This is a genomic window from Pantoea sp. PNT03 (genome assembly GCF_014852515.1).
Classification (GTDB): Bacteria; Pseudomonadota; Gammaproteobacteria; order Enterobacterales; family Enterobacteriaceae; genus Pantoea; species Pantoea leporis.
Genome location: NZ_JACVBT010000004.1, coordinates 402,438 through 460,108 on the forward strand (window position 1 = coordinate 402,438; position 57,671 = coordinate 460,108).

Genomic DNA, 57,671 nt, shown 5'->3' on the forward strand with positions numbered 1-57,671 from the left:
AATAAAGTAACGTCCGCGAATGTAGGTTTTTTTACCAACTTTCCATTCACCGCTACCATTTTCCATATTAATAGATACGTTATTTAATATGCATCCTTCGCTGAAAGTAATGCTGGAGTTCTTACCTGATTGGAAATTTAGATTGAAATCACCTAAAACTTTTTCGGGTTTACCTATAACAACATTCCCTGCTGCAATGAAGCTTGCAACCTGTTTCTCATAACTATCATTCATAACAACGTTGATCCTATTCATTTTAAGTGTTTTTCGATTGCAATCACTATAAAGAAAATTTGCCATTATTTTTATGTCATGACTTTACGAGATAAAAAATGATGATAGAAATTCATTCAATCTTTCACTATAACTATCATGATTAAATTCATTAGAGCTAAAGTCATTCGCACAAAATGAATGTGGGAGATTATTGTCTTTTTTGCCATTAATAAGCGCTCGATAGAAACTTCCTGATGCAGGAGAACGGATGTTAAAATAAAAACAGATGTCCAGATTCGGCGCGGATTTACCCAGAATATATTGATGATAAGGAACAAGGAAGGTAGCAACATTTAAGTCATTCTTCGCTCTGAATTTGTTTTTGGAAAATGCAGCGATTTCATGTTGAAACATAGACGCACTTTCTTCAAAAACAGATTTAATCAAAGGTACATACGTATGAGTCAGTGTATTGTCAAATCGAACAGCAAAGTTTGATTCGAAGATATAGTTACAATTCTGACATGCTGATAAAGTTGCTGTTGTTCTTTCTTTCCCTGGAGAATATGAAGTGCTTTTGTTACTAACAAATAAACTCGCTATCCCATTTGACTTGAAGAAATGCTCAGGGTTGTTTTTTTGAGCAACAAAGAAGTCATCGTTAAAGTAAATAAAGTGTTCTGATAATCCCTTAATTTTGTATAGGTAAGCTTCAATTACATGTGAGTTAAATGTAGGCAAATATTGTTGTGGAATGATTTCGGAATGGTCAACTAATACCACTCTATCTTTGAGGCTATCTGGAATTAATGGTGTTTGATTGTCAGTGACTATGAATATCCTGTTTACCCACGGTATGTTTTTTTCAATACTGAGTAGAGAGTAATAGAGTTCATTATGATTACTGAATCTCGATTCTTCAGTTGCATAAAGTGCATATGATATGTCTGGATTGCTGTGCAGCCTTTTTTTTTGCAACCATGCTGAATCATTTGCATCGACCCAGGTGTATACAACATCGATTTTGAAAGCAGGTTTGAAGGAAGTCATTGAGTTTTGTAAAGCACTGACAATAATACCTTCGGTTGTATTGATTATATTGTTATGATTTAAAATCAAAGGGTGTCGTTTTAATAGATAATCTCTCAAAAAGAGTATTGGTGCTCTTTTGAATTTCCTGACTTTTCTAAGGGGAATAGTTAGCATCTTATTGGTTTTCATTTTTCAAATTAATCCACCCTGTGATTTTTAAGAATGGATTAATTTATTTCTTTTATTTTAATGACTTAATTCCTGCTTCACGGATAAATAGTGTTCGTCACGCGAAACATGAGGAACAATCGTATCTAAAAACATAGCATAGTCATCGTTTTTATCATTCATCTTGTTGAATGTTACGGCGAGAGGACATCGTTTCGAGCCATGCACAGATTGTATCCAGATGAATTTTTCTTCATATCCTCTATCAAGCAGGGCAAACTGAATGGGTGATTTAATTATACTTTGCTCTCCCTTAGTCATAGTGTTGGAAATGGGTAAGAACTCGAATAAGTAATCATGTGGGTTACTGACAGACTCAAGTATGTTGTTGTAATGACAAAGTTGCATATTATCAACGCAACAGAATTTTTCAGCGGGTGAAAAATTATAATCAAATTCACAGAAGTGTTCTGCGAAGGTGTTTTTTACTCGGTCGATGTTTCTTTTTTTATTCTTAATAAAAGTATAAGGAATACCCGTTGGAGATATAAAATCTTTATTCGTAACCTTCTTAAGGAATAGAAAGTTCAAATCTATAAATATAAATAATTCTCGTTTTGGACTGATGTTTCTTATCTTATTTTTGAAAGCCTCACTGTAGTTTTTAAAAACACTTATGTCACTGTTGTTGCTTATTATACTTTGGCTAATGTATGAGAGGCTTTTAAATTAGTGTACTTAATAATACTACGATACTGATACCTTACTAAGCTTTCTTTGAATTTTATTTTATCACTTATAGTGTCGATGACTATTAAATGAATGTTTAATTTTTTATTATCATATTTTAGTAATGGAGGCTCAGTGATTGTTTCAACCGTTGGCGTTGTGTTTACTGCATTAATTATTTCTTTTGATCTTCCACCCAGAATATTCTTAAAAGCATCCTTAACGAAAAGACCGGGGGTATTTAATAATTTTGATGTTTTAGTCATCATTCACACTCCTTTAATAGCTTATCCATAACTTTAGATATTTCGTATTTTTCAAGATAGGTTTTTCGACTGTTCTCTCCAAGTTGACTGAGTAAGTTCTCATCAGCCATAAGTCTTTCCATGTTCATGGCAAAGTGTTGAGTATCAAAACAGGGAGAAACTAAAGCGTTATATTCATTCACCAGGAAATCTTTAGGACCATAGCCTATATCATAACTAACCACAGGTTTGCTCATGCTAAAGCTTTCAATATAGACCATCCCAAAAGCTTCTTTAGCAGATGTGAGTGCGCAGAATGCACTATTGTAGATCTCTTCATAAACTAATGATGTCGGTGGATGAATGGTAACTTGCGATGTTAAACCTAGCGTTGAAATCTGATTGATAAGGTTTTCTTTTTCATCACCGTCACCAAAAATGTCTAAAATCCAATCTGGGAATTTTTTTGCTATTTTTGCAAAAGATTCTATTAATAAATTGAATTGTTTTAGCTCAACCAAACGACCAAAAGAAACAATTCTTTTCTTCTGGATATCCCTGCCCGATTGTGAAATTAGTGGGAACTTATCTTCGAGTCCATTTGGAATGGGGGTAACCTTACTAATTCCTTGAGCATTGTACTCTTCTTTTTGAAAAGAAGTGAGAGTAAGTACCTTATAGGCTTTAGGGTAGTTTCTTAACAATGTTTTCTGTATTTCTTTAGAGTGTGAGCTAAATTCACGATGTTCTTGAACAATGACTTTATTCGACTTATGGGCATGCTTAATGATATTCACACATAGGCCTGGGAATGTGCCTATAATTGTTGCGTTCTTAATGGTTTTTAAAATACTTACCAGTTTAAAGTCTGTCAACAAAGATAAGCCATTATAAAGATCTTCTGATTTTTTAAAAATCTTTGAAGAATATTGAGCGAGGTGATTATCCATCTTTGTGTGGAACTTGCCATTGCAGCGTGCGTCATTGAGATATTCAATACGTACACTGGGATCAAGTTGTAGCTTAGGTGTATCACTGGTGCGCCGCATTGAGATAATGGATACCTGATAGCCAACAGAAACCAGATAATTTGCCTGGTTTATAACTGTTTGTACTGTTCCACCTACGCCATAGATATTATAACAGCAGTAAACAATGTGCTGTTGTTTATCGGCAATCACGTTATCCAGAAATTTATTAGTTTTATTAAAATTTTCATAATCACGGATGACTTTAAGGAAATCCTTTCTGGCTCGATGTTTGATCTTGAAATCAATGCTTTTGTCTAAAAATAGGTCTTCAAGTTCATCAATAGTACGCACGACTGAACCGTTGAATTCATAGGGGGATTTTAAAAAATGACCTCGTTCAAACTTGTAATTATCATAGTCAAATTGTAGGAAAATAACCGGTGTTTTTATCAGGTTAAATTCAAAGGCAATTGATGAGTAATCTGTTATGCATACAGCCGTATCTTTTAATACTGCTGAAAAGTCATCATGCCCGACAAATAAAATAGCTCCATCAAAGAGTTTTTCTATCATTGGTTTAAGATGGAGTATCTTTTCATGCAAATAAAATGCGATGTTTAAATTTCTTTTATTTGCATAATCAATTATTCCTTGGCTGTTTTTAATCTGCTGGACTATGTCTAAAAATGGATTGTCATCGCCAGGTTTTGTCCACTCTTCACGCCAGGTAAAAAAGAATAATATGTTTTTTTCATTTTTCTTCTTCATTGGTAGTAGCTCATGTCGCGACAAGCCACTATTGATCACTCTTTTGTCGAGGAAACCAATATTCAGTATGAGTTTCTTTAGCGCCTGTAAATCATCTACCTCAACAGAATTTTTGTTAACGTAATAGCGCTGGAGTAGCAAGATGTAGAAATCTTCCAGGTTATTCCTGGAAAAAAAGTCATCGTAGTGTGGTATTTTGTATTTGATGGCTAATCTTTTTGTTTGGTTAATATCTTTTTGTGTTTGTAGTGAATTGATAACGATATTTTTCTCTGACTTCAACGAAGTGCTAAAATATCTTATTCTACCGTTGTAGTGACCTTTAAATATGAATATTCTCTTGTAAGAGATGATTCCGTGTTGAAGGTATACGATGGGAGCCCAGCCCTTTTCTAATGGTTTTTTATTAAAAGAGGGGAAAGTATCAAGATATCCGTCATTAAGCAGGAGGTAATCTGCATCATAAAATATCTTATGATGCTTTTTGCTATCCTTAAGTATGATGTTTTTATTAAAAGGTATAAGTTTTTCTATGTCGACATTCTGTTTGCTATATATGAAAAAAGTGTTTTTAAATCCTGACTTCATTCTATGCTGAAAATAACAAAAGCCATTGTCACGGGCTTGCAACCCTCCTTTTTCTCCAATGAGTATCAACAAATCTTGATGTTCGATTCCCTTCATTTCTCTTACCTAAAATAGATTGTTGTAAAATGATTAGCGGTGTTATTTATATTGGAATAGTATTTTTTTTATTTTCACTTCTTAAGTAAGCCTCAATAGCATCATTTACCGAGTCATAATAATTGACATGATTATCCCTACCAATGAAAATAGCTGCGCCACAATACTCTTTGAGCGTACTTAAGCTATGCGACACCATCAAAAAACTCGCACTTTTATGTCGTTCCTGGAACATCCTTGAGCATTTTTCTTTAAAGCGCGCATCACCTACCGCGGTGACCTCATCCACAAGATAATAATCAAAATCAAAAGCCATGCTTAAACCAAAACTTAATCTTGATTTCATTCCGGATGAATAAGTTTTGATCGGCATATTGAAGTATTTACCCAATTCAGCAAATGACTCAACAAAATCTATTTTCTCTTTCATCTCACTATGTTTGGCATATAAACGCGCGACGAATTTAACGTTTTCCCTGCCGCTAAGACTGCCCTGAAAACCGCCAGTAAGGCCAACCGGCCAGGAAATCGTTTTATTGGTAGTGATTGCGCCGCTATCAGGCCGGTCAATACCACCAATCATGCGCAGTAATGTTGATTTACCTGCGCCATTTCGGCCAACCAACGCCACACTTTTTCCACCTGGCAGAGTGAGGTTCAAATCTTTAAACACGAAGTGCCGGCCTGATGAGGTGCGGTACGACTTTGTGAGATTTTCAATCTTAATCATGAGGTCAGCATTGCCTCTTCACGGGTGCGATAGATGGCAAGCCCCAAAAATAATGTCGTTAGTGTGAGAATGGCGAGATAAACGAGGCTGACGCCTTCGCTACTATAGCCCGGCATCACGGCTGCTCGGCTAAGTTCCACCACATGTAGAATGGGATTCCAGAGTAGAAATGGCCAGTAATCTTTCGGCACTGCGTGCAGTGGAAACATTATTCCCGAGATGAAATAGAGCGGTTTAAGGAGAATTGGCAAAAGCTTCTGCGTTTCTGTGTAGGTTTTACCTATCACCATAAAAATGAGTCCAGCGCCACATGAGAAAATAATCAAAAGACTCCATGCACCCACTAATTGCAGTAGATTTGCCACAGAAAAATACTCCCCGGCAGCCCAAACAATCAACATCAGAAATATATAGACAGTTACGTAGATAATCGTCTCTAACATCGCCCTTGCTAAAACAGTATCGATGGGTTTAACCGGTCGATAATTAAATAAGCCTTGGTTCGCGTCAATTGCTCCAAGTGATCGAGTAGAGATATTAGAAAAAATGAAAAAGGGAATGATCCCATTAAGTAAGAATACAGGGAAGGAAATGTCTGGCATTGTCCTATGCATGATGAAGCCAAAAATGGCCATCAATATTAATAAATGGGCTGATGGTTCTAGTATCGCCCAGAGATACCCCAAACGGAACTTACCGAATCTGGTTCTTATCTCTCTAAAAAACAATGCGTTAATCGTGGCGCTTTGTACATTTAATCCACTTCTTGCCATTTAAAACTCACAGTATTCTTGATTAATAGATATGCTACCGCCCTTGGCTTAACAGTTACCAATGCGCTGAAGATAAGATAATAGATAATAAGCAGACTCGAATGGTCGCGTTGATTTGCCATCTACAGTTAGCTGATTAAATGGGTTGTTATTTGATTTGTATCGTATTTGCTACTTTTCAATCGATGAAATTATTGCCTGCCTTCCTATGAAGATAATTGAGAAAAGGCTCAATTTTCCTTATTCACTTCGCCACAAACATTCTTGATTAAATTATTATCGTTTGTGGTTTTAAGCTCTCTCCAGCCGAAATGATTGACCCTGATTTATCTGGAGGCTTACCGCGTCAAAGCATTGATTGCGCCCAACTTCAATCTTCGTAATAATCACGCCCATCTATCCCTTCCTCGTAGTATTTACGTTGAGGGGATTTTTTTCATCTATACCTAAACAGACCTATCGACTTACGGATCTTAAGAGGACCAGTTATGCATAACACCTTGGGCAATCAGTATGATAACTCATTGGTTTCTAACGCTTTTGGTTTCATGCGCTTCCCCCTCAACTTCCAGCCTTACGACAGCGATGCTGAGTGGGTGATCACCGGTGTTCCTTTCGATGCCGCGACCTCCGGTCGTCCAGGCAGCCGTTTAGGTCCGGGGGCAATCCGCCAGATTTCCACCAACCTGGCGTGGGAAGGCTGTCGCTGGCCGTGGGATTTCGATTTGCGCCAGCGTTTGAACGTGGTGGATTGCGGCGATCTGGTTTATGCCTTTGGCGATTCACAGGATCTCTCTGACAAACTGCAGGCGCACGCCGAGAAACTGCTAGCGAACGGTAAGCGCATGCTGACCTTTGGCGGTGACCACTACGTCACGCTGCCGCTGCTGCGTGCACACGCTAAGCACTTCGGCAAAATGGCGCTGGTGCATTTCGATGCGCACACCGATACCTATTCCAATGGTCCTACTTTCGATCACGGCACCATGTTCTTCACCGCGCCAAAAGAGGGTTTGATCGATCCGCAGCACTCTGTACAGATCGGTATTCGTACCGAGTTCGATAAGAGCTTGGGCTTCAACGTGCTGGATGCCGCGCAGGTCAACGATCGCAGCGTTGATGACATTCTGGCGGAAGTGAAGCGTACCGTTGGCGATCTGCCGGTGTATCTGACCTTTGATATCGATTGTCTGGATCCCGCCCATGCACCGGGCACCGGCACGCCAGTGATTGGCGGCTTGAGCAGCGATAAAGCCACCAAGCTGATTCGCGGTTTGCAGGGCATGAATATCGTCGGTATGGATCTGGTGGAAGTGGCGCCGGGCTACGATCACGCCGATCTGACCTCGCTGGCCGCAGCCACACTGGCGCTGGACATGCTGCACGTGCAGGCGGCAAATAAAGGTTAATCCTTTCTCCTGCGGCTACACTTATTGACGGTTAATTAATCTGCGGAGGCGACTATGGGTTTACTGGACGATTTAGTAGGATCGCTAGGAAACAGCAACGGAAGCGGGCAGGGCAACCAGATGCAACAGCTGATGGCTATCTGGAACTGGGTGCAGGAACAGGGCGGCGCTGAAGTGCTGCTGCAGAAGTTTCAACAGGGCGGACTCGGGCAGGTGCTGAATAGCTGGCTTGGCAGCGGCAGTAACATGTCGATTGATGGCGGCGAGATTCAAAATGCGCTTGGCAATGATCAGCTGCAGTCGCTGGCGGATAAGCTCGGCACCGATGTACAGGGTGCGTCCGGTACGCTGGCTGCCTTATTGCCGCAGGTGATTGATAAGCTATCGCCGCAGGGCCACATTAAGACGTCGAATACCCAGGATTTGGGTGCGATGGTGGATGGATTGTTTAAGCGTTGAAGGTTGTTTTTTTTGATCTTTGCTTGCTGTCCCCCATCCCGGCCTTCCCCCATTCATGGGGGAAGGAGACGCAGCTAAATGCAGCTTCCTCACTGACATGTGGCAGCATCTTCCTCCCCCATTCATGGGGGAGGACCGAGGAGGGGGACAGCAAGCACGATCTATTTCCCAGCCGCAATACGCTCACGAATATGCTGGGCGCGGGCTTCCGAATCCGGATGCGAATCAAACATCGAACTCTGTCTTCCTTGCTCCAGTTTCGCTAGCTTCTCAAAGCTGGTCGCTAATCCCATCGGATCGATGCCACGCTTTTTCAGCAGGTCGAACGAGTAGTCATCGGCTTGTGTTTCCTGAGTTTGCGAGAATTGCGCATTCACCAGCTTCTCACCCATTTCACCCAATTGTGATTGTGACAGCGAACCAATCACGCCGCCGACGGAAGCCGCAGCGGTGCGCGTTGCGGTGGTCGTCAGCGCCACCTGCATCGCTTTGCGCGTATGGCCCAGCGCGACGTGGCCCATTTCATGGCCCAGCACACCTTCGACTTCGTTATCGGTCATCATATCCATCAACCCGCTATAGACGCGAATACAACCGTTCGCCATCGCCCAGGCGTTAACGTCTTTGGTCTGATAAACCTTGTAGTTGGCAGGCACGCCGTTGATGTTGTCGCCTAGCGCCGCCGCGATTTTGTTCAGGCGCTGCTGGTATTCACTGTTAGCGGGCGCAACCTGATTGTCTTTATCCATCTGCGCACAGGATTGATCGCTCAACTCTTTCACCTGCGTATCGTTCAGCGCATAGGCCTGATAAGCCTGCGCACCCGATTGTAGCAGCGCGTTGTTATCAAACCCTTCGCAGCCGCTCAGCAGCGAAGCCATTCCCAGAGCAACAATCGTGGCTCTCATTTTCATATCGGCATCCTTTGGGTAACAAGGTAAAGAAAACAAACACCTGAAACTGGCCCAGATGTTTAAACGCTTAGGTTATAGCTCGCATGTTGTTCAATGACTAGCAGACAAGCCCGGAAATGCAAACGGTTACCCGTGATTTAGCACCCAGATGCATGTACTTTTGTCCTGATTTTCATGTACATTGATGTGCGACTTTTTTCTCGCTTCGCCTTATAACTGATTAATTACAATAAGTTAAGCGTGGCGGAGCATTAATCCGACCTGGAGTAGAAGATGCCCTCTCGTAAAGAGCTTGCCAACGCCATTCGCGCGTTAAGTATGGATGCAGTACAGAAAGCCAATTCGGGACATCCGGGTGCCCCAATGGGCATGGCGGACATTGCCGAAGTGCTGTGGCGTGACTTCCTGAACCATAACCCTACTAACCCGCTGTGGGCAGACCGCGACCGCTTTGTGCTGTCGAACGGTCACGGCTCAATGCTGATTTACAGCCTGCTGCACCTCACTGGCTACGATCTGCCAATGAGCGAGCTGCAGAACTTCCGTCAGCTGCACTCTAAAACTCCAGGCCACCCGGAATACGGCTACACCGCAGGCGTTGAAACCACCACCGGCCCGCTGGGTCAGGGCATCGCTAACGCAGTCGGTTTTGCCATTGCCGAGCGCACGCTGGCAGCGCAGTTCAACCGTCCGGGTCATGACATCGTAGACCATAACACCTACGTGTTTATGGGCGACGGCTGCATGATGGAAGGCATCTCACACGAAGTCTGCTCCATCGCCGGTACCCTGAAGCTGGGCAAACTGGTTGCCTTCTACGATGACAACGGCATCTCCATCGACGGTCACGTTGACGGCTGGTTCACCGACGACACCGCCAAACGTTTCGAAGCCTACGGCTGGCACGTGGTGCGCGGCGTGGACGGTCACAATGCGGACGCGATTAAAAAAGCGGTGGAAGAAGCCAAAGCGGTTTCCGACAAGCCTTCGCTGCTGATGTGCAAAACCGTGATTGGCTTCGGTTCGCCGAACAAAGCCGGTACGCACGACTCGCACGGCGCGCCGCTGGGTGCCGATGAAATCGCGCTGACCCGCAAGCAGCTCGGCTGGAACCACGGTCCGTTTGAAATCCCTTCAGACATCTACGCGCAGTGGGATGCCAAAGAAGCCGGCCAGGCGAAAGAGTCCGCATGGGACCAGAAGTTTGCCGCCTACGCCGCCGCGCATCCGGAACTGGCTGCCGAGTTCAAACGTCGCGTGAACAATGAGCTGCCGGCGAACTGGGCCAGCGAGTCGCAGAAGTTCATCGAGCAGCTGCAGGCCAGTCCGGCGAAAATCGCCAGCCGTAAAGCCTCGCAGAACGCCATCGAAGCCTTCGGTAAAATCCTGCCGGAATATCTGGGCGGCTCCGCTGACCTCGCGCCGAGCAACCTCACCATGTGGTCCGGCTCGAAGCCGATCAACGAAGATGCGGCGGGCAACTACATCCATTACGGCGTGCGCGAGTTCGGTATGACCGCCATCGCCAACGGTATCGCGCTGCACGGCGGCTTCCTGCCGTACACCGCCACCTTCCTGATGTTCGTCGAGTACGCGCGCAACGCCGCCCGCATGGCCGCGCTGATGAAAATCCGTCAGATAATGGTTTACACCCACGACTCGATTGGTCTGGGCGAAGATGGCCCTACGCACCAGCCGGTTGAGCAGATGGCCAGCCTGCGCGTGACGCCAAACATGAGCCTGTGGCGCCCGTGCGACCAGGTTGAGTCAGCGGTGGCGTGGAAGTACGCGATTGAGCGCGTTGACGGCCCGTCGGCGCTGATCTTCTCGCGTCAGAACCTGGCGCAGCAGGATCGTAGCGCTGAGCAGCTGGCTAACGTGGCGCGCGGCGGTTACGTGCTGAAGGACAGCGAAGGTACGCCAGAGCTGATCCTGATCGCTACCGGTTCAGAAGTGGAACTGGCGGTGGCGGCGTTTGATCAGCTGACGGCGGAAGGCCGCAAGGTGCGCGTGGTGTCTATGCCATCCACCGACGCCTTCGACAAGCAGGACGCGGCTTATCGTGAATCCGTGCTGCCAAAAGCCGTTGCCGCACGCGTGGCGATTGAAGCGGGTATCGCGGATTACTGGTTCAAATACACCGGCCTGAACGGGGCGATCGTCGGCATGACCACCTTCGGTGAGTCAGCGCCTGCGGATCAGCTGTTCAAAGAGTTTGGCTTCACCGTTGAAAATGTGGTGAAAACGGCGAAATCGATTCTGTAACTTTGTGAAGTAAATTGCGCCGCTACCGGTTATGCATCGCCTGTAGCGGCGCGATTCATCGCGCGCACCTGCAATGCCGGCGTATCTAACCTGAAACGGTTCAATTATTCCTGCAGTAATAATCCGCCAGTGCAAAATTTGTGACGTAGATCCAATATTCAGCCACTCACTTGATCGCAATCATTCCCGTTATTCCTCTCTTGCATTACTCTAGCTGAACCGTTTCAGTTGTGAATAAAATCGTGCATCTCACTCGTGCGGGTAAGCAATAATTCCCTGTACAAAACGGTGTGAAACGCTCAGGCTAATCGGCACGTTTTTTCGGGTGTGGTTGAAGGTAGAGATGACCGTTCGCGTAGCAATAAATGGTTTTGGTCGTATCGGGCGTAATGTGTTGCGTGCCCTGTATGAAACCGGTCGCCGGGCTGAGATCACCGTGGTCGCCATTAACGAGCTGGCAGACGCCGCCGGCATGGCGCATCTGCTGAAGTACGACACCAGCCACGGCCGTTTTGCCTTTGATGTGCGCCAGGAGCGCGATCAACTGTTTGTTGGCGACGACACCATTCGCATCCTGCATCAGGCTGAAATTGATGCGCTGCCGTGGCGCGAACTGAATGTGGATATCGTGCTGGATTGTACCGGGGTGTACGGTAGCCGCGCTGATGGCGAAGCCCATTTGGCGGCGGGCGCGAAGAAAGTGTTGTTCTCGCATCCGGGCGGCAACGATCTCGATGCCACAGTCGTATTCGGTGTTAACGAACAAGCTCTTAAACAAACTGACCGCATTGTCTCCAACGCATCCTGCACCACCAACTGCATTATTCCGGTGATCAAGTTGCTGGATGACGCCTTTGGCATTGAGTCGGGCACCGTGACCACCATTCACTCGGCGATGCACGATCAGCAGGTGATCGACGCCTATCACAGCGATCTGCGTCGTACCCGCGCCGCCAGCCAATCGATCATTCCGGTAGATACGCGTCTCGCTGCTGGCATTACCCGTATTTTTCCGAAATTTAACGATCGCTTTGAGGCGATTGCCGTGCGCGTGCCCACCATCAACGTGACAGCCATTGATCTGAGCGTGTCGGTGCGCGAAGCGGTGAAGGCGTGTGAGGTCAACGCGTTGCTGCAAAACGCGTCAGAAGGGGCGTTTCGTGGTATAGTTGACTATACGGAATTACCGTTAGTCTCAGTAGATTTTAACCATGATCCGCACAGTGCCATAGTCGATGGCACGCAAACGCGGGTCAGTGGTCATCACCTTATCAAAACGCTGGTTTGGTGTGACAACGAATGGGGCTTTGCTAACCGCATGATCGACACCACGTTAGCAATGGCCGCAAGCGGTTTCAGGTAAGACGCGGACTGCGTCTGGCAAAACTTATGAGAATCAACGAGAGGGTTCACCATGTCTGTAATTAAGATGACCGATCTGGATCTTGCTGGTAAACGCGTTCTGATCCGTGCCGATCTCAACGTGCCAGTGAAAGAAGGGAAAGTGACGTCAGATGCACGTATTCGTGCTTCTCTGCCTACCATCGAAGCGGCGTTGAAACAGGGCGCGAAAGTGATGGTTACCTCTCACCTGGGTCGTCCGACCGAAGGTGAATACAACGAAGAGTTTTCCCTGCTGCCGGTTGTTAACTACCTGAAAGATAAACTGAACGGCACCAACGTTACCCTGGCAAAAGATTACCTCGACGGCGTTGAAGTCGGCGCGGGCGAATTGGTTGTGCTGGAAAACGTGCGCTTTAACAAAGGCGAGAAAAAAGACGAAGAAGGGCTGTCGAAGAAATATGCCGCACTGTGCGACGTGTTCGTGATGGATGCGTTCGGTACCGCGCACCGCGCACAGGCTTCTACCCACGGCGTAGGCAAATTTGCCCCAATCGCGTGTGCCGGTCCGCTGCTGTCAGCTGAGCTGGAAGCTTTGGGTAAAGTGATGAGTAATCCAGAGCGTCCGCTGGTTGCTGTGGTTGGCGGTTCTAAAGTGTCGACCAAATTTGATGTGCTGCAGTCGCTGGTGAAGATTGCTGACACCGTGATTGTCGGCGGCGGTATCGCGAATACCTTCGTGGCTATCGATAACAATGTCGGTAAATCACTGTATGAGCCAGACTTCGTCGAAGCAGCAAAAGGTCTGCGTGATCAGTTTGGTATCCCGGTTCCTACTGATTCTCGCGTAGGCACGGAATTCTCTGAAACTGCCCCGGCAACCGTGAAAAAGGTTTCCGAAGTGGCGGATAACGAAGAGATTATGGACTTCGGCGACGAAACCGCACAGGCGATGGCCGCGATTCTGAAAGGCGCGAAAACCATTCTGTGGAACGGTCCGGTTGGCGTGTTCGAGTTCCCGAACTTCCGTAAAGGTACCGAAATCGTGGCAAATGCAATCGCCGATAGCGATGCATTCTCAGTGGCAGGCGGCGGCGATACGCTGGCTGCAATCGATCTGTTCGGTATCGAAGATAAGATCTCTTACATCTCTACCGGCGGCGGCGCATTCCTCGAGTTCGTGGAAGGTAAAAAACTGCCAGCAGTTGCTATGCTGGAAGAGCGCGCGAAGCAGTAACTCTTTGGGGGCGACGCTTGCGCGTCGCCTGAAGGCTAGCCCTTTATGGGGCAAACAAATCGCAATCCCTTCGGGGATGAACGGTAACGAAACGGGACACAAACATGTCTAAAATTTTTGATTTCGTAAAACCCGGCGTTGTCACTGGTGACGACGTTCAGAAAATTTTCCAGGTAGCGAAAGAGAACAAATTCGCTCTGCCAGCAGTTAACTGCGTCGGCACGGATTCTATTAACGCGGTATTGGAAGCTGCGGCCAAAGTGAAAGCGCCGGTCATCGTTCAGTTCTCCAATGGTGGTGCTGCCTTCATCGCCGGTAAAGGTTTCAAAACCGACAAGCCGCAGGGCGCGGCTATCTTCGGCGCTATCGCGGGTGCATACCATGTGCATCTGATGGCTGAACAGTACGGCGTGCCAGTAATTCTGCATACCGACCACTGTGCCAAGAAACTGCTGCCGTGGATCGACGGTCTGCTGGACGCGGGTGAAGAGCACTTCAAGAAAACCGGTAAGCCGCTGTTCTCTTCTCACATGATCGACCTGTCTGAAGAGTCACTGGAAGAGAACATCGAGATCTCTTCTAAGTATCTGGCGCGCATGGCCAAACTGGATATGACCCTGGAAATCGAACTGGGTTGTACCGGTGGCGAAGAAGACGGCGTGGACAACAGCCACATGGACGCTTCTGCGCTGTACACTCAGCCAGAAGACGTTGATTACGCTTACACCGAGCTGAGCAAAATCAGCCCACGTTTCACCATCGCTGCTTCATTCGGTAACGTGCACGGCGTGTACAAGCCAGGCAACGTGAAACTGACGCCGACCATCCTGCGTGATTCTCAGGAATACGTGACTAAAAAACACAACTTGCCGCATAACGCGCTCGATTTCGTGTTCCACGGCGGTTCAGGTTCATCTCCAGAAGAAATCAAAGAATCAATTGGTTACGGCGTAATTAAAATGAACATCGATACAGATACCCAGTGGGCAACATGGGACGGTATTCTGAAGTTCTACAAAGAAAACGAAGCATATCTGCAAGGCCAATTAGGCAACCCTAAAGGCGTGGATAGCCCGAACAAGAAATATTATGATCCACGCGTATGGCTGCGCTCAGCGCAGGCTTCCATGGTGACTCGCCTGGAGCAGGCTTTCAAAGAGCTTAACGCTGTCGACGTACTGTAATTTTTCCGTACAGTACAAAAAAGGCCCGCAAGGGCCTTTTTTTATGCGTCTCATTCAGAAAATCCCACGAATTCAGGCCATTTTTGGCGCTTCGCCTTATTTTTGTTTACCCTTGTATTCGGAGTGTCGGAGTCAATCTGGCAGTTTTTGGCAATTTCCCGCGGGAAACTCAACAACAGGGCTAACAAATGGAAGATTTACATGTCGTTGATGGCATTAATAGTGCTGGTGGATGGCTGATACGTAATCAGGCGTTGATCCTGAGCTATGCGGTCAATATTGTGGCGGCGATTATTACCATCATCATTGGTATGTTCATTGCGCGCATCGTCTCCAATGCGATTAACCGCGTTCTGCTGGCGCGTCATATTGATGCCACTGTGGCAGATTTCCTTTCTGCAATGGTGCGCTACGGAATTATCGCTTTTACCGTCATTGCTGCACTGGGACGCGTTGGCGTACAAACCGCCTCAGTGATTGCCGTGCTGGGTGCTGCTGGCTTGGCTGTGGGTTTGGCGCTGCAAGGTTCGCTGTCCAACCTGGCTGCTGGCGTGCTGTTGGTGACCTTCCGCCCGTTCAAAACCGGTGAGTTTGTCGATCTCGGCGGCGTGATGGGTACCGTACAGAACGTGCAGATTTTCTCCACTACGCTGAAAAGCGCTGATGGCAAAATCGTGGTGGTACCCAACGGTAAAATTATCGCCGGCAATATCGTTAACTATTCACGTGAACCGATCCGTCGCAACGAGTTCATTATTGGTGTGGCTTACGATGCGGATGTCGATCAGGTTATTAGCCTGTTGCGTGAAGTGGTTGATGCGGACGAGCGCGTACTGCAAGACCTCGGCGTACAGATCGGCCTAAATGAACTGGCGGCTTCATCGCTCAACTTTGTGGTGCGTTGCTGGAGTAAAAGCAGCGATCTGCAAAACGTCTATTGGGATCTGATGAAGAACTTCAAACGTACGCTGGACGCGAACGGCATCGGCATTCCTTACCCGCAGATGGATGTGCATCTGCATCAGGTGAAGAGCGAGCAACAACAGCCTGCACGCAGCGAATAATAGAGAACGGCACCTGCGGGTGCCTTTTTTATTAATCATTCTAATAGACTATTAAATATTTCAATTTCCTCTAATATCTTCGCGTCACTATACTGCATCGCATCTCCCCAGTTATTAAGGTTATTTCCGTGTTATCTGTTTATTTACAAGGGCTTGCCCTTGGTGCTGCGCTGATTTTGCCATTAGGCCCGCAAAATGCTTTTGTGATGAATCAGGGCATTAAGCGCCATTACCACCTGATGACCGCATCGCTGTGTACCCTTAGCGATATTGCGCTGATCTGTGGTGGGATTTTTGGCGGCAGCGCGTTGCTGAATCAATCGCCTCTCTTACTGATGCTGATCACTTGGGCGGGCGTGGCGTTTTTGCTGTGGTACGGTTGGGGCGCGCTGCGCGCTGCATGGCAAGGTGATGTGTCGCTGGCATCTGATGCGGAGATAAAGCAAGGTCGCTGGCGCATCATCGCTACTATTCTGGCGGTGACCTGGCTCAATCCGCACGTCTATCTCGACACCTTTGTGGTGCTCGGCAGCCTCGGTAGCCAGCTTCCGTCTGAAGACGCGCGTCGTTGGTTTGCATTTGGCACCGTGAGTGCCTCAATTATCTGGTTCTTCGGCCTGGCGCTGCTGGCCGCGTGGCTGTCGCCGCGGCTGCGCACCGTGCGGGCGCAGCGCATTATCAATTTGCTGGTCGGCGGCGTGATGTGGTTTATCGCCATTCAGCTGGCGCGTCAGGGCATTGCTGCACTCTAATGCAGATGTAATCCGTACAGTGCGGGCAGCGCGCCCGCACTGGCGAGCAACTCCAGTCGTATCTGGCTAAAAATCACGCATTCTGGCACCAAGTGATGACACAGCGAGTGATGATTTTCCGTCACGTCTGCCAAAAGCATCTCATCAAGCCATACGCGATAATGTGTGGTGCAGTGCGGCGTCACAGCCTGTGCGTGGCCCATTTGCACCGTTTCCATCGCATGGTCGAAGTCGTTGTCAAACAGCAAGGTAATGTGTTTCGCCTGCTGCGGTTCATTCCAATGCCAGCTGACGTTGGGATGCGTGTCATCCTGCGCCGGCACCCAGCAGTTAGTGTGCTGTTCCGGGCGCAGCTTGCCGTTGAGCAGATAGTCGCCGTGCCAAAGCTGCAGCGGCGTTTCCAGCGCAAAGGCCAGCAGGATTTGCTGTGGAGCCCGGCGCGGCAGCCAGAAATCAAACTCATCAACGCCGTAATCGCCATCGTTAATCTGGCGTGTGCGTTTCGCCACGCGCGGATTGAGACTGTTGAACACCATCATCACGCCCGGCAAACGCTGGCTGGTTAATGCAACCTCAATCGCAGCGTTCTCCTCAAAGGCGATAAATACATAGCGATCGCATTCGGCGCGATAATCAAAGCTCAGTCGATAAGTGCCTTGCTCAGTAACCGTGATACTTTGCGTGCTCAGTTGGCAGTCGCCGCAGGTATTGGCCGGATTAGCGCTGGTGAGCAGCGATACCTGTAATTTCTGCGCGTTGGCGGCACGCAGCTGCACGCTGATTGCCGGCAAGCGTTCGCCCGCTTTGAGCGGCAGCAGCAACGCACAGCGAGATTGCAGCGGCTGCCAACCGGCATCGGCGGGCAGGGCGCGCAACTCTAAGGTGCTGCTCACCGTGACATGCGCCTGGCGCGCTGGGTTGGCCAACGGATGTCGCGGGATAAACGCACCCTGACGCAGCAGATGCTGCTGCAGCTGCCCAACGCGCTCAGGCTGCGCCAGTTCGGCGGGCGTGATCTGCTGTTGCTGGCACAGCGCCGCCGCGCGGCCCACCACTTCGCCCAGCACGCCGCAGGTGCACATGACGCGTGCGCTGCCAAAGGCGACGTGCGTAGCGGAGATCAGTCGGCCGGTGAGCAGCAGATTGTCCAGCGACTGGCTGTAGAGCGCGCGGAAGGGAATGGTGTAAGTCCCTTTGCTGTGGAACTGACGACATCCATCGTGTTCGCTGTAGACGCCGTCGGCCGGATGCAGATCAATCGACCAGCCGCCATATGCCACTGCATCGTAGTGGTCGCGTTGTTCGATGATGTCCTGCTGGCACAGCATCGTCTCGCCGAGAAAACGCCGGCTCTCGCGCTTGCCGGGAATCAGGCCAACCCATTCGATGGTGAGGTTATCGGCATCGGGAAATTCACCGGAGTTTTTGATGTAATCCCACACGCCCCAGACAATTTTCCACAGTTCCCACTTGATGGTTTCGCTCTCATGCACGGTATCGAGCCGTCCGCCCCATTCCAGCCACCATAAATCGCAGCCGTTCAGCTCTGAACTTAGCCGTTTATAGCGCGGAATGGCGGTGATCTCTTTTAGTGCGAAAGAGGGCGCAACGAAGCGTACCGGTTGTGCCGTGCGCTTGGTGTAGAAGTAAATCGAATGTCCGAGCTTGTGGCCGAAATTCTCGCCCGGCGCCATCTTCTCGCCAAACTCCTCCACCGATTCCGCGCCCACGCGATGCGCCGCACCGGCCAGATAGCCCAATACGCCATCGCCGCTGGCATCGATAAATTGTGTAGCCGAAACCCGATAACGCGTTTGATTAATGGCGTTGAACGCCTGCACTGACAGCAAGCGGCGGCCAGATTTTTCGATATCGGTCACCACCGTATTGAGCAGCAAAGTCAGGCCGGGCTGCGCCTGTACGATGTCCAGCAGCACCATATCGAACAGTACCGGATTGCCCTCTTTATTGCGCCACAGGTTCTCCTCCATGATCTCGCCCATGATGCCGCCTTCGCGCGCCCAGCGATTGTTATTGCCCATGTGTGAGGTCGCACCGTTGGCCCACAAGCGCACTTCGCTGGAAGCGTTGCCGCCCAGCACCGGGCGATCCTGAATCAGCACCACATCAAGGCCATCGCGTGCGGCGGCCAGCGCGGCACACACGCCCGCCAGTCCACCGCCGACGATCAGTAACTCCGCTTGTAGTCGTTGTTGCGGAAAGTGGCGCTCATTTTGCGTAGAGAAAGTTTGCATCATTTCATTCCTCTGACTCTAAGGCTAAGATTGGAGTTTGCCCGCCGCAGGTGATCTATGTCTTCTCAACCGAACCAAAGCCTGATTGACGGTATTCGCTGTCTGCAATATCTGGTGTCCAGTGATAAGGCCGTGGGTTGCCGTGAACTGGCGCGCCAGATGGGGATGAACAGCACGCGTGTGAATCGATTGCTGATGACCATGGCGTCGATTGGACTGACGACGCAGGATGAGCATCGACGCTATCTGCCTGGCCCCGGTATTCACGCGCTGGCGGCACAGGCGATTCGCGGATCTTCGCTGTTCGCGCAGGCGTTGCCGCAGCTGGAACGCCACGCGCCGCGCGATATCGTGGTGGCGCTGGGCGTGTTGTGGGAGGATCAGGTGATCTACATCTGGCACTCGGAACCCGGTGAACGCATTAACGCCAGCCAGGCGCTGGCCGGTTTCCGCATGCTGCCCGCGTGGCAATCGGTGATTGGCGTGTCGTTGCTGGCGGCGGAAAGTGACGAGGCGCTGCGCCCGCGTTTTAGCGAAGAACAGTGGCTGCAAATCGCGCCGCTGCTGGCGCGTAAGCGTGCTGAGGGTTACCTGATCTGGCATCGCGATGATGGCGAAATCAGCATGGCGCAGCCGATTGATCACAATCGCGCGGCATTGGCGTTCGCCAAAATCTGGCAGGATGATGAGGCGCACCTCGCGCAGCGCCTGCAACAGTTGCAATCGCTGGCGCAAACCGTGTTCACCCCGCGCTAACATGATCGATTTTCCCGACAATAAACAGGTAACTGCAGATGCCAATCGCGGCCAGCACGGCGATAAATGCCAGGGCTGGCGCGAAGTTATCGCCGTCGATTAACGCACCAATGGCAATCGGCACCACGATGGATGACAGCGCACCGGTAAAGTTAAATACGCCGCCCGCCAGACCAATCAAGTGGCGCGGCGCCAACGCCGTGACAAACACCCAGGTAATGGTCGCCAGGCCGTTGCCGAAGAACGCCAGCGACATAAACAGAATAATCAGCGTGGAATCGTTGGTGTAATTGGCGCCAAGGATAAACAGCGTCAGGAACAGGCCAAGGATCACCGGTAGCTTGCGCGCCACGCTAGCGGAGATACCGCGACGTATCATGCGATCTGAGGCAAATCCGGCCAGCAGCACGCCACAGAAGGCGGCGAAGTAGGGCAGCGAAGCAACGTAGCCGCTTTTGATGAAGCCCATGTGACGATACTCCACCAGATACGTCGGGAACCAGGTGAGGAAGAACCAGAAGGTGGCGGAAATGGTGAACTGGCCAATGTAGATGCCGACCAATTTACGACTGCGGAACATCTGCGCCAAATCGCCCCAGCGCGCTATGGGCTGCTGCGAATTTTGTCGACTCTCCAGCAGCGCACCATTGTCACGCAGATAGCTGAGCTCAGCTTTTGACACGCCTTGATGCTGATTCGGCTCGCGGTAGAGCCAATACCACACCAGCGCCCAAATCATCCCCGCAAGTCCGGTGATCAAAAACAGTCCGCGCCAGCCAAAAGCATCCTGCAGATGAAACAGCAGCGGCGTCATACACGCCAGGCCGACAAACTGCGCTGAGGAGTAAATGCCGATGGCACTGGCGCGCTCTTGCTCCGGGAACCAGCTAGAGATCACCCGGTTGTTGGAGGGCATCACCGGCGCTTCAAAAGCACCGACGCCGAGCCGCAGACCAAATAGCGCGCCAAAGCTGTTGGCAAGCGCGTGCAGCGCGGTGATCAGCGACCAGGCAAATAAACCGACGCCATAAACCACGCGCGCGCCAAGGCGATCGATGAGGAAGCCGCCGGGAATTTGTAGCGCAGCGTAGATCCAGCCAAAGGCGGAAAAGATCAATCCCATCTCCATGGGCGAGAAGCGCAATTCGCCAGCCATTGCCGTAGCGGCAACCGACAGGTTAGTGCGATCCATATAGTTGATAATGATGTTAATAAACACCAGACCGAGCATCAGAAAGCGCGTACGTCCCGCGCGAGCGCTGGCAACGGTTTGGCTAAGTGGCTGTTCTGTCATTGGCAACTCTCCCGAACTCAGAGGTGTTTCTTTAATAGAAACGAATAAGTGTTTTATTGGCGAATCCGTACAGCTAAATTTGCGATCGCGGCTACGTTAAAAAGGAGATTGCTCGAACTTTTGAGCCGTTTACTAATCAGATAAGCACACATGTTAATGTGTTTTGGGTTTAGCCATAATGGCGACCTGCAAATTGAATCCCTCAAGGAGGACTTTCGTGAAACTGAAAGCACTGGCGCTGGCCGCCGTAATGAGCACGGGCGCACTGTCCGGTTTAGTTCAGGCAGGCGAATTGCCAAATGGACCGCATGTGGTGACTTCTGGACAGGCAAGCGTTGATGCCACGCCAGATCTCGCGACGCTCGCGATTGTGGTGAATGTTTCGTCGAAAGACGCGGCAGAAGCGAAGAAACAAGCTGATGATCGCGTGGCGCAATATTTCGATTTCCTGCAAAAGAACGGTATCGAGAAAAAAGATATTGATGCGGCAAACCTCAGCACGCAGCCAGAGTACGATTACACCAAAGAAGGTAAGTCGGTACTGAAAGGCTATCGTGCCGAGCGTCAGGTACAGGTAACGCTGCGCCAGCTGGACAAACTCAACGAGCTGTTGGATGGCGCGTTAAAATCTGGCCTGAATGAAATTCGTTCGGTCGAGTTAGGTGTGGCGAATCCGGACAGCTACAAAGAGAAGGCGCGTAAAGTGGCCATCGCTAATGCTACGCAGCAGGCTAACGCGCTGGCAGAAGGGTTTAACGCTAAGTTAGGTTCGGTTTACAGCATCCGCTATCACGTGGCGAACTATCAACCGATGCCGATGGCGCGCATGTATAAGGCCGCCGCAGTACAAGCTGATACCACCGCGCAGCAAACTTACGAGCAGCAGAGCATTCACTTTGACGACCAGGTAGATGTCGTCTTTGAAATCAAACCAAACACGCCGTAAGGTTTGATATCAGGTCGCCATGAAGGGCGACCTGATCTTTACGCTGGCAACACATCCTGACGCAGCACGCGATGTCCGTGCGCAATCAGCGCGTCGGTCACGCTGCGCATTAAACGACTTTCCGGCGCAAACCGGTGCCAGTACAGCATACGACGCTGATACAGGCCTGGCGTCAAATCCACCAGTTCACCTTGCGCTAACTCGCGCTCAATCTGCAGATGCGGAATCATACAGCACACCGAACCCTGACGCGCCAGCTGCACAAAGGCTTCTGACGAGTTAACGATGTGGCAAGGCACGCTGCCCGGCGACAGGTCAAAGTTCTGCTGTAAAAACGCCTGATGCATATCGTCCAGATGATCAAATGCCACCGCCGGCGCTTTCAGCAGCGCAGAGCGTGTTACGCCGTTCGGGAAATAGCGAGCAGCAAAATCAGGTGAGGCGCAGAACAGATAATCGAGCGCACCCAGTTGATCCACCAGACAGCTTGGCAGCGGCTGCGGCTGAATACTCACCGCGCCGACCACTTCACCGCGACGTAGACGTTCCTGCGTGCGGGTTTCATCTTCCACCTGCAAATTCAGGCGCACTGGGGAATCGGCCAGCACGTCTTTCAGCGCGGGCAGCAGCCAGGTGGCCAGGCTGTCGGCGTTGACCGCCAGCGACAGCAACAGCGGCGTGGTTCCACCGTTATCATCACCCAGCCACTCCTCTTCCAGCAGTTCAACCTGATGCAACAACGCCAGTAACTTTTGTCCCTGCTCGGTCGGACGCGGCGGCACGGTGCGCACCAGCAGCGGCTGACCAAATAAATTTTCCAGCTGTTTAATACGCTGCGAAACCGCCGATTGGGTAATGCAGAGTTTTTGTGCCGCACGCTCAAAGCCGCGCTCGCGAATCACAGCATCCAGCGCCTGAAGCGTTCGATAATCCGGGCGTTTCATTGTTGTTCTCTCTCGTTCAGGGTGGACATTACTATGCCATAAAACTGTCAAATTGTGCTGCGGCGCATTTTTGCGGGCTGGCTTCCAAAGTGTTAAATCGGCTGTCTAACTGTCGCGCTTTTTTACAGCGCCTTGTTTTATACTACGCGCACTTCGATGTCGCACAGGTTTTAAACATACCATGACCCAGGATGAACTGAAAAAAGCGGTAGGTTGGGCAGCCCTGCAGTACGTAGAGCCCGGCACTATTGTCGGCGTAGGCACGGGATCGACGGCAGCGCATTTTATTGATGCACTCGGCACCATGAAGAATCAGATTGAAGGTGCGGTTTCCAGCTCGGAAGCCTCAACGGAGAAACTGAAAGCGCTGGGCATTCACATCTTCGATCTCAACGAAATTGATGAACTGTCGGTGTACGTTGATGGCGCCGATGAGATCAATCCGCAGATGCAGATGATCAAAGGCGGTGGCGCAGCGCTGACGCGTGAGAAAATCGTTGCGGCGGTGGCGAAGAAATTTGTCTGCATTGCCGATGCATCGAAAGAAGTTGATGTGCTGGGCCATTTCCCGCTGCCGGTTGAAGTGATTCCGATGGCGCGTTCGTATGTGGCGCGTGAACTGGTCAAACTCGGCGGCTTGCCGGAGTATCGCCAGAACGTCATTACCGACAACGGCAACATTATTCTCGACGTGCATAATCTGCGTATTCTCGATCCCATCGAACTGGAAAAAACCATTAATGCGCTGCCGGGCGTAGTGACCGTTGGCCTGTTTGCGGGACGTGGTGCGGACGTCGCACTGATTGGTACCGCAGAAGGCGTGAAAACCATCGTAAAATGATCTGTCCGGCGCGCGTAATGCGCCGGTTATTTCCATCCGCAAAACATCTTTTCTCACCAGGCTGAAATTTGGTGACTTATGTCACAAAAGATTCATCAGCAGTAAGTTCGTACTTCGTCCATTAAGGATGTCACGATTTTGTACGGCATTGTGCTGTCTCCGCGTGGGCGCGTGCTGGCTCCCAGGCAATCGTTTGTATTGCTGCGCACGAAATTTTTGATATTTTGACAGAAGGCTACCTTATGGTAGTCCTCATTGAATTCTGAATAGGGTCGGGAAATGGCAAAGGTATCACTGGAAAAAGACAAGATTAAGTTCCTGCTGGTGGAAGGCGTTCACCAGAGTGCGCTGGAAAACCTGCGTGCAGCAGGCTACACCAACATCGAGTTTCACAAAGGGGCGCTGGATGCGGAGTCGCTGAAATCCTCCATCCGCGATGCGCACTTCATTGGTATCCGTTCCCGTACCCAACTGACTGAAGAGATCTTTGCTGCCGCAGAAAAGCTGGTAGCAGTCGGCTGCTTCTGTATCGGTACTAACCAGGTTGATCTCGCTGCAGCGGCGAAACGCGGTGTGCCGGTGTTCAACGCGCCGTTCTCCAACACCCGTTCTGTTGCAGAGCTGGTGATTGGCGAAATGCTGCTGATGCTGCGTGGCATTCCGGAAGCCAACGCCAAAGCGCACCGTGGCATCTGGAATAAAGTCGCCAACGGTTCGTTTGAAGCTCGCGGCAAGAAACTGGGCATCATCGGTTACGGCCACATCGGCATGCAGCTGGGTGTACTGGCAGAAAGCCTCGGTATGCACGTGTTCTTCTACGATATCGAAAGCAAGCTGCCGCTGGGTAACGCCACTCAGGTGCGTCATCTCTCCGATCTGCTCAACATGAGCGACGTGGTCAGCCTGCACGTTCCTGAAACGCAATCCACTCAGAACATGATTGGCGCGGAAGAGCTGGCGCTGATGAAGCCGGGCGCGCTGCTGATCAACGCCGCGCGCGGTACCGTGATCGATATTCCGGCGCTGTGTGATGCCCTGGCGAATAAACATCTGTCCGGTGCCGCTATCGACGTCTTCCCGGTCGAGCCTGCGACTAACAGCGATCCGTTTAACTCACCGCTGTGCGAGTTCGATAACGTGATCCTGACGCCGCACATTGGTGGTTCAACGCAGGAAGCGCAGGAAAACATCGGTATCGAAGTGGCTGGCAAGCTGGCGAAATACTCCGACAACGGTTCTACGCTGTCTGCGGTTAACTTCCCGGAAGTCTCACTGCCGATGCATGCGGCAAGTGCTAGCCGTCTGCTGCACATCCATGAAAACCGTCCGGGTGTGCTGACCGCCATTAACCAGATTTTTGCCGAGCAGGGCATCAACATCGCCGCGCAGTATCTGCAAACCACGCCAATTATGGGCTACGTGGTGATCGATATTGATGCTGAGCAGGATGCAGCGGATAAAGCGCTGCAGGCGATGAAGGCGATTCCGGGCACCATCCGCGCCCGTCTGCTGTACTGATTAAACAGGGCGCCATTGGCGCCCTTTGTTTTTCCTGCTCACGCTTCCCACTGCCACAGTTTCGATGGCGTCAGAATCGCGGGGAGCGGCACATCCCAGGCGGCAACCGGCAATGCTTCTACGCGCTGACAATCATGTGCGATGCCCACCGGCAGAAAACCATGCTGCTGCCAGTTTTGCAGCGTGCGATCGTAGAATCCGCCACCCATTCCCAAACGTTGGCCAGCATAGTCAAACGCCACCAGCGGCACCAGCATCACATCCAGCTGATCCAGCGTGGCCAGTTGCGTGATATCCAGCGGCGGTTCCGGGATGCGAAGTTTATTTGGCGCGAGTGGCGTTTCTGGCGTGTAACGGATAAACAGCAGATTGCCCGGCGAGAAGGGATGAAGCACCGGTAAGTAAACCTGCTTTTTTTGCTGCCAAAGTTTGGCGATCAGCGGGCGGGTGTTGATCTCTCCATCGACAGATAAAAACAGCGCAATGCGTTGGGCATTAGCGATCGGTGCCATGTTGATGGCGTGTTCAGCCAACTGATCGGCGGCTTGTTCCTGTTGCTCAGACGTGAGATTACGGCGCAAATGGCGCACATGCTGACGGATGTCTTGACGGTCGAGAAGGGAGGGCGCTGGCATGATATCTATATCCCCGGAATAATCGCTTCTTAAAAGCGATTATATCATGCGAACCGGGGAAACAGACTTGCTACTAAATGGAGATCTCCGAGATGCCGCCGCAGGCTGTAACCCTTGAACCCTTGGTTCAAGGTGAACATGCCGTCACAACTATTAGGCTTCTCGGACGGACCGAGCATGCGCACAAATTGTGGAGCGTCACATTCTGTTGGTATGAAATATCGGCTCAGGGGACTGGCCCGCTTGCAAACATCTCAGAGAAAATTTACTTCACCGTCACTATAGCATGAGTGACCATGAAGCTTTATTCAAAATTAGGGCCCTGGCGGTCAGTTATGCGACCTTGCTCTACTAACGCTTGTTCAATGGTCTGCTGCAGCATGCGGATACGTTGTTCCATGTTTGCTGCATAGTCGCGCGTCTTACCTTTCTCTTGTGCCAACTCGTGGCAGATGTTTAACGCGGCGATGAACACCAGTTGCTCTGTATTGGTGACTCTAGTGCGAACTTTTAAATCTTGCAACCGTTGATTGAGATCCTCTGCGGCCAGATTCAGCGCATCTTGCTGTTCAGGCGGGCAATTCACTCTTAACGAACGACCAAAAATTTGAATATCTACTGGTTGTGCAGACATGCCACCATCCTAACTGATTACTTCGATCGCATCTCCCTTACCGGTCAATGGGTTGGGAGGTGCGAAACTATATATACCCGAGTTATAAGTTACAACCCCTTTTCTGGAAACCCAGAGGCACCTGGTGGTAGCATAACACGAACTTATTCTGCCAACGACGAACAAAGCTTATGTCTTTACAGAACGCAACGCCGAGTTACAACGCGCTGGCCGCGGCCCTTTCACAGCAGGGCGTGGGCATGACGCCAGCCGAAATGCATGGTCTCCTTTCCGGGATTCTGTGCGGCGGCAATCAGGATACCAGCTGGAAAACCATGGTTCACGATCTCACCAACGAAGGCATGGCATTTTCGCAGAGCCTGTCTCAGCCGCTGCAGGCGCTGCATGAAAGCCTGGCGACCACGCTGGAAGACGAAGGTTTTATGTTCCAGCTGATGTTGCCGGAAGACGATGACATCACGGTATTCGATCGCGCGGATGCGCTGGCCGGTTGGGTAAACCACTTCCTGCTCGGTTTGGGTGTCACACAACCGAAGCTGGAGAAAGTGACCGGCGAAACTGGCGAAGCGATTGACGATCTGCGCACTATCGCACAACTTGGCTATGACGAAGATGAAGATCAGGAAGAGCTGGAGCAGTCACTCGAAGAGGTGATTGAGTACGTGCGCGTTGCCGCTCTGCTGTGCCATGACACCTTCACGCGTCCGCATCAGCCAACGGCACCAGAAGTACAGAAACCTACGCTACATTAAGCGCGTCAATGCGGGTGCGTTGTAGCCCGTCTTCAACAGGGAGTGCAAACATGATTACCTTGGATACGTTTCAACAACGTCGTCAGGCGCTGATTGCCCGCATGGCGCCAGGCAGTGCGGCGTTAATTTTTGCTGCACCTGAAGTGACGCGCAGCAACGACACCGAATACAGCTTTCGTCAAAACAGCGACTTCTGGTACTTCACCGGTTTTAATGAACCGCAGGCGCTGCTGGTCTTAATCAAAAGTGATGATAAGCACAATCACAGTGTGCTGTTCAATCGCGTGCGTGACCTGACGGCCGAAATCTGGTTTGGTCGCCGCCTTGGCCAGGATGCCGCACCGGCGAAACTGGGTGTCGATCGCGCTTTGCCGTGGGATGACATCGGCGAGCAGCTGCATCAACTGCTTAACGGCCTGGATGTGGTTTACCACGCGCAGGGCGAATACGCAGAAGCCGATCAGCTGGTGTTCAGCGCGCTGGACAAACTGCGTCGCGGCTTCCGTCAAAACCTTAGCGCGCCCGACACAGTTACCGACTGGCGTCCGTGGGTGCACGACATGCGCCTGTTCAAAAGCGTAGAAGAGATTGAGATTCTGCGCCGCGCCGGCAAAATCAGCGCGCTGGCGCACACGCGAGCGATGCAAGCCTGTCGTCCGGGCATGTTCGAATATCAGCTGGAAGGCGAAATTCATCACGAATTCAATCGCCACGGCGCGCGTTTCCCCTCGTACAACACCATTGTCGGTTCGGGCGAAAACGGCTGTATTCTGCACTACACCGAAAACGAATCGGAAATGCGCGATGGCGACTTAGTGCTGATTGACGCAGGCTGTGAATTCCACGGCTACGCGGGCGATATCACCCGCACCTTCCCGGTCAACGGCACCTTCAGCGAGCCGCAGCGCGCCATCTACGACATTGTGCTGGCTTCGCTCTACAAAGCGTTATCGATGTTCCGTCCGGGCATCAGCATCCATGACGTCAACGACGAGGTGGTGCGTATTATGATTACCGGCCTGGTCGATCTCGGCATTCTGGATGGCAATATCGATACGCTGTTTGAAGAGCAGGCGCATCGTCCTTTCTTCATGCACGGTTTGAGTCACTGGCTGGGGCTGGATGTGCACGATGTCGGCCATTACGGCACGCCAAGCCGCGACCGCGTGCTGGAGCCGGGCATGGTGCTGACGGTTGAGCCTGGCTTGTATATCGCGCCAGATGCCAAAGTACCGCCACAATATCGCGGCATTGGCATTCGCATCGAAGATGACATCGTTATCACCGCCGACGGCAACGAAAATCTCACCGACAGCGTAGTCAAAGACGCTGACGCGATTGAAGCCTTGATGGCGGCGGCACGTCACGCATGAGCATTTTGATTGCCGGCGGCGGCATGACCGGTGCGACTCTGGCGCTGGCGATTTCACATCTGACGCAAGGCCAACTGCCGGTTACCCTGATTGAGCGCAGCCAGCCCGACAGCCGCGCACATCCTGGCTTTGACGGACGCGCGATTGCCCTGGCTGCTGGCACCTGTCAGCAGTTAGCAGATATCGATCTGTGGCGCTCACTGGCCGATTGCGCCACGCCCATCACCGATATTCACGTTTCCGATCGCGGTCATACCGGCTTTGTTTCGCTTAAAGCGCAAGATCATCAGTTGCCTGCGCTCGGTCAGGTGGTTGAACTGTTTGATGTCGGCCAGCGGCTGTTTCAACGCCTGCAAAAAGCGTCAGGCGTCACGCTGCGCTGCCCGGATCATGTAACTTCGGTAGCGCGTACGGCGGATAATGTGAAGGTGATGTTGAACAGCGGCGAACAGCTGGCAGGCGCATTACTGGTGGCCGCCGACGGTTCGCGTTCACCTTTAGGCGCGTCCTGCGGTATCACCTGGCAGCGCGACGATTATCAGCAGTTGGCGGTTATCGCCAACGTGTCGACGCAGTTGCCGCATCAGGGCCGCGCCTTTGAGCGCTTTACCGAATACGGCCCGCTGGCGCTGTTGCCGATGTCCGGCAACCGCATGTCGCTGGTGTGGTGCCACCCGCTTGAGGCGCAAGCAACGATTAAGCAGTGGGATGATGCGACCTTCCTGCAAGAACTGCAGCGCGCATTCGGCTGGCGTCTGGGGCGCTTCACGCATACCGGTCAACGCGAGCATTATCCGCTGGCGCTGCAAACCGCCGAACGTCAGGTGACACATCGTCTGGCGCTGGTGGGCAACGCGGCGCAAACGCTGCATCCCATTGCCGGACAAGGCTTCAACCTGGGTCTGCGCGACGTGATGTCGCTGGCGGAAACGCTGGCAGGCGCATATCGTCAGCAGAAAGATCCCGGCAGTTTCGCGGTATTACAGCATTTTGCCGCGCGACGTCAGCCCGATCGTGCCGCCACTGTTGGCGTCACTGACGGTTTAGTCCGACTGTTTGCTAACCGCTATGCGCCGTTGGTAGCAGGACGAAATCTTGGGCTGGTGGCGATGGACCATCTGCCTTGGCTACGAAATCCACTTGCCGCGCGCACGCTCGGCTGGGTTAAGCGTTAAGCACGAATTAAGGGGCAGCAATGCAAACTTTTGATGTGGCAATTGCCGGAGGCGGCATGGTGGGTTTGGCCGTCGCCTGCGGACTCCAAGGCAGCGGCTTACGCGTTGCCGTGCTGGAAAAAGCACCCGAGCCACAGTTTGATCCGGCGGCCAATGCGTCGATTCGCGTCTCCGCCATCAACGCTGCCAGTGAACGTCTGCTGCAAAAGCTCGATGTCTGGTCGAGCATCCTGGCGCTGCGCGCCAGCGCCTATCACGGCATGGAAGTGTGGGATCAGGACAGCTTTGGCTCAATCAGCTTTGATGATGAGCAGCAGGGTTTATCGCATCTTGGCCATATTATTGAAAACGAAGTGATCCATAGCGCGTTGTGGCAGCGTGCCAGTCAGAGCAGCGATATTACGCTGTTTGCCCCGGCGCAGCTGCAGCAAGTGGCGTTTGGCGACAACGAAGCCTTCATTACGTTGCAGGATGGCAGCATGATGAGCGCACGTTTGCTGGTGGCGGCCGACGGCGCCAATTCGTGGCTGCGCGATAAAGCGGATATCCCGCTGACTTTCTGGGATTACGAGCATCACGCGCTGGTGGCGAACATCCGCACCGATATGCCGCATGATGCGATTGCGCGTCAGGTGTTTCACGGCGACGGTATTCTGGCGTTCCTGCCGATGCAGGATCCACACTTATGCTCGATCGTCTGGTCGCTCGCGCCACAGGAAGCGGCACGCCTGCAATCGATGCCGGAAGCGCTATTTAATCAGCAGCTGTCGGTGGCGTTTGATATGCGGCTTGGCTTGTGTCAGGTCGAGAGTGAACGTAAAACCTTCCCGTTGACGGCACGTTATGCGCGTAACTTTGCCGCGCACCGTTTGGCGCTGGTCGGCGATGCCGCCCACACCATCCATCCGCTGGCCGGGCAGGGCGTAAATCTCGGCTTTATGGATGCGGCTGAATTAATTGGTGAAATTCGTCGATTGCATCAGGAAGGCAAAGACATTGGTCAGCATCTCTATCTGCGTCGCTATGAGCGCAGCCGCAAGCACAGTGCGGCGATGATGCTGGCGGGGATGCAGGGTTTCCGCGAGCTGTTTGCTGGCACTCATCCCGCGAAAAAGCTGCTGCGTGATGTTGGTCTCAAGCTCGCCGACACGTTACCTGGCGTTAAACCGCTGATGCTGAAACAGGCGATGGGGCTTAACGATCTACCCAGATGGATACGCTAATCATCTCAGCTGACGGCGCCCAATTGGGCGCCGTTTTTCTTTGCTGCACCCCAATGATGCAGCGATGCACCGCGATCGCGCCTCGTTTGATTTATTCTAATTTGACGCATTAATTCGCATTAGATTAATTCATGTCATAGCCCTGCGCATGCCGGACCATTTCTTAATCCTGTGGCGTGTATTCCCTCAATTTGCTGCATGAAAGTAATTTAGTCGTATTTTGTGCGAGGCTAATCACAATAATGCAGTGATTTATGCTGGGCACTGTTCGATGATTTGATGAAAGGTGGTAGTGTTTCGCCCTCGTTTTCCTCATGGTTAATTGCCACATTAGGTGATAACTTCAGCACAAAGAGAACGTTTGCGTCAGCCTCATTAGGCGACGCAGGCGCGTCACACTCACTTGTCTTTACAGGATGGTTATGACTCAGCAAACGCCTCTATTCGAACAGCATCAGGCAAGCGGTGCACGCATGGTGGACTTCCACGGTTGGATGATGCCGCTGCATTACGGCTCGCAAATGGATGAGCATCACGCGGTGCGTAACGATGCCGGCATGTTTGATGTTTCCCACATGACCATCGTCGATCTGCACAGCGCACGTACCCGCGAATTCCTGCGCTATCTGCTGGCAAACGATGTCGCCAAGCTGACCCAGCCGGGCAAAGCCCTGTATACCGGCATGTTGAATGCCTCTGCTGGCGTCATTGATGATTTGATTGTTTACTTTATGAGCGAAGATTTCTTCCGTCTGGTGGTGAACTCCGCTACGCGAGAGAAAGATTTAGCCTGGATTAAACAGCATGCGCAGCCGTTTGGCGTTGAGCTGACCGAACGTGACGATCTGGCGCTGATTGCGGTGCAAGGTCCAAACGCGCAGCAGAAAGCACAAACGCTGTTGAGCGCCGCTCAGCGTGATGCCGTTGCCGGCATGAAACCCTTCTTTGGCGTGCAGGCCGAAAACCTGTTTATCGCTACCACCGGCTACACCGGCGAAGCGGGTTATGAGATTGCCATGCCAGCGACTGAAGCTGCCGCTTTCTGGCAGCAGCTGTTGGCCGCAGGCGTTAAACCGGCTGGACTCGGTGCGCGTGACACGCTGCGTCTGGAAGCGGGCATGAACCTGTACGGTCAGGAGATGGATGAGGGCGTTTCGCCGCTCGCCGCCAATATGGGCTGGACCATCAGTTGGGAACCTGCCGATCGCGATTTCATTGGCCGTGATGCTCTGCAAGCGCAGCGCGAGCACGGCACCGAACAGCTGGTTGGCCTGGTGATGACCGAAAAAGGGGTGCTGCGTAACGGGTTAACGGTGCGCTTCACCGATCAACAAGGTCAGCCGCAGCAAGGTATTATTACCAGTGGTTCCTTCTCACCAACCCTGGGTTACAGCATCGCGCTGGCGCGTGTGCCAGCCGGCATTGGTGATCAGGCGATTGTGGAAATCCGCAACCGTGAAATGCCCGTGAAAGTTACCAAACCGATTTTTGTTCGCGCCGGTAAGCCGGTTGCCCAGTAATTTTTTTTCAGGAGAAATGGCCAATGAGCAATGTGCCAAGTGAATTGAAATACCGCGATAGCCACGAATGGGTCCGTAAAGAAGCCGACGGCACCTTCACTGTGGGTATCACCGAACACGCACAGGAACTGCTGGGCGATATGGTGTTTGTCGATCTGCCAGACGTCGGTGCCACCTTCGCGGCCGGTGATGACTGCGCCGTTGCGGAGTCGGTGAAAGCGGCTTCAGACATCTACGCGCCACTGAGCGGTGAGATTGTGGCGGTGAACGACAATCTGGGCGATTCGCCAGAGCTGGTCAACAGCGCGCCGTACGCCGATGGTTGGCTGTTCCGCATCAAAGCCAGCGACGAATCAGAACTCGACGCGATGCTGGATGCCGATGCCTATAAAGCCGCAATCGACGAGTAACCGGTAGTGGCAGAAGGTGGCGCGCTGCGTCGCCTTCTTTTTTATCTGCCTGATTTAACGCCATTTTTGTAACCCAGCCCGATTCAGGATTTACTGCAAATGACCCAGACTCTCAGCCAGCTTGAACACAACGGTGCTTTCATTGAGCGCCACATCGGTCCTACGCCGGAACAACAGGCCTTAATGCTGGAAGCGATTGGTGCCAGTTCGCTCTCCTCATTGATCAGTTCTATTGTGCCTGCCGACATCCAACTGCCAGGCCCGCCTGCAGTAGGCATTGCGGCGACCGAGCAGCAAGCGCTGGCAGAGCTGAAAGCCATTGCCAGTCAGAACCAACGCTATAAATCCTGGATCGGCATGGGCTACAGCGCGGTGATCACGCCGCCCGTCATCCTGCGCAATATGCTGGAAAATCCAGGCTGGTACACCGCGTATACGCCGTATCAGCCAGAAGTGTCGCAGGGCCGTCTTGAGGCGCTGCTCAACTTCCAAACTCTGACGCTGGATCTGACCGGTCTGGACATCGCTTCCGCGTCACTGCTGGACGAAGCGACCGCTGCTGCTGAAGCAATGGCGATGGCCAGGCGCGTTAGCAAACTGAAAAGCGCCACCAAATTCTTCATCGCCGATGACATCCACCCACAGACGCTGGATGTGGTGCGCACCCGCGCAGAAACCTTTGGGTTTGAACTGATTATTGATCGTGCTGACAAGGTGCTGGATCACGATGATCTGTTCGGCGTGTTGTTGCAACAGGTGGGTACGCACGGTGAAGTGCACGATTACCGCTCACTGATTGCCGAGCTGAAAAGCCGCAAAGTGGTGGTGAGCGTAGCCGCAGATTTCATGGCGCTGGTGCAGCTAGAGGCGCCAGGCAAGCAGGGCGCAGATATCGTCTTTGGTTCTGCCCAGCGTTTCGGCGTGCCGATGGGTTACGGCGGACCACACGCCGCGTTCTTCGCCAGCCGCGACGAGCACAAACGCTCGATGCCTGGTCGCATTATTGGTGTATCGCGCGATGCCGCCGGGAACACCGCGCTGCGTATGGCGATGCAAACCCGCGAGCAACATATTCGTCGTGAGAAAGCCAACTCCAACATCTGTACATCGCAGGTGCTGCTGGCGAATATCGCCGGTCTCTACGCGGTGTATCACGGTCCGGTTGGCCTGAAACGCATTGCCTCACGTATTCACCGTCTGACCAGCATTCTGGCCGCGGGCCTGCAAAACGGTGGCCTGAAGCTGCGCCACAACAGCTGGTTCGATACGCTGACGGTTGAAGTGGCCGATAAAGCGGCGGTGCTGAACCGCGCGCAGAGCTTCGGCGTCAACCTGCGCAGCGATATCCACAATGCGGTTGGCATTACGCTGGATGAAACCACCGCCCGTGAAGATGTGCTGGCGCTGTTCGCCATTCTGCTGGGCGATGCGCACGGTCAGGACATTGATGCGCTGGATGCCGCTGTTGCTGTGGAAAACAGTGCGATTCCGGCTGGTCAGGTGCGTGAAAGCGCCTTCCTGACGCACCCGGTGTTCAACCGTCATCACAGCGAAACTGAGATGATGCGCTACATGCACAGCCTGGAGAAAAAAGATTTGGCGCTGAACCAGGCGATGATCCCACTCGGTTCGTGCACCATGAAACTTAACGCCGCGGCGGAGATGATTCCAATCACCTGGCCGGAATTTGCCGAACTGCATCCATTCTGCCCGGCTGAGCAGGCGTCGGGTTATCTGCAGATGATTGGCCAGTTGTCGCAATGGCTGGTGCAGTTGACTGGCTACGATGCGCTGTGCATGCAGCCCAACTCAGGTGCGCAGGGCGAATACGCCGGCCTGCTGGCGATTCGTCGTTACCACGAAAGTCGTAACGAAGGCGGCCGTAATGTTTGCCTGATCCCGAGCTCGGCGCACGGCACCAATCCGGCATCGGCGCAGATGGCGGGCATGTCAGTTGTGGTGGTGGCGTGTGATAAACAAGGCAACATCGATCTTGGCGATCTGCGTGAGAAAGCCGCGCAGGTGGGTGAGCAGCTGTCGTGCATCATGGTGACCTATCCGTCAACACACGGCGTTTATGAAGAAACCATTCGCGAGGTGTGCCAGATCGTGCATCAGCACGGCGGCCAGGTGTATCTCGACGGCGCCAACATGAATGCGCAGGTCGGTATCACCACGCCAGGTTATATCGGCGCGGATGTATCGCACCTTAACCTGCACAAAACCTTCTGTATCCCGCACGGCGGTGGCGGCCCGGGTATGGGCCCAATCGGCGTGAAAGCGCATCTTGCACCGTTCGTGCCAGGTCACAGCGTGGTGCAAATTGATGGCGTGCTGACACAGCAGGGCGCGGTATCTGCCGCACCGTTTGGTAGCGCATCGATTTTGCCAATCAGCTGGATGTATATCCGTATGATGGGCGCAGAAGGTCTGAAGCAAGCGAGTTCGGTGGCGATCCTGAACGCCAACTACATTGCCAGCCGTCTGCAATCGGCCTATCCGATTCTGTATGCCGGCCGCGATGGCCGCGTGGCGCACGAATGTATTCTCGACATTCGTCCGCTGAAAGAGCAGACAGGTATCAGCGAGCTGGATATTGCTAAACGTCTGATCGATTACGGGTTCCACGCACCAACGATGTCATTCCCGGTTGCGGGAACGCTGATGGTTGAACCCACGGAATCGGAAAGCAAAATCGAGCTGGATCGCTTTATCGATGCGATGCTGGCTATTCGCATGGAAATCGATCGCGTTGCCGATGGCGAATGGCCGCTGGAAGATAATCCGCTGGTGAACGCACCGCACACGCAGACAGAAATCGTCGGCGACTGGGCGCATCCGTATACCCGTGAGCTGGCCGTATTCCCTGCCGGTAGCGCCAATAAATACTGGCCGACGGTGAAACGTCTGGATGATGTATTTGGCGATCGCAATGTCTTCTGTTCGTGTGTACCAATGAGCGAATACCAATAATTTAGCCGTCATACTTTGAGCCACAGCGGCGTTGGCTGCGCTCATTCACCCCGGTCACTTACTGATGTAAGCTCCCGGGGATGAATGAACTTGCCGCCTTGCTGTATCTCAAATTATTTAGGCTAAAGTAGCGGGTGATATTTATGAAAGGGCCGATTGTTCGGCCCTTTTTTGTGGAGGCAAAAATGGATCTGGCTTTGATTACCGGCGGTAGTCGCGGCATTGGACGCGCAACCGCACTATCGCTGGCGCAGGCGGGTTATCGCGTGGCGATCAACTATCGTCAGCGTGCAGCCGAAGCGGCAAGCGTGGTGGCAGAGATTGAAGCGCAGGGCGGCAGTGCGTTTGCGCTGCAGGCCGATATTGGCGATGAAGCGCAGGTCATACGTATGTTTGCCGAATTGGACCAGCAAGAGGGCGTGCTGCGAGTGCTGGTGAATAATGCCGGTATTTTGTTTACCCAATGTCGGGTGGAAGATCTGGATGCCGAACGTATTCAGCGCGTATTCGCCACCAACGTTACCGGCACGTTCATCTGCTGTCGTGAGGCGGTAAAACGCATGGGCACGCATCATGGCGGCAAAGGGGGCGCCATCGTCAATGTGTCATCCGCTGCGTCACGTCTCGGTGCGCCAGGCGAATATGTGGATTACGCCGCCTCAAAAGGGGCGATGGATACGCTGACTAAAGGGTTGTCGCTGGAAGTGGCATCGCAAGGCATTCGCGTCAACAGCGTGCGTCCTGGCCTTATTTATACCGACATGCACGCCGATGGCGGCGAGCCGGGTCGGGTCGATCGCCTGGCGAGCGCATTGCCAATGGGACGCGGCGGCCAGGCAGAAGAGATTGCTGCAGCAATTGTCTGGCTAGCGAGCGATGCCGCGTCTTATGTGACGGGCACCTTTATTGATGCGGCTGGCGGACGATAATCACCAAGCCGGTATCAATACCGACCCCATAAAACAGTATCCGTGCGGAGTGTCGCCTTGCATGGCGACCGACTCATTCAACCCCTCGCCTGTCACACCCACTCACAGATTTATTTTAGCGTACATGTGTACTCTGAAAATTATCCCGGTTACTCTGGTTGCTCAGAAATAGCACACTCGCTTTTTCCGTTGTTCAGGAATCCCCTCATGGTTCAAACCCCAGTTATTGCCCAGGGCTACTCATTGGCAGAAGAGATCGCCAATAGTATCAGCCACGGAATCGGCTGCATTTTCGGCATCATCGGCCTGGTGTTGATGTTGACACAAGCCGTTGAATCCCAAGCTAACGTTACCGCGATCACCAGTTACAGCCTGTACGGCGGCAGCATCATTCTGCTCTATCTCGCCTCAACGCTGTATCACGCCATTCCCCATCAAAAAGCCAAATACTGGCTGAAGAAATTTGACCACTGCGCCATTTATCTGTTGATTGCTGGCACTTATACGCCTTTCTTGCTGGTGGGGCTCAATTCGCCGCTGGCACAGGGCTTAATGGTGGTGATCTGGAGCCTGGCGCTGGCCGGTATTCTGTTTAAAATCGCCTTTGCCCACCGCTTTGAAGCGCTGTCGCTGGTGACCTATCTCGGTATGGGATGGTTGTCGCTGGTGGTGATTTATCAGCTGGCGATCAAACTGTCGCCGGGCGGGATTTGGCTGCTGGCTGCCGGTGGCATTGTCTATTCGCTAGGAGTGATATTCTACGTCTCGCGCCGTATTCCTTACAGTCACGCCATCTGGCACGGTTTTGTGCTCGGCGGCAGCGTATTGCACTTCTGCGCGATTTATTTTTATGTGATGTAAGCTCAATCCAGGTCGCCGAAAATGGCGACCTTACGTGTTTAGTACGGACCCGGCCCGCAATTATTCGGTTAATGAATACGGCAGCGGCTGAATGGTCAATTTGCCACTTTCGTCGCCTTCCACGCGCAATACGCTATCTGGCTCCAAATCATTATTCATCACCACCTGTACCCAAACGCTGCCGTCATCCAGCTGCACGCCGCTCAATACGGTGCCGGTGCGACGCCATTTATCGCCCATCTGCAGCTCCATCGAACCGCCAACCTCCGGCACTTTGCTGGCTTTACCTGCCAGCCAATAGAGTGCGCGTTTGTTCGCACCGCGGAATTTGGCGCGTGCCACCATTTCCTGGCCGGTGTAACACCCTTTTTTGAAGCTGATGGCATCCAGCGCCTGTAGGTTAGTGGCTTGTGGAATCAACTGCGCGCTGGTGGCGCTTTCAATCACCGGAATGCCCGCTTCAATATCCAGCGCCAGCCATTGCAGGCTGTCGTTGAACTGCGCTTCTCCCGCCAGTTTCTCTTTCAACGCATTCGCCTGTTCTGGCGTGGTCACCAGCAGGAAACGTTCGGCTGGCTGATCAAACCACAAAAGCGTGCTCTCACCTTGCTGTACTACCGGCGTTTCCGCATCCGGCAGTGTGCTGAATACGCCTGCCAGCGCGGCGCGCGCCTGGAAACCGGCAACGCCGAGCAGCACCGCTTCATCGTCAGCCACGATGGTGACTTTGGCGAACACCGCGTATTTCTTCAGTTCGGTAAGCTGCTGCTCACGCAGGTTGCGACGCACCACGTAAGCGTAACCTTCGCTGCGATGGAACAGACGAATGTTGCTCCACATTTTGCCTTTGGCATCGCAGTGCGCGGCGGGACGATGCTGCGTCTCGCCCATCGCCGCGACATCCAGCGTCAACTGACCTTGCAGATAAGACGTGCTGTCGTTGCCCTGCACCTTAACCAGCGCCCATTCGTCGAGCGAAATCAGGGTTAAAGGCAGGCGTGACGATGCAGCAGGCTGGCGAGGTGGAAGGGTAAAAATCGACATGTCTCTTTCCTGATTAATGAGGTAATAGGTTGCAATGGTAAAAGAGCAGTGCGGCTTTGCAACCTGTTTACTGAATATGGCGCACAAATCGCGTGATACCCATTGCAAACTGGGGGATGTAACACCGAGGTATTGCACAGGGTTAAGCACAGCGCCTGCAGCGAGAAAAAAAAGCAGGTACACTGAGCCCCACTGTTTTTAGTCATGGAACCTGAGACATGGAAATTAACGACAAAGCCCGCGTCCAATGGGCATGCCGTCGCGGCATGCTGGAGCTGGATATGGCTATCATGCCGTTTTTCAAATTTGAATATGATTCGCTGAACGACACCGATAAGCAGGTTTTTATCGCACTACTAAAGAGTGACGATCCCGATCTGTTCAACTGGTTGATGAATCACGGTGAACCGGTTGATCCCGAGTTCAAACGTATGGTGAAACTGATTCAGCAGCGTAACCGTGAACGCGGTCCGGTGGCAATGTGATCTGCGAGCGTCACGCAGTGCGCGCGCACTGAATGTGACGCTTTCTCTACTGTGCACCGGTTTGCTGCTGGCGCTGGAGTGGCCTGATGCGTGGGCGTGGAGCAAAGCGCCGGTGTTAGTGCTGCTGCTGGCGGAGTGCTGGCGTAACGAGCGCCGTTTGGTTCAGCGCGTAGGTCATTTGGTGCTGGACGTGAAGGGCAATTGGCTGTGGCGCGGCGTGCGCTGGCGAGCGGAACGTAAGGCGGATTGGTTGCCGTATGGCGTTTTGCTGGTGCTGCGTAATCAGCAGGGAAAACGCTGGCGGCTGTGGTTAATGCATGACAATCTGCCGCCCGGTGAATGGCGCACGCTGCGCGCCTGCTGTTTTCTAAGGGATGGTCAAACGCTGCCTTAAAGCAGCGCTGCGGTTTCCGTCAGAATCTGTTCGCACCACTGCTCAATGCGCTCATCGCTCTGTTCGAACTGGTTAACATCGTCGAGCGCCAAACCGACAAACTGCGTGCCATCGGCGGTCAGCGGTTTTTTGCTGGTGAACTCATAGCCTTCCAGCGGCCAGTAACCCACAAACTGCACGCCCATCGGCTGCAGCAGTTCGTGCAGCATGCCCAGCGCATCAAGGAACCATTCGGCGTATTCGCCCTGATCGCCCATGCCGTACAGCGCCACGATTTTTCCGCGCAAATTCAGCGCCGGAATCTGTGGCCAAATCGCTTCCCAATCTTCCTGTAACTCACCGAAATCCCACGTCGGAATGCCGAGGATCAGCAAATCGTACTGCTCCATCAGCGACGGATCGTCATCTTTCAAATTGTGCAGCGTGACTAATTCTTCACCGATAAAGTCGCGAATCTTTTCCGCCGTCATCTCGGTGTAACAGGTGCTCGAACCATAAAACAAACCGATATTCATGCAATTAATGCTCTGTCTGAACCTGACTCGGGGGCAATTGTACCAGAAGCAGGCTACTTTCAGGCATAATGAGCACGATTTCACACGGGCGGAGAGTACAGTGCAGGACAGCGATCTGATCGAACAGTTTCTGGATGCGCTTTGGATTGAGCGTAATCTGGCGCAGAATACGCTCGCCTCTTACCGGCAGGATCTGCAAACGCTCACCGGCTGGCTGCATCACCACGATCGCACGCTATTAACGCTTGAAGCGCTTGATTTGCAGCAGTTTCTTGCCGAACGCGTTGAGGGCGGCTACAAAGCCACTAGCTCGGCGCGCACCCTCAGCGCCATTCGCCGCTTGTGCCAATATCTCTATCGGGAAAAAGTGCGCAGCGACGATCCCAGCGCGCTGCTGTCGGCACCAAAACTGCCGCAGCGTCTGCCGAAAGATCTCAGTGAAAACCAGGTCGAACGCTTACTGCAGGCACCGAGCATTGATGTGCCGCTCGAACTGCGCGACAAGGCGATGCTGGAGCTGCTGTACGCTACCGGTTTACGCGTAACGGAGCTGGTGGGTTTGACCATCAGCGATATCAGCCTGCGTCAGGGCGTGGTGCGCGTAATCGGTAAAGGCAACAAAGAGCGTCTTGTGCCGTTAGGTGAAGAAGCGGTTTACTGGATTGAATACTATATGGAACATGGTCGGCCGTGGCTGCTCAACGGGCAAACACTGGACGTGATGTTTCCCAGCCAGCGCGCACAGCAAATGACGCGGCAGACCTTCTGGCATCGCATTAAACACTATGCGACCCTTGCCGGTATCGATAGCGAAAAGCTGTCGCCGCACGTGCTGCGCCACGCATTTGCCACGCATTTACTGAACCACGGCGCCGATTTACGCGTCGTACAGATGTTGCTGGGCCACAGCGACCTCTCGACCACCCAAATTTATACGCACGTCGCCACTGAGCGCCTGCGTCTGTTACATCAACAGCATCATCCGCGCGCTTGAGATGCGGTAACAAGGATTTAAGATGAAAAAGCAGCTAACGATGCTGGCTCTGCTGGTCAGTGCATTCACTGGATTGGCGCATGCCGATGACAACGCTATTCAGCAAACGCTGAAAAAACTGGGATTGCAGCAGGCTGAAATCCAGCCGTCCCCGCTGCCGGGTATTAAAACGTTGCTGACCGAAAGCGGCGTGCTTTACGTCTCCGAAGACGGCAAGCACATGATTCAGGGCCCGCTGTATGATGTCAGCGGCACCCAGCCGATCAACGTTACCAACCAGCTGCTGGACAAAAAAGTTACTGCGCTGGCGCCAGACATGATTGTCTATAAAGCGCCGAAAGAGCAGCACGTCATCACCGTGTTCACCGACATCACCTGCGGCTACTGCCGCAAGCTGCATGAGCAGATGGCCGACTACAACGCGCTCGGCATCACCGTGCGCTATCTGGCCTTCCCACGTGAAGGTCTGAATGGTCAGGTAGAAAAAGCCATGCGCGCCATCTGGTGCAGCGCCGATCGTAACAAAGCTTTCGATGCAGCAATGAAAGGCGATGCGCCGCAGATGGATGCGCCAGCGACCTGCAAAATCAATATCGAGCAGCAGTACAAACTCGGCATCCTGTTTGGCATTCAGGGTACGCCAGCCATTCTCACGGATAGCGGCATGATGATTCCTGGCTATCAGGGACCGCAAGAGCTGAAGCAGGTGCTTGACGGCCAGAAGCGTGGCGGTTAACGCACAGTGATTCATTCTGTTGAATTGCGTCGGCGCGAAGCCGAGACCGAAGCCAGCTTACCCGCTGATTTGCCCCCTTTGCTGCGCCGCTTGTATCTGCAACGTGGCGTGAAAGAGGCGCTGGAACTGGAACGCGGCGCTAAACATCTGCTGCCGTGGCAAACGCTGGGCGGCATCGAAGCCGCCGTAACGTTGCTGCATCAGATGCTGCTGGCGGGCAAACGTATCGTGGTGGTGGGCGATTTCGATGCCGATGGCGCCACCAGCACCGCGTTAACCGTGCTGGCGCTGCGCAGCCTCGGCGGTAATGTGGATTATCTGGTGCCAAACCGTTTCGAAGATGGCTACGGTTTGAGTCCGGAAGTGGTCGAGCAGGCTAAAGCGCGCGGTGCGGAGATGATCCTCACCGTCGATAACGGCATCTCATCACATGCCGGAGTGGATACCGCGCATCAGCACGGCATTCCGGTGCTGGTTACCGATCACCACTTGCCGGGCGAAACCTTGCCCGCCGCCGAAGCGATTGTTAATCCGAACCTCAACGACAGCGAATTCCCCTCACGTTCGCTGGCGGGTGTTGGCGTGGCCTTCTATCTGATGCTGGCGCTGCGTGCGCACCTGCGTCAGCAAAACTGGTTTAGCGAGAGCCGCGCCGAGCCAAATCTGGCGGAGCTGCTGGATCTGGTGGCGCTGGGCACCGTGGCCGATGTGGTGCCGCTGGATGCCAACAACCGCATTCTGGTGTGGCAAGGTTTGAGCCGTATTCGCGCGGGCAAATGCCGTGCCGGGATTCGCGCGCTGCTGGAGATTGCCAACCGCGATGCGCGCCAACTCGCCGCCAGCGATCTCGGTTTTGCCGTGGGTCCGCGCCTGAATGCTGCCGGTCGTCTGGATGATATGTCGGTCGGCGTGGCGCTGCTGCTCACCGAAGATATTTCCCAGGCGCGCATGCTGGCGAATGAACTCGATGCGCTGAATCAGACGCGCAAAGAGATTGAGCAGGGCATGAAAAGCGAAGCGCTGGCGCTGTGCGATGAGCTGGAGCGTCAGCATACCGATCTGCCGCTTGGACTGGCGTTCTACCATCCCGAGTGGCATCAGGGCGTGGTGGGGATTCTGGCGTCGCGCCTGAAAGAGCGCTTCCATCGCCCGGTGATCGCCTTCGCCCCCGCCGGAGACGGCACGCTGAAAGGTTCGGGCCGCTCAATTGCGGGTTTGCATCTGCGCGATGCGCTGGAGCGTCTCGACACGCTGTTCCCTGGCTTAATGATCAAATTTGGTGGTCACGCCATGGCGGCCGGATTGTCACTGGAAACCGCGAAGTACGAGGAGTTCCGTGCGCGATTTGCCGCGTTGATTGATGAGTGGCTGGATGGCGAAGCGTTGCAGGGCGTGATTTGGTCGGACGGCGAACTGCATGCGCAGGAGTTTACCCTGCATACTGCCGAAATGCTGCGCGAGGCCGGTCCGTGGGGCCAGGCATTCCCGGAACCCGTGTTCGATGGCAAGTTCAAGCTGTTACAACAGCGGTTAGTGGGCGAGCGTCATTTGAAAGTGATGGTCGAGCCGCTCGGCGGCGGCCCGCTGTTGGATGGGATTGCCTTCAACGTGGATACCACGTTGTGGCCAGACAGCAGCGTGCGTCAGGTGCAGCTGGCCTACAAGCTGGATATCAACGAATACCGCGGCAATCGTTCGGTGCAATTGATCATCGATCACCTTTGGCCGCTGTAGTTCGCTACCAAAACGCGCAATGCATCGCGCCGCTACCTGTTCACGTATCCGTAGCGGCGCGATTTATCGCGCTCAGTTGACCGGTTAAACGTTTATCAGAAACTCACATCCACACCGCCGCGCAGCACTTTCTCGTCACCGCGATCGGCGAAGTGCTGATCGACGCGCAGGAACAGGCGCGCGCGTGACGTCTGCGCCACATCCAACCGCACACCTAACCACTGCGAACGGCGATCGAGCTGCATACCGGGAATCGTGAAACGGTTCTGGTCATCGCCAAATCCGCCCCAGCGCGCGCTGACATCCATCGACGGATTGTTGAATGCGTACTGATATTCGCCATACAGACTCAGCATGCTCCACAATCCAGCCGACCAATCCTGCCGTGCGCTGAGACTCAAACCGCTATATCCCACGCTGCGTCGATAGCTGTCGCCGTCGCCGCTTAGACCAAACGCGCTGCCCTTATCCTCAAACGCACCGGTATCCAGCCCCGTTTCACGCCAGCCGAGATAGGGTTCGAGGCGATAATTCTCCTCAATTGTCCAGCGATAGCCGCTTTGCAGCGCCGCCTGCCAGCTGTTGCTGCTGGTGGTCGATGACACCGGCGAAGCTTCATCCAGCAACACCAGACGTTTTAACTCATCGCGACCATGTTGATAGCTGAGATTGCCCTGCAGATACCATGCTGGCGTCAAATCGTAGCGGCCATACAGCATCGCGCCTTGCAGGCGATTACGGCTGGTGCCGCCAGTTTGGTCGTAGGTGGAGTCGATCTGATTCTGCGTCCAGGCCACGCCCACGCGCAGACCAGAAATACCCAAATCGCTATCCACGCCCAGTGCGGTAAGCGTGTTGCGGTAATTGGTGCCGAGGTAGCCCGCTTGATCCAGTGAACCGCGCAGTTGACCGCTCTCCAGCCAGAAACCGTAACGATTGTCAGCGCTGGCATCGGCGATACGGTTACTCAACAGGCGGCTTTGATAATCCAGCGCGTTAAACAGTACCGCGTTGCTGGAAGCGTGCGCCTGACCGGAAAGTGAATTGATGGCGGCCTGCGCACTGCGGGCATCTGCCAGCGACTGAAACGCTCCTGCTGCGCCCAGCGCTGACTGCTGCGCACTGCTCAGTGAACCCTGTTGCTGCCAGCTGTCCGCTACGCTAAACGCCTGCTCCAGATTCGCGGCCGTTTGCTGAGTGCTGGCGCTGTTCATGCCCAGCGCTGCCGCTACTGCTGTGGTATTTTTACGCGTCAGTTGGCCAGTGACGCTGTTAGCGTTGTAGCTGACCGAACCATCAAGAAACACGCCAGTATTGACCTGACTGAACTGGCCGCTAACACCCGCATCGCTGGTCAGCAGCGTTTCCTGCTGTTTCACCACATAAGTTGATGAGGGGGGCGCGAGGTTCAGCGTGCCGTCCAGCATAGAGTGGCCTGCTACACGCAGCGGGCTGTTTAACGCGATATTGAGCACGCCATTACTGCGTTGCTGGTAATCGCCTTGCACCTGCAAACCGCCGTTGACCGTTCCCTGATTGAGTAAGCTGCCGCCAATCACACCGCTGCCACCTAAAGTGCCACTGCCGCTGACGTTGGCACTGCCAGCAATCGCACCCTCAATCAGCAACGTATTGGCGGCAACGCTGGTCTGGCCGAGGTAACTGTTGTTAGCGGTTAACCGTAGCACGCCGCCATTATTGGCGCCGTCGAGTATCAGGCCACGATCCCCGCTGATGGCATTCGAGAAGACATAGCTACCCGCATCCAGGCTGGCGTGAAAATCATTGGCCCAGAACATTGCCGGACCGTTGAGCGCTTTCGCCTGGTTGAGGTCGCCCCAGCCGAAGGTGTTGTTGTAAGGCCGCCCGTTGGCGCTATCCGCAGCGCCTGCGTAAGCATCACTGCGATAAGTGGCGGTGGTCAGCAACGTTTGCTGCAGGTTGTAGCCGCTCATCCACGGAAAGCGCTGCAACACTTGCGAAGCGGCCGCAGCGGCGCGCGGTGCGGCAAACGAGGTGCCGTAGCTGCGCGCATTCACCCAGGTACCATCGGCGTTCTGAAAGCGATAATCGGTGTATCCCGGTGCGCTCAGGCACCATGCCGCAGCGTTGCCACAGGCATCAAACGGCCCGGTTAACGCCGCGCGGTTCGCCGTGTCATATGAGGTGCTGTCCATCACGCCGGTAACGGCCAGCATATTCTTTTGCAGTGCGCTGTCCTGATAAATCAGCGGCAGCTGCGCGTTAGGGGACGGTGTTGCAGTGCCGCCATTGCCGGTGATCACCACCGCCAAACCGTTAGCGGCCGCAATCTCACGCATGCTTTGCACCAGCACCTGATAGTGCGGCTGCGCATCGGATAGCGCCTGTGCGGAGGTTAAGCGCTCGCTGGAGGCGTACGACATATTGAAAACCCGCACGCCCTGGCTCAGCAGGCCGCTCACCGCACGGGCGGTATCGTCGTATTGAAAGATATTGTTCTGCGATGCCTGCGCCACATACAGCGTGCTGCCCGGCGACAGGCCTAATAACGTCAGCGCCACCACGGTGCCGTGACCGTTAATGCCCTGATTATCATTCAAACTACTGCCGCCGCCGACGTAGCTGGTGAACTGCACGTTGGCGTAATTGATTTCACTGCGATCGGGCGATAACCCTGAATCAATAATGCCGACTTTGCTGGCATTGCCTGAAGCGCTGGGCTGAGCTGGCGTGGGTGTCTCAGGGGTGCCGGTGGTGGGCGAGGTTGCCGCGCTACCGCCACCTCCGCCGCCGCCACCGCCTCCGCAGGCGGTAAGTAACAAAGGCATTAACAAGGCAAGCAGGCGCGGTGAAGTGCGCAAACCGGGAATAAACATCGATACTCCTTCATGTCTCTCAGGACATGTTGTGCCCGCTCACGTTTACGGGCGCTGATTACTGTGTCATTCCCTGTCGAAGCTGCGCATTCCTGGCGATCGTGGTGACAAACGGTCTGGACGTCAGTGATGTCCATCGGGGGGATAGTCACTGAGCAAAATGATAAAAGGGCGCTAATAAATCGATAGGCTGAATATCAGCTGCTTAATGGCGTTATTTGAGACGTGTCTGCTTTCTTGCAGGAAATTTCTCACAAGACAATTCTTAATGATTTATCGTTATAAATCATGATCTTTAATGACGTCATCTGGCGCCAATTGCCTAATTTTTGCAGGAAAACTCCTAAGAAGGTTCTGAAGGCGAGGTATTTGCGGGGGTGTTTGGGAAAGCGTAGCGGGTAAAGCTTTCCAGAAGGATAAGAACTTTTTTTCTTGCGGCGGAGGCGCGCTCACTCAGGCGGCGTGCAATGCTACAAAGTGCGCACACTTTCGGGTAAACTAGCGCGTTAGTTTTTATCTCCTTTCACCGAATCGTCAAAAAAGACTGAAAAGCCATGTTTGAAATTAATCCGGTCAAAAATCGTATCCAGGACCTCAGTGAGCGCAGCGACGTTCTTCGGGGGTATCTTTGACTACGATGCCAAGAAAGAACGCCTCGAAGAAGTAAACGCCGAGCTGGAGCAGCCTGACGTCTGGAACGAACCTGAGCGCGCGCAAGCGCTGGGTAAAGAACGTGCTTCACTGGAAGCGGTAGTGGAAACCTTAGATCACATGACGCAAGGCCTGGAAGATGTGCAGGGCCTGCTGGATCTGGCGGTGGAAGCTGACGACGAAGAGACTTTCAACGAAGCGGTTGCCGAGCTTGATGCACTGGAAGTGAAGCTGGGCGAACTGGAATTCCGTCGTATGTTCTCAGGCGAATATGACAGCGCCGACTGCTACATGGACATTCAGGCCGGTTCCGGTGGCACCGAAGCGCAGGATTGGGCCAGCATGCTGCTGCGCATGTATCTGCGCTGGGCGGAAGCCAAAGGCTATAAAACCGAAATTATTGAAGAGTCAGACGGTGAAGTGGCCGGAACCAAATCCGCCACCATTAAAATCATCGGCGACTACGCGTTTGGCTGGCTGCGTACCGAAACCGGCGTTCATCGCCTGGTGCGTAAGAGCCCGTTCGATTCCGGCGGCCGTCGTCACACCTCATTCAGTTCGGTGTTTATCTACCCGGAAGTGGATGACAACATCGATATCGATATCAATCCTGCCGATCTGCGTATCGACGTTTACCGCGCCTCCGGTGCGGGTGGCCAGCACGTTAACAAAACCGAGTCTGCAGTGCGTATTACCCACTTGCCGACCAACATTGTGGTGCAGTGCCAAAACGACCGTTCACAGCACAAGAACAAAGATCAGGCCTTCAAGCAGTTACGCGCCAAGCTGTACGAATATGAGATGCAGAAGAAAAACGCGGATAAGCAGGCAGCGGAAGATAACAAATCTGATATCGGCTGGGGCAGCCAGATCCGTTCTTATGTTCTCGACGATTCACGCATCAAGGATCTGCGTACCAGCGTAGAAACCCGCAACACCCAAGCGGTGCTGGATGGCGATATCGATCGTTTTATTGAAGCAAGTTTAAAAGCAGGGCTATAAGGAACCGACATGTCTGAACAACAACCGCAGAGCGCTGATGCCGCCCTTGAGTTAAACAACGAACTGAAAGCGCGTCGCGAAAAACTCAGCGCGCTGCGTGAAAAAGGCGTGGCGTTTCCTAACGATTTCCGCCGCGATACCACGTCCGATGTGCTGCACGCCAGCTATGACGCGAAAGAGAATGAAGAGCTGGAAGCGCTGGGCGTTGAAGTGAGCGTGGCCGGTCGTATGATGACGCGCCGCATCATGGGTAAAGCGTCATTCGCGACCCTGCAGGATGTCGGCGGCCAGATTCAGATCTACGTCTCACGCGACGATCTGCCAGAAGGCGTCTACAACGAGCAGTTCAAAAAGTGGGATCTCGGCGATATCCTCGGTGCGCGCGGTAAGCTGTTCAAAACCAAAACCGGTGAGCTGTCGATCCACATCACTGAGCTGCGTCTGCTGACCAAAGCGCTGCGTCCGCTGCCGGACAAATTCCACGGCCTGGCCGATCAGGAAACCCGTTATCGTCAGCGTTATCTCGATCTGATCTCCAACGACGATTCGCGCAAAACCTTTAAAATTCGCTCACAAATCATGGCCGGCATTCGTCAGTTCATGGTTAACCGCGATTTTATGGAAGTGGAAACCCCGATGATGCAAGTGATTCCGGGCGGCGCGTCTGCGCGTCCGTTCATCACCCATCATAATGCGCTTGATATCGATATGTACCTGCGTATTGCGCCGGAGCTGTATCTGAAGCGTCTGGTGGTTGGCGGTTTTGATCGCGTGTTCGAGATCAACCGCAACTTCCGTAACGAAGGGATTTCGCCACGCCATAACCCAGAGTTCACCATGATGGAACTCTATATGGCGTATGCGGATTACAAAGATCTGATCGAACTGACCGAAAGCCTGTTCCGTACGCTGGCGCAGGATGTGCTGGGCACCACGGAAGTGCCGTATGGCGATCACAGCTTCGATTTCGGTAAGCCGTTCGAGAAGCTCACCATGCGTGAAGCGATCAAAAAATACCGTCCGGAAACTGACCTGAGCGATCTGGAAGACTTTGATAAAGCGGTAGCGATTGCCCAATCACTGCACATCAAAGTTGAGAAGAGCTGGGGCCTGGGCCGCGTCGTTACAGAGATCTTCGAAGAGACCGCTGAAGCGCACCTGATTCAGCCAACCTTCATCACCGAATACCCGGCTGAAGTATCACCGCTGGCGCGTCGTAACGACGAGAACCCGGAAATCACTGACCGCTTTGAGTTCTTCATCGGCGGCCGTGAAATCGGTAACGGCTTCTCAGAGCTCAACGATGCAGAAGATCAGGCTGAGCGTTTCCTGCAGCAGGTGAATGCGAAAGAGTCTGGCGATGACGAAGCGATGTTCTACGACGAAGACTACGTCACCGCGCTGGAACACGGCCTGCCGCCAACCGCTGGTTTGGGTATTGGTATCGACCGTATGGTGATGCTGTTCACCAACAGCCACACCATCCGCGACGTGATCCTGTTCCCGGCACTGCGCCCGACCGGTAAGTAGTATTTCGCCGCAGTCCCCCATCCCGGTCCGTGCTCGCTGTCCCCCTCCTCGGTCCTCCCCCATAAATGGGGGAGGAAGATGCTGCAAAATGTGAGTTCTGAAGCTGCATGTGGCAGCATCTCCTTCCCCCGCTAGCGGGGGAAGGCCGGGATGGGGGACAGCCAGCACATTCTCCCCAACACAAAATTCCTGATGACAACCCGGCACGCTCTGTGCAGGATGGTTTTTTTCTTTTTCAGGGAATCACCATGAGTGCAAAAGCGGCAACGTTAGAGGGCCGGATTCGTCAGCACTGGGATCAACTCTCCAGCCACGAGCAGCGACTTGCCGATGTGCTACTCGCCGCACCAGGCCAGTTAGCCATGAACACCGCCACCGAACTGGCACACAGCGCGGGCGTGTCCAAAGCCACCACCACGCGCTTCTTCCGCCATCTTGGCTATGAAAGTTATGAAGCCGCACGTCGCCAGGCGCGTGACATGCAAAGCAGCGGTTCACCGCTCTATCTGCAACCGGCACCCAGCGCGTCGCCGTTAGCGAGCATCATGCAGCAGCATCTGGAAAGAGAGATCGCCAACCTGGTCAACAGCTATCGCACGCTGGACAGCGAACAGCTGCAGCAGGCGGTCAGCGCCATCAGCCAGGCGCGCCGCGTAGTGGTAATGGGTTGGCGCCACAGCCAAACCATCGCGCATCTGATTTATCGAGACCTGATCCATATTCACTCCGATGTGCGTCTGCTGCCGCGTCCCGGCGATTCGCTGGCGGAACATATAGCGGCGTTGACCGCAGAGGATGTGGTGATCTGCGTCGGTCTGCGTCGTCGCATGCCCGCGCTGGAGGCGGCGATGAACGCGCTGGCCGAGCGCAATGTGCCGATGTTGTATATCGCCGACGTGCTTTCCGGCAAACCGGCGCGCCATGCGCAGTGGGTAATCCGCTGTCACACCGACAGCAGCCTGATTTTCGACAGCACCGCCGCGCTCTCTGGCGTGTGTAATCTGCTCTGTTCACTGGTGGCCCGGCAAATGGGTAAAGCCAGCAACGATCATCTCGCGCAAATCGAAGCGCTGCACCAATCCCTCGACGAACTGGAATAATGCGCCTCGCTGGCGCATTGTGCGCCAGAAAAATCACCAAAACGGTGCAATTCTGTCCAGTGCCCACCCATCCAATTATCCCCGCCTTACCGTGTGTGAAATCGTAGAAATTAAAAATAAAAATTAAGAAACAGGAGTTTCCATTTGATTATACTAAATAAAATCTGGTTTTTATCAGGTTTCCCTGCATGGTAGTGAAAAAGCTGGCACAAAATATGCTCAGTAGAAAAAGACATTTCACCAACACCAGGGAAACACCATAATGAAAAAAACAGCACTGCTGATTGCCGCACTTCTCTCCGTAGGCACCGTGGCGCAGGCGCAAGCCGACACGCTGGCCGACATCAAAAGCAGCGGCAAAATCACCGTCGGTATCGATCCAACCTTTCCTCCATATGAATACACCGATGATAAAGGTGAGATCACCGGTTACAGCGTGGCGATCATGCAATCCTTCGCCAACGATCTCGGTGTGAAACTGGAGTTTCAGAAAACCGCCTTCAGCGGCATTCTGCCGGGCCTGATTTCGGGCTCCTTCAATGCCGAAGGTTCATCCCTTAACGTCACGGCGGAACGCGCGAAGAAAGTGCTGTTCACCGTGCCGTACAGCAAAACCGTCAACGGCGTGCTGGTGCGTGAAGCCGAGGCAAAAACCTTCAGCGGCAAAACCCTGAGTCCGGAAAGCTTGTCGGGTCTGCGCGGCGCGGTGAAAACCGCCAGCGTGCCAGAGCAACTGCTGAAGGGCTTCAACGAGCAGTTGAAGAAAGAGGGTAAAAAACCGATCACCATCATCAACGTCGATTCACTCGATCAAACCGTCAGCACGCTGATGACCAAACGCGCCGACTTCGTTTATGACGACATCTCGGTACTGGCGCCGGTAGCAAAAAAATATGCCGGCAAAGTGGCGCAGGTAGGTGAAGTCGGCCCGTCGCAGTGGATGGGTTGGGCGACACGTAAAGAGGATGGCAGCCTGAATAAAGCCATTAGTGACCACATCCTGGCGATGCAGAAAGCGGGCGAACTGACCAAACTGCAGCAGCAGTATCTCGGCACCACCTTTACCATGCCCGCTAGCGACTTCATCCCGCAGGAGTAATTATGTGCCATTCCAACCTGACGGTGCCCGCCGGCTTTGGCAAAACCTTCCGCGTGCGCAAGGGCCAGTTTATTACCGTGATTGATAGTGAAGGGCAGCAGGCGGCCGATTTCGTCGCGGTTAACGCCGATGACCTGAACGAGAAACTGTCGCCGGTGCACACGCGTCAGCAGCTGCGCTCGCTGTTCTTCAAGCCGGGCGACGCGCTGTGGTCGAGTGAAAACCGCCCGATGCTGCGCATTCTTGCTGACAGCATCGGCATCCACGACGCCAACGTGCCCGCCTGCGATCGCACCCGTTTCAGCATTGATTTCGGTGTCGAAGGGCATCGCAACTGTGTCGATAACCTGCTGGAAGGGATGAAGGCGTTTGGCGTTACCTATTTCTCGCTGCCGGAACCGTTCAACCTGTTCCAGAACGGCCCGGTCACAGCCGATGGCCGCATGGAAGTGACCGATCCCAACAGCAAAGCGGGCGATAGCATCACCTTTGAAGCGCTGTGCGATCTGATCTGCGCGGTCTCATCCTGCCCGCAGGACATTATTCCCGGCAACGGCCTGCAGGTGACGCCAATCGACATCGTGGTCAGCGACCATTTTCACGCTCAGGAGATGAATCATGCTGTTAATGCGTGAAAGTTATGAAGAAACCGCCGTGCGCACGCTGGCTGAACCGGTGCAGGTTGCAGCGGGCAGCATCGGTTCGATTCGCGTGCTGCGTGGCCAGTTACTGCGCATCACCGCTCAGGGCGACGGCGCGGTGGCTTCGCTGTTTGGCTTTAGCCTGGCCGATCCCGCCGTGTGGCTGTCGGTGCATCACACGCGGGTGTTTAGCAACAGCTACCTGCTCGGTTCCGGCATGCGTCTGGTGAACAACCGTCGTCGTCCGATGATGGTGCTGGGCAAAGACAGCGTGAAGCGTCACGACCTGCTGTTGCCGGCCTCCACCACGGCGTTTCTCGCTGAGCGCGGTTATCCGGGCGAAGGTTGTCTCGATGCGCTGCGCGGCGAGCTGGCGCGTCTGGGCATGGTGGTGCCGAAGCTGCCGGATCCCATCAATCTGTTTATGCACGTCAAGCTGACGCGTGAAGGCGAGATTCTGCCGGAAACCAACCTGACCCAAACTGGCGACAGCATTACCTGTCGCGTGGTGATGGACACGCAGTTCATCGTCTCCGCCTGTAACACCGGCATTGAGGGCAACGATCGTCCCGCGCCGCTGCTGCTGTCAGTGGCGGAAAACCTGCACGACTTTAACGCGGAGTAACGCATGGGGCTGGATCAACAGGTAGTGGCCGCGCTGCCGGAACTCGGACACGGCCTGCTGATGACGCTGGTGCTCACCGTGCTGGCGTCATTAGTCAGCGTGGTGATGGGGCAGCTCGGCTGCTTCCTGCAGCTGCGTCGTGCCTGGATCTGGCGCGCCATCGGGCGTTTCTATGTCAGCGTGATGCGCGGAACGCCAGCGATTGTGCAGCTGTTTGTGGTGTTTTTCACCTTGCCGCGGCTGGGATTGGGCGGTCAGCCGATGCTGGCGGCGGTGATTGCCATTGGCCTCAACAGCGGCGCGTACGTGGCGGAAATCCTGCGCGTGAATCGCAGCCTGGTGACGCGCGGACAGCTGGAAGCGTCGCGCACGCTGGGTCTGAGCCGCCTGCTGACATGGTGGTACGTCATCAATCCCCAAGTGATGCGCGCCAGTCTGCCGATGCTGGTGAATGAATTCACCATTCTGCTGAAAACCACGCCGCTGGCGTCGGTGGTGGCGCTCACTGAACTGACCTACGCCGGACAGATCGTCATCGCCCGCACCTACGAAGCCACGCAGGTGCTGCTGCTGGTGGCGGCCGGTTATCTGCTGATCGCCATGCCGTTAATTGCGGCGGCGCGTCGTTTAGAAGCGAAGCGGAGGTTAGCGTAATGGATTGGCAGGCAATTATCACCTCTTTGCCGTCGCTCGGTGACGGCCTGATCGCCACCTTGCAGCTTTGTCTGGTGGCGGCGCTCTGCTCGCTACTGTGGGGCGCGCTATTGGCCGTGCTGCTGATGCGTGCCTCGCGGTTCTGGCTGCGTTTGCTCAATCTTTACAGCGGCTTAACCCTCGCGCTGCCGCTGCTGGTGGTGATCTATCTGCTCTATTTTGTGTTGCCGGAATATGACATCACGCTGTCGTCGCCGGTGGTGGGCGTGCTGGCATTGACGCTCTACTACGCGCCTTACATTGCGCAGGTGATCCGCTCGGCGATTGATGCGCTGCCGCAAGGGCAGTGGGAAGCGTGCCGCGTATTGGGCCTGAGCCGCAGCGAACAACTGCGTGACGTGGTGCTGCCGCAAACGCTGCCGCAGATGCTATCGCCGCTGGTCGGGCTGATGATCGGTTTGATTAAAGACTCCGCGCTGCTGTCGATTGTCTCGGTGCAGGAGTTTATGTACGCCGCCAAACAGGCGATTTCGGATACCTACGCGCCGCTGGAGATCTATCTCACGGTGGCGCTCTGTTACTGGCTGCTCAACAGCATCATCGATTGGTTGGCGCGCGGCCTTGAATCTCGCATGACGCGCTATCGTCGTGCCATGCAGCATTAATCAGGAGAACAACATGTCGGCTGAATTTCAGCATCGCGAAGCGGTGACCATCCCGGCACGCTACGGTAAAGCGGTGCGCCTGAAGAGAGGTGAAGCGGTGCAGGTGATTAACCTGCACGGCACGCAGGTGGTGGATTGCTGGGCGTACAACGCTGAGGATGTGAGTGAATATATGTGTATGGAGGCGACGCGCGTGTGGAATCAGCGTCTCAATCCCAAAGTGGGCGACAGCTTTATCACCAGCCAGCGCCACCCGATTTTGACGCTGGTGGCGGATACCTCGCCAGGCGTGCACGACACCTTTATGGCGGCCTGCGATGCGCGTCGTTATGAGCTGCTCGGCTGCACCGAACCGCATCGCAACTGCCATGACAATCTGTTTGAAGGCATGCGTGAGCTGGGCGTGACGCTGCCGCATGGCAATCTGGCCTCGTTTAATATCTTTATGAATATTCAGGTGCAGCCGGATGGCATCACGCTGAAGACGCTGCCGGTGGTGACGAAGCCGGGCGACTATATTGTGCTGCGCGCCGAGATGGACTGTTTTGTGGCGTTTTCCGCCTGTCCGCAGGATATCGTCAGCATTCAGGGGCAGGGCGACAACACCCCGCGCGATGCCGAACTGCGTATCCTGACCAGCGGTTTCCCGCAGGTGCAGGTGCAGGGAGCGTGGGTTCCGGCTTGATGGTGCATGCTGTCCCTGTGCACGCTGTCCCCCATCCCGGCCTTCCCCCATGAATGGGGGAAGGAGACGCCGCCACATGCAGCTCCCCAACTATCATATTGCAGCATCTTCCTCCCCCATTTATGGGGGAGGACCGAGGAGGGGGACAGCCAGCACCGACCCAGGAGGGGGACAGCCAGCACCGACAGCCAGCACCGACCGGGATGGGGGACAGCAGGCACAATCCTAAGACTTCACCACCCCATCCAGCCACGCCTGAAAACGTGCGTACGGTACATACAGCGCCACATTCTTAAACAGCGTTTTGCCGCTTTTATTGTCATCAATCTGGCTGCTGTAACCGACAATCACCCCCGCCAGCGTATCATCGCTGGCGTTATACACCGCGCCGCCGGACATGCCTTTCACCACGCCGGCATTGGCCGCCACTACCACACAGCTGGCTTTGTTCCAGTCATTCGCCAGCGTGGTATTGATCAGATTCTTGCCGCTTGACGCTACCGGCATCGCGGAAATAAAGCTGTAGCCATACAGATTCACGTCGTCGCCGATATGGCTATTGCGGAACGGCGGCGGCAAATTGGCTTCGCTGTTTTTATGGTACACCACGGCGATATCGCATTCGGGATGCCAGGCTTTCACCCGATAGAGTGAATACTTCGCCACGTGGGCCGCCGTCAGGCTGTATTCGGGCGTGAGAGGAATGGTGGTGCCAAGCGCACCAATGCCCAGCACCGTTGGAATGCCGGTGACGGTCATATCGACGCGTTTTGCTGCTTCTTTGCTGTATTCGTAATGCCCAACAGAGCAGCCGCTTAGGCAGCCAACCGTTAGCGCGATGAGCCATCGCATACGCTTTCCCCTCGATTTTTGACACCCCATAACCGGGCAATCCATTGAGGTATCGGCAGTGCACGTCCATCTTTTACTGTTTGATTTTTCGCCAAAAGCTGACTCACTGTGATAACGATCACACCCTTCTCAAGCGTAGCGCGGAAACCTCCATCTGTCTCAATGGTTAGTCAGTGACATTTTCGCGCGCAGGGATTATTGCTACAGGCGCAAAATAGTCTTGCGGCGCGCAGGGTGGTTGGCATGGAAGGGCTATGCTTTAATAACAATGTGACGCAGTTCAAATTTTAATAAGCGTCTGTTGTCACCGTACTGCGTTCGCAGTGCGGCCCGCCTGCAAAAAATTATTGGGAGAGTATGTTATGCCTGTTGCATTACTGGCGCTGGCGCTGAGTGCGTTCGCCATCGGCACCACGGAATTCGTCATTATGGGATTGCTGCCCGAGGTGGCGGGCGATCTGCAAGTGACCATTCCTTCTGCGGGATGGCTGATCAGCGGCTACGCGCTGGGCGTCGCTATTGGCGCGCCGATCATGGCGTTGCTGACCGCCAAACTGCCGCGTAAACGTACTCTGATTCTGCTGATGATCATCTTCATCATCGGTAACGTGCTCTGTGCATTGGCCTACACCTACAACCTGCTGATGCTGGCGCGTGTGGTGACGGCGCTGTGTCACGGTGCGTTCTTCGGCATCGGTGCAGTGGTGGCGGCGAGCCTGGTCGCTCCAGGTAAACAAGCTTCTGCCGTGGCGCTGATGTTCACCGGTTTGACGCTGGCCAACGTGCTCGGCGTGCCGCTCGGCACCTGGTTTGGTCAGATGTTTGGCTGGCGCGCCACCTTCTGGGGCGTGGCGATCATCGGCATCTTCGCCTTTATCGCGCTGATGGTGAGCCTGCCGACCAACAAAGAAGAGAAGCCGGTGCATCTGGCGAGTGAAATCAGCGCGCTGGCCAACGGCAAACTGTGGCTGTCGCTGCTGATGACGGTGTTCTTTGCGGCGGCGATGTTTGCGCTGTTTAGCTACATTGCCCCGCTGCTGTTGCAGGTGACCGGTATCTCGGATCGGGGTGTTAGCTGGACGCTGTTCCTGATTGGCGCGGGTCTGACCGTCGGCAACATCCTCGGCGGCAAGCTGGCCGACTGGAAAGTGTCGTTCAGCCTGATCCTCAGCTTTGTGCTGATTGCAGTGTTCTCGCTGCTGTTCAGCTGGACCAGCCATGCGCTGTGGCTGGCGGAAATCACGCTGTTCCTGTGGGCGATGGCGACCTTCGCCACCGTGCCGGGCTTGCAGATTAACGTGGTGCGCCACGGCAAAGATGCGCCGAATCTGGTCTCTACGCTGAATATCTCCGCCTTCAACGTCGGCAATGCGCTCGGCGCGTGGGTCGGTGGCGCGGTGATCGAGAAAGGGTACGGCCTGACGTCG

At 53.7% G+C, this 57,671-nt stretch carries 52 protein-coding genes and 1 other RNA gene (2 of these 53 cut by a window edge); 36 read left to right on the forward strand and 17 right to left on the reverse strand.

Annotation, left to right across the window (positions count from 1 at the left end; all coding sequences use genetic code 11):
• The 6 genes from IB226_RS16360 to IB226_RS16385 all read right to left on the reverse strand — a co-directional run.
• A protein-coding gene (locus IB226_RS16360; RefSeq protein WP_192236427.1) for an acyltransferase crosses the window boundary here: on the reverse strand, positions 1 to 234 show its start. Its footprint begins 408 nt before the window's first position; only the first 234 of its 642 coding nucleotides appear in the window; its start codon is at positions 232 to 234; the stop codon falls past the left edge of the window.
• 84 nt (positions 235 to 318) lie between these two features.
• The gene (locus IB226_RS16365; RefSeq protein WP_225608335.1) at positions 319 to 1,437 is read right to left on the reverse strand and encodes a Stealth CR1 domain-containing protein; all 1,119 of its coding nucleotides are present in this window, start codon (positions 1,435 to 1,437) and stop codon (positions 319 to 321) included.
• Positions 1,438 to 2,111: 674 nt separating this feature from the next.
• Positions 2,112 to 2,414, reverse strand: coding sequence for a hypothetical protein (locus IB226_RS16370; RefSeq protein ID WP_192236428.1), 303 nt, complete (start codon positions 2,412 to 2,414; stop codon positions 2,112 to 2,114).
• Positions 2,411 to 4,813 carry a glycosyltransferase gene (locus IB226_RS16375; RefSeq protein ID WP_192236429.1) on the reverse strand — a complete coding sequence of 801 codons (2,403 nt, stop codon included), beginning with the start codon at positions 4,811 to 4,813 and terminating at the stop codon, positions 2,411 to 2,413. Before IB226_RS16375 ends, IB226_RS16370 begins: the two co-directional genes overlap by 4 nt.
• A gap of 46 nt (positions 4,814 to 4,859) precedes the next feature.
• The gene (locus tag IB226_RS16380) at positions 4,860 to 5,543 is read right to left on the reverse strand and encodes an ABC transporter ATP-binding protein (protein WP_192236430.1); all 684 of its coding nucleotides are present in this window, start codon (positions 5,541 to 5,543) and stop codon (positions 4,860 to 4,862) included.
• Complete coding sequence (locus tag IB226_RS16385; protein WP_137386407.1) at positions 5,540 to 6,316, reverse strand: ABC transporter permease; 777 nt, start codon at positions 6,314 to 6,316, stop codon at positions 5,540 to 5,542. The genes IB226_RS16380 and IB226_RS16385 overlap by 4 nt, the downstream gene beginning before the upstream one ends.
• 488 nt (positions 6,317 to 6,804) lie before the next feature.
• On the opposite strand from IB226_RS16385, the gene speB reads away from it, so the two are divergent.
• Together speB and IB226_RS16395 are read left to right on the forward strand one after the other, a co-directional pair.
• Entirely contained in the window at positions 6,805 to 7,725 is a 921-nt protein-coding gene (gene speB / locus IB226_RS16390; protein WP_101761932.1) for an agmatinase, read from the forward strand.
• 54 nt (positions 7,726 to 7,779) lie between these two features.
• On the forward strand, positions 7,780 to 8,184 hold the full coding sequence (locus IB226_RS16395) for a YidB family protein (RefSeq protein ID WP_192236431.1): 405 nt from the start codon (positions 7,780 to 7,782) through the stop codon (positions 8,182 to 8,184).
• Positions 8,185 to 8,345: 161 nt separating this feature from the next.
• On the opposite strand, the gene IB226_RS16400 is transcribed toward IB226_RS16395, so the two are convergent.
• A complete protein-coding gene (locus IB226_RS16400; RefSeq protein ID WP_101761934.1) occupies positions 8,346 to 9,098 on the reverse strand; it encodes a M48 family metallopeptidase in 753 nt (250 codons plus the stop codon).
• 273 nt (positions 9,099 to 9,371) lie between these two features.
• On the opposite strand from IB226_RS16400, the gene tkt reads away from it, so the two are divergent.
• The 6 genes from tkt (at position 9,372) to argO (ending at position 16,941) form a co-directional block, all read left to right on the forward strand.
• A complete protein-coding gene (gene tkt / locus IB226_RS16405; protein ID WP_192236433.1) occupies positions 9,372 to 11,363 on the forward strand; it encodes a transketolase in 1,992 nt (663 codons plus the stop codon).
• A gap of 343 nt (positions 11,364 to 11,706) precedes the next feature.
• Positions 11,707 to 12,726 (forward strand): erythrose-4-phosphate dehydrogenase, encoded by a 1,020-nt coding sequence (gene epd / locus IB226_RS16410; RefSeq protein WP_192236435.1) that lies wholly within the window; start codon positions 11,707 to 11,709, stop codon positions 12,724 to 12,726.
• A 51-nt stretch (positions 12,727 to 12,777) separates the two neighbouring features.
• A complete protein-coding gene (gene pgk / locus IB226_RS16415; RefSeq protein ID WP_101761937.1) occupies positions 12,778 to 13,941 on the forward strand; it encodes a phosphoglycerate kinase in 1,164 nt (387 codons plus the stop codon).
• 104 nt (positions 13,942 to 14,045) lie between these two features.
• Positions 14,046 to 15,125 (forward strand): class II fructose-bisphosphate aldolase, encoded by a 1,080-nt coding sequence (fbaA, locus tag IB226_RS16420; protein ID WP_110868001.1) that lies wholly within the window; start codon positions 14,046 to 14,048, stop codon positions 15,123 to 15,125.
• Between the two features lie 188 nt (positions 15,126 to 15,313).
• Positions 15,314 to 16,189, forward strand: a complete 876-nt coding sequence (mscS, locus tag IB226_RS16425) for a small-conductance mechanosensitive channel MscS (RefSeq protein ID WP_101761939.1) — start codon at positions 15,314 to 15,316, stop codon at positions 16,187 to 16,189.
• A 128-nt stretch (positions 16,190 to 16,317) separates the two neighbouring features.
• A complete protein-coding gene (argO, locus tag IB226_RS16430; RefSeq protein WP_110868000.1) occupies positions 16,318 to 16,941 on the forward strand; it encodes an arginine exporter ArgO in 624 nt (207 codons plus the stop codon).
• Here argO and IB226_RS16435 read toward each other — a convergent pair.
• Entirely contained in the window at positions 16,938 to 19,196 is a 2,259-nt protein-coding gene (locus IB226_RS16435) for an FAD-dependent oxidoreductase (protein ID WP_370579971.1), read from the reverse strand. The two genes, argO and IB226_RS16435, sit on opposite strands and share 4 nt — an antisense overlap.
• 57 nt (positions 19,197 to 19,253) lie before the next feature.
• Between IB226_RS16435 and IB226_RS16440 the strand changes: the two genes are divergently transcribed.
• Positions 19,254 to 19,952: a transcriptional regulator gene (locus tag IB226_RS16440; RefSeq protein WP_101761942.1), complete on the forward strand. Its 699-nt coding sequence runs from the start codon at positions 19,254 to 19,256 to the stop codon at positions 19,950 to 19,952.
• Here IB226_RS16440 and IB226_RS16445 read toward each other — a convergent pair.
• On the reverse strand, positions 19,939 to 21,246 hold the full coding sequence (locus IB226_RS16445) for an MFS transporter (RefSeq protein WP_192236439.1): 1,308 nt from the start codon (positions 21,244 to 21,246) through the stop codon (positions 19,939 to 19,941). The genes IB226_RS16440 and IB226_RS16445 overlap by 14 nt on opposite strands.
• Positions 21,247 to 21,463: 217 nt before the next feature.
• On the opposite strand from IB226_RS16445, the gene IB226_RS16450 reads away from it, so the two are divergent.
• Complete coding sequence (locus tag IB226_RS16450) at positions 21,464 to 22,192, forward strand: oxidative stress defense protein (protein ID WP_101761944.1); 729 nt, start codon at positions 21,464 to 21,466, stop codon at positions 22,190 to 22,192.
• Between the two features lie 38 nt (positions 22,193 to 22,230).
• On the opposite strand, the gene IB226_RS16455 is transcribed toward IB226_RS16450, so the two are convergent.
• On the reverse strand, positions 22,231 to 23,136 hold the full coding sequence (locus IB226_RS16455) for a LysR family transcriptional regulator ArgP (RefSeq protein ID WP_007890292.1): 906 nt from the start codon (positions 23,134 to 23,136) through the stop codon (positions 22,231 to 22,233).
• 181 nt (positions 23,137 to 23,317) lie between these two features.
• Here IB226_RS16455 and rpiA point away from each other — a divergent pair, with 181 nt between their 5' ends.
• Positions 23,318 to 23,977, forward strand: coding sequence for a ribose-5-phosphate isomerase RpiA (gene rpiA, locus IB226_RS16460; RefSeq protein ID WP_110867997.1), 660 nt, complete (start codon positions 23,318 to 23,320; stop codon positions 23,975 to 23,977).
• Positions 23,978 to 24,256: 279 nt separating this feature from the next.
• Positions 24,257 to 25,495 (forward strand): phosphoglycerate dehydrogenase, encoded by a 1,239-nt coding sequence (gene serA / locus IB226_RS16465; RefSeq protein ID WP_192236441.1) that lies wholly within the window; start codon positions 24,257 to 24,259, stop codon positions 25,493 to 25,495.
• 38 nt (positions 25,496 to 25,533) lie between these two features.
• Here the strand turns inward: serA and IB226_RS16470 are convergent, their stop codons facing one another.
• The 3 genes from IB226_RS16470 to zapA all read right to left on the reverse strand — a co-directional run bounded on the left by IB226_RS16470 (position 25,534) and on the right by zapA (position 26,764).
• A complete protein-coding gene (locus IB226_RS16470) occupies positions 25,534 to 26,130 on the reverse strand; it encodes a 5-formyltetrahydrofolate cyclo-ligase (protein WP_192236442.1) in 597 nt (198 codons plus the stop codon).
• 80 nt (positions 26,131 to 26,210) lie between these two features.
• Positions 26,211 to 26,394, reverse strand: a non-coding RNA gene (ssrS, locus tag IB226_RS16475) — 6S RNA.
• A 40-nt stretch (positions 26,395 to 26,434) separates the two neighbouring features.
• A complete protein-coding gene (zapA, locus tag IB226_RS16480) occupies positions 26,435 to 26,764 on the reverse strand; it encodes a cell division protein ZapA (RefSeq protein WP_007890288.1) in 330 nt (109 codons plus the stop codon).
• Positions 26,765 to 26,934: 170 nt separating this feature from the next.
• Between zapA and IB226_RS16485 the strand changes: the two genes are divergently transcribed.
• The 9 genes from IB226_RS16485 (at position 26,935) to IB226_RS16525 (ending at position 37,980) form a co-directional block, all read left to right on the forward strand.
• Entirely contained in the window at positions 26,935 to 27,516 is a 582-nt protein-coding gene (locus IB226_RS16485) for a YecA family protein (RefSeq protein WP_101761948.1), read from the forward strand.
• A gap of 50 nt (positions 27,517 to 27,566) precedes the next feature.
• A complete protein-coding gene (gene pepP, locus IB226_RS16490) occupies positions 27,567 to 28,889 on the forward strand; it encodes a Xaa-Pro aminopeptidase (RefSeq protein ID WP_192236444.1) in 1,323 nt (440 codons plus the stop codon).
• Positions 28,886 to 30,064: a 2-octaprenyl-6-methoxyphenyl hydroxylase gene (ubiH, locus tag IB226_RS16495; protein ID WP_192236446.1), complete on the forward strand. Its 1,179-nt coding sequence runs from the start codon at positions 28,886 to 28,888 to the stop codon at positions 30,062 to 30,064. The genes pepP and ubiH overlap by 4 nt, the downstream gene beginning before the upstream one ends.
• Before the next feature lie 20 nt (positions 30,065 to 30,084).
• On the forward strand, positions 30,085 to 31,287 hold the full coding sequence (gene ubiI / locus IB226_RS16500) for an FAD-dependent 2-octaprenylphenol hydroxylase (protein ID WP_101761951.1): 1,203 nt from the start codon (positions 30,085 to 30,087) through the stop codon (positions 31,285 to 31,287).
• Positions 31,288 to 31,709: 422 nt separating this feature from the next.
• Positions 31,710 to 32,807 carry a glycine cleavage system aminomethyltransferase GcvT gene (gene gcvT / locus IB226_RS16505; protein ID WP_192236448.1) on the forward strand — a complete coding sequence of 366 codons (1,098 nt, stop codon included), beginning with the start codon at positions 31,710 to 31,712 and terminating at the stop codon, positions 32,805 to 32,807.
• A gap of 23 nt (positions 32,808 to 32,830) precedes the next feature.
• On the forward strand, positions 32,831 to 33,217 hold the full coding sequence (gene gcvH / locus IB226_RS16510) for a glycine cleavage system protein GcvH (protein ID WP_192236450.1): 387 nt from the start codon (positions 32,831 to 32,833) through the stop codon (positions 33,215 to 33,217).
• Between the two features lie 99 nt (positions 33,218 to 33,316).
• Positions 33,317 to 36,190: an aminomethyl-transferring glycine dehydrogenase gene (gene gcvP, locus IB226_RS16515; protein ID WP_192236452.1), complete on the forward strand. Its 2,874-nt coding sequence runs from the start codon at positions 33,317 to 33,319 to the stop codon at positions 36,188 to 36,190.
• 185 nt (positions 36,191 to 36,375) lie between these two features.
• Complete coding sequence (locus tag IB226_RS16520; RefSeq protein WP_110867989.1) at positions 36,376 to 37,119, forward strand: SDR family oxidoreductase; 744 nt, start codon at positions 36,376 to 36,378, stop codon at positions 37,117 to 37,119.
• 207 nt (positions 37,120 to 37,326) lie between these two features.
• Positions 37,327 to 37,980: a hemolysin III family protein gene (locus tag IB226_RS16525; protein ID WP_110867988.1), complete on the forward strand. Its 654-nt coding sequence runs from the start codon at positions 37,327 to 37,329 to the stop codon at positions 37,978 to 37,980.
• Between the two features lie 60 nt (positions 37,981 to 38,040).
• Here IB226_RS16525 and ygfZ read toward each other — a convergent pair whose 3' ends face one another.
• Positions 38,041 to 39,024, reverse strand: a complete 984-nt coding sequence (gene ygfZ, locus IB226_RS16530; protein WP_101761957.1) for a tRNA-modifying protein YgfZ — start codon at positions 39,022 to 39,024, stop codon at positions 38,041 to 38,043.
• A 218-nt stretch (positions 39,025 to 39,242) separates the two neighbouring features.
• On the opposite strand from ygfZ, the gene sdhE reads away from it, so the two are divergent.
• Together sdhE and IB226_RS16540 are read left to right on the forward strand one after the other, a co-directional pair.
• Complete coding sequence (gene sdhE, locus IB226_RS16535; RefSeq protein WP_101761958.1) at positions 39,243 to 39,509, forward strand: FAD assembly factor SdhE; 267 nt, start codon at positions 39,243 to 39,245, stop codon at positions 39,507 to 39,509.
• Between the two features lie 34 nt (positions 39,510 to 39,543).
• Positions 39,544 to 39,903, forward strand: coding sequence for a protein YgfX (locus IB226_RS16540; protein ID WP_233501811.1), 360 nt, complete (start codon positions 39,544 to 39,546; stop codon positions 39,901 to 39,903).
• On the opposite strand, the gene fldB is transcribed toward IB226_RS16540, so the two are convergent.
• On the reverse strand, positions 39,900 to 40,418 hold the full coding sequence (fldB, locus tag IB226_RS16545; RefSeq protein WP_101761960.1) for a flavodoxin FldB: 519 nt from the start codon (positions 40,416 to 40,418) through the stop codon (positions 39,900 to 39,902). The genes IB226_RS16540 and fldB overlap by 4 nt on opposite strands.
• A gap of 100 nt (positions 40,419 to 40,518) precedes the next feature.
• On the opposite strand from fldB, the gene xerD reads away from it, so the two are divergent.
• Genes xerD through recJ form a run of 3 tightly spaced genes read left to right on the forward strand, consistent with a single transcriptional unit; the run spans position 40,519 to position 43,882 of the window.
• Positions 40,519 to 41,412: a site-specific tyrosine recombinase XerD gene (gene xerD, locus IB226_RS16550; RefSeq protein WP_008108233.1), complete on the forward strand. Its 894-nt coding sequence runs from the start codon at positions 40,519 to 40,521 to the stop codon at positions 41,410 to 41,412.
• Positions 41,413 to 41,434: 22 nt separating this feature from the next.
• Entirely contained in the window at positions 41,435 to 42,148 is a 714-nt protein-coding gene (gene dsbC, locus IB226_RS16555; protein WP_192236461.1) for a bifunctional protein-disulfide isomerase/oxidoreductase DsbC, read from the forward strand.
• Positions 42,149 to 42,154: 6 nt separating this feature from the next.
• Positions 42,155 to 43,882 (forward strand): single-stranded-DNA-specific exonuclease RecJ, encoded by a 1,728-nt coding sequence (recJ, locus tag IB226_RS16560; protein WP_101761963.1) that lies wholly within the window; start codon positions 42,155 to 42,157, stop codon positions 43,880 to 43,882.
• A gap of 95 nt (positions 43,883 to 43,977) precedes the next feature.
• On the opposite strand, the gene IB226_RS16565 is transcribed toward recJ, so the two are convergent.
• Positions 43,978 to 46,740, reverse strand: coding sequence for an autotransporter domain-containing protein (locus tag IB226_RS16565; protein WP_192236470.1), 2,763 nt, complete (start codon positions 46,738 to 46,740; stop codon positions 43,978 to 43,980).
• A gap of 554 nt (positions 46,741 to 47,294) precedes the next feature.
• Between IB226_RS16565 and prfB the strand changes: the two genes are divergently transcribed.
• The 9 genes from prfB to IB226_RS16610 all read left to right on the forward strand — a co-directional run bounded on the left by prfB (position 47,295) and on the right by IB226_RS16610 (position 55,392).
• Positions 47,295 to 48,393 (forward strand): peptide chain release factor 2 gene (gene prfB, locus IB226_RS16570; RefSeq protein WP_110867985.1). Its coding sequence is split into 2 segments (ribosomal slippage): positions 47,295 to 47,369 and positions 47,371 to 48,393, totalling 1,098 coding nucleotides; the frame shifts between segments, so codons are not numbered across the junction.
• Between the two features lie 9 nt (positions 48,394 to 48,402).
• Positions 48,403 to 49,923: a lysine--tRNA ligase gene (lysS, locus tag IB226_RS16575; RefSeq protein ID WP_101761966.1), complete on the forward strand. Its 1,521-nt coding sequence runs from the start codon at positions 48,403 to 48,405 to the stop codon at positions 49,921 to 49,923.
• Positions 49,924 to 50,171: 248 nt separating this feature from the next.
• Positions 50,172 to 51,023, forward strand: a complete 852-nt coding sequence (locus IB226_RS16580; protein ID WP_192236472.1) for a MurR/RpiR family transcriptional regulator — start codon at positions 50,172 to 50,174, stop codon at positions 51,021 to 51,023.
• 262 nt (positions 51,024 to 51,285) lie between these two features.
• The gene (locus tag IB226_RS16585; protein ID WP_192236474.1) at positions 51,286 to 52,122 is read left to right on the forward strand and encodes a transporter substrate-binding domain-containing protein; all 837 of its coding nucleotides are present in this window, start codon (positions 51,286 to 51,288) and stop codon (positions 52,120 to 52,122) included.
• Positions 52,123 to 52,124: 2 nt separating this feature from the next.
• Positions 52,125 to 52,757 carry a DUF1989 domain-containing protein gene (locus tag IB226_RS16590; protein ID WP_192236476.1) on the forward strand — a complete coding sequence of 211 codons (633 nt, stop codon included), beginning with the start codon at positions 52,125 to 52,127 and terminating at the stop codon, positions 52,755 to 52,757.
• The gene (locus tag IB226_RS16595; RefSeq protein ID WP_192236477.1) at positions 52,741 to 53,388 is read left to right on the forward strand and encodes an urea carboxylase-associated family protein; all 648 of its coding nucleotides are present in this window, start codon (positions 52,741 to 52,743) and stop codon (positions 53,386 to 53,388) included. The genes IB226_RS16590 and IB226_RS16595 overlap by 17 nt, the downstream gene beginning before the upstream one ends.
• Positions 53,389 to 53,391: 3 nt before the next feature.
• Positions 53,392 to 54,042 carry an amino acid ABC transporter permease gene (locus IB226_RS16600; RefSeq protein WP_008108217.1) on the forward strand — a complete coding sequence of 217 codons (651 nt, stop codon included), beginning with the start codon at positions 53,392 to 53,394 and terminating at the stop codon, positions 54,040 to 54,042.
• Positions 54,042 to 54,707: an amino acid ABC transporter permease gene (locus tag IB226_RS16605; protein WP_192236478.1), complete on the forward strand. Its 666-nt coding sequence runs from the start codon at positions 54,042 to 54,044 to the stop codon at positions 54,705 to 54,707. The genes IB226_RS16600 and IB226_RS16605 overlap by 1 nt, the downstream gene beginning before the upstream one ends.
• A 13-nt stretch (positions 54,708 to 54,720) precedes the next feature.
• A complete protein-coding gene (locus IB226_RS16610; protein ID WP_137386382.1) occupies positions 54,721 to 55,392 on the forward strand; it encodes a DUF1989 domain-containing protein in 672 nt (223 codons plus the stop codon).
• 225 nt (positions 55,393 to 55,617) lie between these two features.
• Here IB226_RS16610 and IB226_RS16615 read toward each other — a convergent pair whose 3' ends face one another.
• The gene (locus IB226_RS16615; RefSeq protein WP_101761972.1) at positions 55,618 to 56,244 is read right to left on the reverse strand and encodes a hypothetical protein; all 627 of its coding nucleotides are present in this window, start codon (positions 56,242 to 56,244) and stop codon (positions 55,618 to 55,620) included.
• Between the two features lie 362 nt (positions 56,245 to 56,606).
• On the opposite strand from IB226_RS16615, the gene IB226_RS16620 reads away from it, so the two are divergent.
• Positions 56,607 to 57,671, forward strand: partial view of an MFS transporter gene (locus tag IB226_RS16620; RefSeq protein WP_101761973.1) — the 5' portion only. Its footprint extends 99 nt past the window's final position; 1,065 of the gene's 1,164 nt are visible here — the first part of the coding sequence; it begins with the start codon at positions 56,607 to 56,609; its stop codon lies beyond the right edge, outside the window.

Coding starts and splice junctions, on each gene's coding strand:
- IB226_RS16365 (WP_225608335.1), bottom strand. CDS start 1,437: ATGAAAACCAATAAGATGCTAACTATTCCCCTTAGAAAAGTCAGGAAA.
- IB226_RS16370 (WP_192236428.1), bottom strand. CDS start 2,414: ATGATGACTAAAACATCAAAATTATTAAATACCCCCGGTCTTTTCGTT.
- IB226_RS16375 (WP_192236429.1), bottom strand. CDS start 4,813: ATGAAGGGAATCGAACATCAAGATTTGTTGATACTCATTGGAGAAAAA.
- IB226_RS16380 (WP_192236430.1), bottom strand. CDS start 5,543: ATGATTAAGATTGAAAATCTCACAAAGTCGTACCGCACCTCATCAGGC.
- IB226_RS16385 (WP_137386407.1), bottom strand. CDS start 6,316: ATGGCAAGAAGTGGATTAAATGTACAAAGCGCCACGATTAACGCATTG.
- speB (WP_101761932.1), top strand. CDS start 6,805: ATGCATAACACCTTGGGCAATCAGTATGATAACTCATTGGTTTCTAAC.
- IB226_RS16395 (WP_192236431.1), top strand. CDS start 7,780: ATGGGTTTACTGGACGATTTAGTAGGATCGCTAGGAAACAGCAACGGA.
- IB226_RS16400 (WP_101761934.1), bottom strand. CDS start 9,098: ATGAAAATGAGAGCCACGATTGTTGCTCTGGGAATGGCTTCGCTGCTG.
- tkt (WP_192236433.1), top strand. CDS start 9,372: ATGCCCTCTCGTAAAGAGCTTGCCAACGCCATTCGCGCGTTAAGTATG.
- epd (WP_192236435.1), top strand. CDS start 11,707: ATGACCGTTCGCGTAGCAATAAATGGTTTTGGTCGTATCGGGCGTAAT.
- pgk (WP_101761937.1), top strand. CDS start 12,778: ATGTCTGTAATTAAGATGACCGATCTGGATCTTGCTGGTAAACGCGTT.
- fbaA (WP_110868001.1), top strand. CDS start 14,046: ATGTCTAAAATTTTTGATTTCGTAAAACCCGGCGTTGTCACTGGTGAC.
- mscS (WP_101761939.1), top strand. CDS start 15,314: ATGGAAGATTTACATGTCGTTGATGGCATTAATAGTGCTGGTGGATGG.
- IB226_RS16435 (WP_370579971.1), bottom strand. CDS start 19,196: ATGCAAACTTTCTCTACGCAAAATGAGCGCCACTTTCCGCAACAACGA.
- IB226_RS16440 (WP_101761942.1), top strand. CDS start 19,254: ATGTCTTCTCAACCGAACCAAAGCCTGATTGACGGTATTCGCTGTCTG.
- IB226_RS16445 (WP_192236439.1), bottom strand. CDS start 21,246: ATGACAGAACAGCCACTTAGCCAAACCGTTGCCAGCGCTCGCGCGGGA.
- IB226_RS16455 (WP_007890292.1), bottom strand. CDS start 23,136: ATGAAACGCCCGGATTATCGAACGCTTCAGGCGCTGGATGCTGTGATT.
- rpiA (WP_110867997.1), top strand. CDS start 23,318: ATGACCCAGGATGAACTGAAAAAAGCGGTAGGTTGGGCAGCCCTGCAG.
- serA (WP_192236441.1), top strand. CDS start 24,257: ATGGCAAAGGTATCACTGGAAAAAGACAAGATTAAGTTCCTGCTGGTG.
- IB226_RS16470 (WP_192236442.1), bottom strand. CDS start 26,130: ATGCCAGCGCCCTCCCTTCTCGACCGTCAAGACATCCGTCAGCATGTG.
- zapA (WP_007890288.1), bottom strand. CDS start 26,764: ATGTCTGCACAACCAGTAGATATTCAAATTTTTGGTCGTTCGTTAAGA.
- IB226_RS16485 (WP_101761948.1), top strand. CDS start 26,935: ATGTCTTTACAGAACGCAACGCCGAGTTACAACGCGCTGGCCGCGGCC.
- pepP (WP_192236444.1), top strand. CDS start 27,567: ATGATTACCTTGGATACGTTTCAACAACGTCGTCAGGCGCTGATTGCC.
- ubiH (WP_192236446.1), top strand. CDS start 28,886: ATGAGCATTTTGATTGCCGGCGGCGGCATGACCGGTGCGACTCTGGCG.
- ubiI (WP_101761951.1), top strand. CDS start 30,085: ATGCAAACTTTTGATGTGGCAATTGCCGGAGGCGGCATGGTGGGTTTG.
- gcvT (WP_192236448.1), top strand. CDS start 31,710: ATGACTCAGCAAACGCCTCTATTCGAACAGCATCAGGCAAGCGGTGCA.
- gcvH (WP_192236450.1), top strand. CDS start 32,831: ATGAGCAATGTGCCAAGTGAATTGAAATACCGCGATAGCCACGAATGG.
- gcvP (WP_192236452.1), top strand. CDS start 33,317: ATGACCCAGACTCTCAGCCAGCTTGAACACAACGGTGCTTTCATTGAG.
- IB226_RS16520 (WP_110867989.1), top strand. CDS start 36,376: ATGGATCTGGCTTTGATTACCGGCGGTAGTCGCGGCATTGGACGCGCA.
- IB226_RS16525 (WP_110867988.1), top strand. CDS start 37,327: ATGGTTCAAACCCCAGTTATTGCCCAGGGCTACTCATTGGCAGAAGAG.
- ygfZ (WP_101761957.1), bottom strand. CDS start 39,024: ATGTCGATTTTTACCCTTCCACCTCGCCAGCCTGCTGCATCGTCACGC.
- sdhE (WP_101761958.1), top strand. CDS start 39,243: ATGGAAATTAACGACAAAGCCCGCGTCCAATGGGCATGCCGTCGCGGC.
- fldB (WP_101761960.1), bottom strand. CDS start 40,418: ATGAATATCGGTTTGTTTTATGGTTCGAGCACCTGTTACACCGAGATG.
- dsbC (WP_192236461.1), top strand. CDS start 41,435: ATGAAAAAGCAGCTAACGATGCTGGCTCTGCTGGTCAGTGCATTCACT.
- IB226_RS16565 (WP_192236470.1), bottom strand. CDS start 46,740: ATGTTTATTCCCGGTTTGCGCACTTCACCGCGCCTGCTTGCCTTGTTA.
- lysS (WP_101761966.1), top strand. CDS start 48,403: ATGTCTGAACAACAACCGCAGAGCGCTGATGCCGCCCTTGAGTTAAAC.
- IB226_RS16580 (WP_192236472.1), top strand. CDS start 50,172: ATGAGTGCAAAAGCGGCAACGTTAGAGGGCCGGATTCGTCAGCACTGG.
- IB226_RS16585 (WP_192236474.1), top strand. CDS start 51,286: ATGAAAAAAACAGCACTGCTGATTGCCGCACTTCTCTCCGTAGGCACC.
- IB226_RS16590 (WP_192236476.1), top strand. CDS start 52,125: ATGTGCCATTCCAACCTGACGGTGCCCGCCGGCTTTGGCAAAACCTTC.
- IB226_RS16595 (WP_192236477.1), top strand. CDS start 52,741: ATGCTGTTAATGCGTGAAAGTTATGAAGAAACCGCCGTGCGCACGCTG.
- IB226_RS16600 (WP_008108217.1), top strand. CDS start 53,392: ATGGGGCTGGATCAACAGGTAGTGGCCGCGCTGCCGGAACTCGGACAC.
- IB226_RS16605 (WP_192236478.1), top strand. CDS start 54,042: ATGGATTGGCAGGCAATTATCACCTCTTTGCCGTCGCTCGGTGACGGC.
- IB226_RS16610 (WP_137386382.1), top strand. CDS start 54,721: ATGTCGGCTGAATTTCAGCATCGCGAAGCGGTGACCATCCCGGCACGC.
- IB226_RS16615 (WP_101761972.1), bottom strand. CDS start 56,244: ATGCGATGGCTCATCGCGCTAACGGTTGGCTGCCTAAGCGGCTGCTCT.